The 57671-nt window shown below is 29.1% G+C and carries 57 protein-coding genes, 1 tRNA gene and 1 other annotated feature (1 of these 59 running past the window's edge); of the genes, 52 read left to right on the top strand and 6 right to left on the bottom strand.

Annotated elements, in window-relative coordinates; genetic code table 11:
* The 20 genes from ACRC03_RS16115 to ACRC03_RS16020 form a co-directional block, all read left to right on the top strand.
* On the top strand, window positions 1-415 hold the 3' portion of the coding sequence (locus ACRC03_RS16115) for an endonuclease/exonuclease/phosphatase family protein (RefSeq protein ID WP_438653616.1). It extends 320 nt beyond the left edge of the window; only the last 415 of its 735 coding nucleotides appear in the window; its start codon lies beyond the left edge, outside the window; its stop codon occupies window positions 413-415.
* A 119-nt stretch (window positions 416-534) separates the two neighbouring features.
* Window positions 535-1692: a C40 family peptidase gene (locus tag ACRC03_RS16110; protein WP_438653615.1), complete on the top strand. Its 1158-nt coding sequence runs from the start codon at window positions 535-537 to the stop codon at window positions 1690-1692.
* 124 nt (window positions 1693-1816) lie between these two features.
* The gene (locus ACRC03_RS16105; RefSeq protein WP_438653614.1) at window positions 1817-2749 is read left to right on the top strand and encodes a hypothetical protein; all 933 of its coding nucleotides are present in this window, start codon (window positions 1817-1819) and stop codon (window positions 2747-2749) included.
* A gap of 173 nt (window positions 2750-2922) precedes the next feature.
* Window positions 2923-4248, top strand: a complete 1326-nt coding sequence (gene rsxC, locus ACRC03_RS16100; RefSeq protein WP_438653613.1) for an electron transport complex subunit RsxC — start codon at window positions 2923-2925, stop codon at window positions 4246-4248.
* A 26-nt stretch (window positions 4249-4274) separates the two neighbouring features.
* Window positions 4275-5255 (top strand): RnfABCDGE type electron transport complex subunit D, encoded by a 981-nt coding sequence (locus ACRC03_RS16095; protein ID WP_438653690.1) that lies wholly within the window; start codon window positions 4275-4277, stop codon window positions 5253-5255.
* Entirely contained in the window at window positions 5255-5833 is a 579-nt protein-coding gene (locus ACRC03_RS16090; protein WP_438653612.1) for an RnfABCDGE type electron transport complex subunit G, read from the top strand. The genes ACRC03_RS16095 and ACRC03_RS16090 overlap by 1 nt, the downstream gene beginning before the upstream one ends.
* Window positions 5834-5845: 12 nt before the next feature.
* On the top strand, window positions 5846-6439 hold the full coding sequence (gene rsxE, locus ACRC03_RS16085; protein WP_438653611.1) for an electron transport complex subunit RsxE: 594 nt from the start codon (window positions 5846-5848) through the stop codon (window positions 6437-6439).
* 14 nt (window positions 6440-6453) lie between these two features.
* Window positions 6454-7029 carry an electron transport complex subunit RsxA gene (gene rsxA / locus ACRC03_RS16080; protein ID WP_438653610.1) on the top strand — a complete coding sequence of 192 codons (576 nt, stop codon included), beginning with the start codon at window positions 6454-6456 and terminating at the stop codon, window positions 7027-7029.
* Window positions 7030-7045: 16 nt separating this feature from the next.
* A complete protein-coding gene (locus ACRC03_RS16075) occupies window positions 7046-8017 on the top strand; it encodes an RnfABCDGE type electron transport complex subunit B (protein ID WP_438653609.1) in 972 nt (323 codons plus the stop codon).
* 168 nt (window positions 8018-8185) lie between these two features.
* Complete coding sequence (locus ACRC03_RS16070) at window positions 8186-8773, top strand: Maf family protein (RefSeq protein ID WP_438653608.1); 588 nt, start codon at window positions 8186-8188, stop codon at window positions 8771-8773.
* 39 nt (window positions 8774-8812) lie between these two features.
* Entirely contained in the window at window positions 8813-9472 is a 660-nt protein-coding gene (gene radC, locus ACRC03_RS16065) for a RadC family protein (RefSeq protein ID WP_438653689.1), read from the top strand.
* A 35-nt stretch (window positions 9473-9507) separates the two neighbouring features.
* Entirely contained in the window at window positions 9508-10575 is a 1068-nt protein-coding gene (locus ACRC03_RS16060; RefSeq protein WP_438653607.1) for a rod shape-determining protein, read from the top strand.
* Between the two features lie 10 nt (window positions 10576-10585).
* Window positions 10586-11482 carry a rod shape-determining protein MreC gene (gene mreC, locus ACRC03_RS16055; RefSeq protein ID WP_438653606.1) on the top strand — a complete coding sequence of 299 codons (897 nt, stop codon included), beginning with the start codon at window positions 10586-10588 and terminating at the stop codon, window positions 11480-11482.
* A 14-nt stretch (window positions 11483-11496) separates the two neighbouring features.
* Entirely contained in the window at window positions 11497-11985 is a 489-nt protein-coding gene (gene mreD / locus ACRC03_RS16050; protein ID WP_438653605.1) for a rod shape-determining protein MreD, read from the top strand.
* 10 nt (window positions 11986-11995) lie between these two features.
* On the top strand, window positions 11996-15037 hold the full coding sequence (locus tag ACRC03_RS16045; protein WP_438653604.1) for a penicillin-binding transpeptidase domain-containing protein: 3042 nt from the start codon (window positions 11996-11998) through the stop codon (window positions 15035-15037).
* A gap of 57 nt (window positions 15038-15094) precedes the next feature.
* Window positions 15095-15775 (top strand): septum site-determining protein MinC, encoded by a 681-nt coding sequence (locus ACRC03_RS16040; RefSeq protein WP_438653603.1) that lies wholly within the window; start codon window positions 15095-15097, stop codon window positions 15773-15775.
* A 30-nt stretch (window positions 15776-15805) separates the two neighbouring features.
* Complete coding sequence (gene minD, locus ACRC03_RS16035; protein ID WP_438653602.1) at window positions 15806-16603, top strand: septum site-determining protein MinD; 798 nt, start codon at window positions 15806-15808, stop codon at window positions 16601-16603.
* Between the two features lie 16 nt (window positions 16604-16619).
* Window positions 16620-16904, top strand: a complete 285-nt coding sequence (gene minE / locus ACRC03_RS16030; protein WP_438653601.1) for a cell division topological specificity factor MinE — start codon at window positions 16620-16622, stop codon at window positions 16902-16904.
* Window positions 16905-16982: 78 nt separating this feature from the next.
* Window positions 16983-18098, top strand: coding sequence for a rod shape-determining protein RodA (gene rodA / locus ACRC03_RS16025; RefSeq protein WP_438653600.1), 1116 nt, complete (start codon window positions 16983-16985; stop codon window positions 18096-18098).
* Between the two features lie 21 nt (window positions 18099-18119).
* The gene (locus ACRC03_RS16020; RefSeq protein WP_438653599.1) at window positions 18120-18533 is read left to right on the top strand and encodes a methylglyoxal synthase; all 414 of its coding nucleotides are present in this window, start codon (window positions 18120-18122) and stop codon (window positions 18531-18533) included.
* A gap of 49 nt (window positions 18534-18582) precedes the next feature.
* On the opposite strand, the gene ACRC03_RS16015 is transcribed toward ACRC03_RS16020, so the two are convergent.
* Window positions 18583-19776: an FprA family A-type flavoprotein gene (locus ACRC03_RS16015; RefSeq protein ID WP_438653598.1), complete on the bottom strand. Its 1194-nt coding sequence runs from the start codon at window positions 19774-19776 to the stop codon at window positions 18583-18585.
* 316 nt (window positions 19777-20092) lie between these two features.
* Here ACRC03_RS16015 and ACRC03_RS16010 point away from each other — a divergent pair, with 316 nt between their 5' ends.
* From ACRC03_RS16010 to ACRC03_RS15970, 9 genes are all read left to right on the top strand, one after another.
* Window positions 20093-21937 (top strand): TIGR03960 family B12-binding radical SAM protein, encoded by a 1845-nt coding sequence (locus tag ACRC03_RS16010; protein WP_438653597.1) that lies wholly within the window; start codon window positions 20093-20095, stop codon window positions 21935-21937.
* A gap of 2 nt (window positions 21938-21939) precedes the next feature.
* Entirely contained in the window at window positions 21940-22638 is a 699-nt protein-coding gene (locus ACRC03_RS16005) for a TIGR03936 family radical SAM-associated protein (protein WP_438653596.1), read from the top strand.
* Between the two features lie 138 nt (window positions 22639-22776).
* Window positions 22777-24180 carry an Rne/Rng family ribonuclease gene (locus ACRC03_RS16000; RefSeq protein WP_438653595.1) on the top strand — a complete coding sequence of 468 codons (1404 nt, stop codon included), beginning with the start codon at window positions 22777-22779 and terminating at the stop codon, window positions 24178-24180.
* Between the two features lie 117 nt (window positions 24181-24297).
* On the top strand, window positions 24298-24609 hold the full coding sequence (gene rplU, locus ACRC03_RS15995) for a 50S ribosomal protein L21 (RefSeq protein WP_438653594.1): 312 nt from the start codon (window positions 24298-24300) through the stop codon (window positions 24607-24609).
* 14 nt (window positions 24610-24623) lie between these two features.
* Window positions 24624-24938: a ribosomal-processing cysteine protease Prp gene (locus tag ACRC03_RS15990; RefSeq protein WP_438653593.1), complete on the top strand. Its 315-nt coding sequence runs from the start codon at window positions 24624-24626 to the stop codon at window positions 24936-24938.
* A gap of 13 nt (window positions 24939-24951) precedes the next feature.
* A complete protein-coding gene (gene rpmA, locus ACRC03_RS15985; RefSeq protein WP_438653592.1) occupies window positions 24952-25242 on the top strand; it encodes a 50S ribosomal protein L27 in 291 nt (96 codons plus the stop codon).
* A gap of 119 nt (window positions 25243-25361) precedes the next feature.
* Window positions 25362-26642, top strand: a complete 1281-nt coding sequence (gene obgE, locus ACRC03_RS15980) for a GTPase ObgE (protein ID WP_438653591.1) — start codon at window positions 25362-25364, stop codon at window positions 26640-26642.
* Between the two features lie 19 nt (window positions 26643-26661).
* Complete coding sequence (locus ACRC03_RS15975; protein WP_438653688.1) at window positions 26662-27030, top strand: YhbY family RNA-binding protein; 369 nt, start codon at window positions 26662-26664, stop codon at window positions 27028-27030.
* 81 nt (window positions 27031-27111) lie between these two features.
* Window positions 27112-28446: a CoA-disulfide reductase gene (locus ACRC03_RS15970; RefSeq protein ID WP_438653590.1), complete on the top strand. Its 1335-nt coding sequence runs from the start codon at window positions 27112-27114 to the stop codon at window positions 28444-28446.
* A 37-nt stretch (window positions 28447-28483) separates the two neighbouring features.
* On the opposite strand, the gene ACRC03_RS15965 is transcribed toward ACRC03_RS15970, so the two are convergent.
* Window positions 28484-29401 (bottom strand): ribonuclease Z, encoded by a 918-nt coding sequence (locus ACRC03_RS15965; protein ID WP_438653589.1) that lies wholly within the window; start codon window positions 29399-29401, stop codon window positions 28484-28486.
* Window positions 29402-29632: 231 nt separating this feature from the next.
* Here ACRC03_RS15965 and ACRC03_RS15960 point away from each other — a divergent pair, with 231 nt between their 5' ends.
* The gene (locus ACRC03_RS15960) at window positions 29633-29962 is read left to right on the top strand and encodes a DUF5658 family protein (protein ID WP_438653588.1); all 330 of its coding nucleotides are present in this window, start codon (window positions 29633-29635) and stop codon (window positions 29960-29962) included.
* 72 nt (window positions 29963-30034) lie between these two features.
* Window positions 30035-30385: a hypothetical protein gene (locus ACRC03_RS15955; protein WP_438653587.1), complete on the top strand. Its 351-nt coding sequence runs from the start codon at window positions 30035-30037 to the stop codon at window positions 30383-30385.
* A gap of 143 nt (window positions 30386-30528) precedes the next feature.
* Here ACRC03_RS15955 and recX read toward each other — a convergent pair whose 3' ends face one another.
* Window positions 30529-31167, bottom strand: a complete 639-nt coding sequence (gene recX, locus ACRC03_RS15950) for a recombination regulator RecX (protein WP_438653586.1) — start codon at window positions 31165-31167, stop codon at window positions 30529-30531.
* 119 nt (window positions 31168-31286) lie between these two features.
* Here recX and nadD point away from each other — a divergent pair, with 119 nt between their 5' ends.
* The 12 genes from nadD to ACRC03_RS15890 all read left to right on the top strand — a co-directional run bounded on the left by nadD (window position 31287) and on the right by ACRC03_RS15890 (window position 46399).
* Complete coding sequence (gene nadD / locus ACRC03_RS15945; protein WP_438653585.1) at window positions 31287-31976, top strand: nicotinate-nucleotide adenylyltransferase; 690 nt, start codon at window positions 31287-31289, stop codon at window positions 31974-31976.
* On the top strand, window positions 31977-32558 hold the full coding sequence (gene yqeK / locus ACRC03_RS15940; protein WP_438653584.1) for a bis(5'-nucleosyl)-tetraphosphatase (symmetrical) YqeK: 582 nt from the start codon (window positions 31977-31979) through the stop codon (window positions 32556-32558).
* Window positions 32559-32699: 141 nt separating this feature from the next.
* Window positions 32700-33050 (top strand): ribosome silencing factor, encoded by a 351-nt coding sequence (rsfS, locus tag ACRC03_RS15935; protein ID WP_438653687.1) that lies wholly within the window; start codon window positions 32700-32702, stop codon window positions 33048-33050.
* Between the two features lie 34 nt (window positions 33051-33084).
* Window positions 33085-33277: a binding site (T-box leader), on the top strand.
* Window positions 33278-33344: 67 nt separating this feature from the next.
* Window positions 33345-35765 carry a leucine--tRNA ligase gene (gene leuS, locus ACRC03_RS15930; protein WP_438653583.1) on the top strand — a complete coding sequence of 807 codons (2421 nt, stop codon included), beginning with the start codon at window positions 33345-33347 and terminating at the stop codon, window positions 35763-35765.
* Window positions 35766-36069: 304 nt separating this feature from the next.
* The gene (gene ilvA, locus ACRC03_RS15925) at window positions 36070-37281 is read left to right on the top strand and encodes a threonine ammonia-lyase (protein ID WP_438653582.1); all 1212 of its coding nucleotides are present in this window, start codon (window positions 36070-36072) and stop codon (window positions 37279-37281) included.
* 179 nt (window positions 37282-37460) lie between these two features.
* Complete coding sequence (locus ACRC03_RS15920) at window positions 37461-37841, top strand: RidA family protein (protein WP_438653581.1); 381 nt, start codon at window positions 37461-37463, stop codon at window positions 37839-37841.
* 343 nt (window positions 37842-38184) lie between these two features.
* Complete coding sequence (gene sdaAB / locus ACRC03_RS15915) at window positions 38185-38859, top strand: L-serine ammonia-lyase, iron-sulfur-dependent subunit beta (protein ID WP_438653580.1); 675 nt, start codon at window positions 38185-38187, stop codon at window positions 38857-38859.
* A gap of 19 nt (window positions 38860-38878) precedes the next feature.
* Window positions 38879-39757: an L-serine ammonia-lyase, iron-sulfur-dependent, subunit alpha gene (gene sdaAA / locus ACRC03_RS15910; protein ID WP_438653579.1), complete on the top strand. Its 879-nt coding sequence runs from the start codon at window positions 38879-38881 to the stop codon at window positions 39755-39757.
* A 230-nt stretch (window positions 39758-39987) separates the two neighbouring features.
* Window positions 39988-41112 carry a hypothetical protein gene (locus ACRC03_RS15905; RefSeq protein ID WP_438653578.1) on the top strand — a complete coding sequence of 375 codons (1125 nt, stop codon included), beginning with the start codon at window positions 39988-39990 and terminating at the stop codon, window positions 41110-41112.
* Between the two features lie 3 nt (window positions 41113-41115).
* Window positions 41116-42807 carry an Hsp70 family protein gene (locus tag ACRC03_RS15900; RefSeq protein WP_438653577.1) on the top strand — a complete coding sequence of 564 codons (1692 nt, stop codon included), beginning with the start codon at window positions 41116-41118 and terminating at the stop codon, window positions 42805-42807.
* Between the two features lie 11 nt (window positions 42808-42818).
* Window positions 42819-44426 (top strand): hypothetical protein, encoded by a 1608-nt coding sequence (locus tag ACRC03_RS15895; protein WP_438653576.1) that lies wholly within the window; start codon window positions 42819-42821, stop codon window positions 44424-44426.
* 2 nt (window positions 44427-44428) lie between these two features.
* Complete coding sequence (locus tag ACRC03_RS15890; RefSeq protein ID WP_438653575.1) at window positions 44429-46399, top strand: MBL fold metallo-hydrolase; 1971 nt, start codon at window positions 44429-44431, stop codon at window positions 46397-46399.
* 61 nt (window positions 46400-46460) lie between these two features.
* Here ACRC03_RS15890 and ACRC03_RS15885 read toward each other — a convergent pair whose 3' ends face one another.
* The gene (locus ACRC03_RS15885) at window positions 46461-47765 is read right to left on the bottom strand and encodes a D-alanyl-D-alanine carboxypeptidase family protein (RefSeq protein ID WP_438653574.1); all 1305 of its coding nucleotides are present in this window, start codon (window positions 47763-47765) and stop codon (window positions 46461-46463) included.
* 76 nt (window positions 47766-47841) lie between these two features.
* On the opposite strand from ACRC03_RS15885, the gene ACRC03_RS15880 reads away from it, so the two are divergent.
* The 4 genes from ACRC03_RS15880 to selB all read left to right on the top strand — a co-directional run bounded on the left by ACRC03_RS15880 (window position 47842) and on the right by selB (window position 52960).
* Complete coding sequence (locus ACRC03_RS15880; RefSeq protein ID WP_438653573.1) at window positions 47842-48459, top strand: DUF655 domain-containing protein; 618 nt, start codon at window positions 47842-47844, stop codon at window positions 48457-48459.
* Window positions 48460-48551: 92 nt separating this feature from the next.
* Window positions 48552-49592, top strand: a complete 1041-nt coding sequence (gene selD / locus ACRC03_RS15875) for a selenide, water dikinase SelD (RefSeq protein WP_438653572.1) — start codon at window positions 48552-48554, stop codon at window positions 49590-49592.
* A 59-nt stretch (window positions 49593-49651) separates the two neighbouring features.
* Window positions 49652-51061, top strand: a complete 1410-nt coding sequence (gene selA, locus ACRC03_RS15870; protein WP_438653571.1) for an L-seryl-tRNA(Sec) selenium transferase — start codon at window positions 49652-49654, stop codon at window positions 51059-51061.
* An 18-nt stretch (window positions 51062-51079) separates the two neighbouring features.
* Window positions 51080-52960 (top strand): selenocysteine-specific translation elongation factor, encoded by a 1881-nt coding sequence (selB, locus tag ACRC03_RS15865; protein ID WP_438653570.1) that lies wholly within the window; start codon window positions 51080-51082, stop codon window positions 52958-52960.
* A gap of 112 nt (window positions 52961-53072) precedes the next feature.
* On the opposite strand, the gene ACRC03_RS15860 is transcribed toward selB, so the two are convergent.
* Window positions 53073-54122, bottom strand: a complete 1050-nt coding sequence (locus ACRC03_RS15860) for an FAD:protein FMN transferase (RefSeq protein WP_438653569.1) — start codon at window positions 54120-54122, stop codon at window positions 53073-53075.
* Window positions 54123-54185: 63 nt separating this feature from the next.
* Between ACRC03_RS15860 and ACRC03_RS15855 the strand changes: the two genes are divergently transcribed.
* From ACRC03_RS15855 to ACRC03_RS15835, 5 genes are all read left to right on the top strand, one after another.
* A complete protein-coding gene (locus ACRC03_RS15855; protein WP_438653568.1) occupies window positions 54186-54557 on the top strand; it encodes a NusG domain II-containing protein in 372 nt (123 codons plus the stop codon).
* A 65-nt stretch (window positions 54558-54622) separates the two neighbouring features.
* Entirely contained in the window at window positions 54623-55297 is a 675-nt protein-coding gene (locus tag ACRC03_RS15850) for a uracil-DNA glycosylase (RefSeq protein WP_438653567.1), read from the top strand.
* Between the two features lie 184 nt (window positions 55298-55481).
* Window positions 55482-55799: a rhodanese-like domain-containing protein gene (locus tag ACRC03_RS15845; protein WP_438653566.1), complete on the top strand. Its 318-nt coding sequence runs from the start codon at window positions 55482-55484 to the stop codon at window positions 55797-55799.
* 206 nt (window positions 55800-56005) lie between these two features.
* On the top strand, window positions 56006-56860 hold the full coding sequence (locus tag ACRC03_RS15840) for a 3D domain-containing protein (protein ID WP_438653565.1): 855 nt from the start codon (window positions 56006-56008) through the stop codon (window positions 56858-56860).
* A 99-nt stretch (window positions 56861-56959) separates the two neighbouring features.
* Window positions 56960-57056 (top strand) — tRNA-Sec (locus ACRC03_RS15835).
* 17 nt (window positions 57057-57073) lie between these two features.
* Here the strand turns inward: ACRC03_RS15835 and ACRC03_RS15830 are convergent.
* Window positions 57074-57671, bottom strand: a 598-nt coding sequence (locus tag ACRC03_RS15830; RefSeq protein ID WP_438653564.1) for a hypothetical protein, incomplete at its 5' end; no start/stop codon positions are given.

Genomic DNA, 57671 nt, shown 5'->3' with positions numbered 1-57671 from the left:
TCCTATAAAAAGTGAGAATCATATATATTTAAGTAGTGATAGAGAGCAGAGAGGAATGTTACATACTTTAATTAAAATAGATGGTAGAAATTTAAATATAATAAATATACACTTAGGATTAGGAGAAAAAGAAAGAAAAATACAACTTGAAGAACTATTAGAATTTATAAAAAAACTAGGAAATGAACCATACATTGTTGTTGGAGATTTTAACGAAGATAGTATATCGCTAGATAAAAGTGAACTGAAAGATGTAGCTAAACAATTAGAAAAATCAAATATATTAACTTTTGCAGTAGGATTAGAAAGAATAGATTACATTTTCACATCTAAAAATATAGAAATTTTAGATTATGAAGTACTAATAAAAAATATGTCGGATCATTATCCTATAGTAGCTAGATTAAAAATATAAAATTATATACAATGTTGTCGTATATGTTTACAATAAGAGGCTAAATAATATATTATTAAACTATACTTACCTAAATGAAGAAGAATGACAAAAAATAGAAAAAATTGGGGGGTACCAATATGGTTAAAAGGTGTATTGCCACATTAGGAATAGGTGCAGTAGCAGTAGCATTTAGTTCTGTAGATTCATATGCGATGGAAAAAGGAATAATAACTGCAAGTACATTAAACATAAGAAGTGGAGCTAGTACTAATAATTCAATAATTGGTAAAATTAATAAGGGAAAATGTGTAGATGTACTAGAAAAAAGTAATGGATGGTATAAAATAAAACTACCAAATGGAAGTGTGGGATGGGTTAGTGCACAATATATATCAATACAAGCCGATTCTAATTCTCAAATCACAGAGATAAGTAATAAAAAAGGTAAAATAACAACAAGTGTGCTAAACATAAGGAGTGGAGCAGGAACAAATTATTCTGTTATATCTAAAGTTAATAATGGAACGGTAGTTGATTTATTAGAAAAGTCTAGTAACGGATGGTATAAAGTAAAATTACCAAGTGGACTTGTAGGATGGGCTAGTGGAAGCTACATATCAGATATTAATTCGCCAAATCAAGGTTCTTCAGAAACACAAAACCCAACAGTTACTATAAAAGATAAAAAAGCAAAAGTAACAACAACATCACTAAATATTAGAAGTGGAGCAGGAACTAATTACTCTGTTCTATCTAAAGCTAATAATGGAACGGTAGTTGATTTGTTAGAAAAGTCTAGTAACGGATGGTATAAAGTAAAACTACCAAGTGGAGTAATAGGATGGGCTAGTGGAAATTATTTAGTAGAGGTAACAAATACTTCATCAAATGATAGTAATATAACAAAACCACCAACTTCATCAACTGAGGTTGTAAGCTATGCATATTCACTTTTAGGAACTCCTTATAAGTGGGGTGAAAGTGGTCCAAATAGTTTTGACTGCTCTGGATTTACACAATATGTATATAAACAAGCTGAAGGTAAAGATATACCGAGAGTTTCTAGAAGTCAAGCACAACATGGGCAAGAGATATCAAGAGAAAACTTTTCTCCTGGAGATTTAATATATTTTGATACAGATAAAGATGGAGTAGTAAATCATGTAGGTATATATGTAGGATCTAATGAATTTATACACTGTAGTGGAACACCAAGTAATCCAGATAAAGTTAAAATAAGTAACTTAGCAACAGACTATTGGTCTGGTGTAGTCAAAGGTGCAAGACGATTTTAAATAGATAGAATATTAAACACGCTAAAATATTAATTATTTTTAGCGTGTTATTTATTTATTTATTCATAAAGCAACACTGAATCAAATATATATTATTAATAATACTTTTAGGGGGGACAAACTAATGAATAGAAGAAAAACTATATACAAAGGATTTAATAAAAGGAAAAAAAGAAAAGGATTAAAAGTGATTATTATTACAATTAGTATATGTTTAATTAGTGGATACACCTATACAAAAGTTAAAGATACAGATGTATTTAGCAATATAGTGGGTAAGTTATCATCTATAAAATTGGATTTTAATCTAGAAAAGATTATACCAAAGAAAAAAACAGCTACAGAGTTTACTTATGAAGATGTAGAAAAAGAAGTAAATAAAATTAAAGATAGTAAAAATAATAATAAAGTTACAAGTAAAGAAGAAGTGAAAATTGCCAAGATAGATGGCTGGAGTATGTATACTGTACAGGTAGCTTCAGTGGAAAAAAGTGATGAATTGAAAAAAATAGAAGATAAATTAAATGAAAATAAAATTCCTTTTTCTGTAATAGAAATAGATGGTCTTAAAAAAGTACAAACTTATGGTTTCTTTGATAAAAATCTAACTAGAGAATATATAGAAAATATGAGAAAATTATATCCCGATTCATTTTTATCTGAAGCAAATATACCTGTATTGTCATTAGAATATACTAATAAATATTCATATGTAGAAAATATATCAACTCAATTAAACAAGTTAATAAAAAATTATGAGCAGGAATCTGAATTTTGGAAAAATAACAAATTAAGCATAAATTTAAACTCATATAATAGCATTTTAACATCTAGAAAGCAAATTATTACTGATATTGAAAAGGAAGTTAATAAAATTGATTATAAAGAAATGAAGGTATTCAAGGATAATTTAATTAAGTATATTAATGAAGTAGATAATAAAATAGAGTTATCATCAAAGGCATCAAATGAACAAAGTTATCAAATTAGCCAAGGATTATTTTTATCATGTATGCAAGGATACTTAGAATTTATTAATTCAATTAAAGAAGCATAAAAAGAGTTGATTTTAACAACTCTTTTTTTATTAAAGTAAAATAAAGAAAATAAGTTTAAAAATAAAAAAAAAAGATAAGTTTTTAACAAATGTTAAATTTTGTAAGCAAATATAGTATACTTATATTAAAAGTTTTATAAAATTGTTTAGTTTGTGGATAAGGGGGTAAGACTATGAAACTCTTAACGTTCAAAGGAGGTATACATCCTCCATATAGAAAGGAGTACTCTGAAAAAAAAGCTATTGAAAAAGCTGAAAGTCCTAAGGTAGTATACATACCACTTCAACAACACATAGGTGCACCTGCAAAAGCTATTGTTAAAGTAGGCGATGAGATTAAGATAGGGCAAAAGATAGGAGAGCAACAAGGATTTGTTTCATGTAATGTACATTCATCTATATCAGGTAAAGTCGTAGCTATACAAGAACATGAATTAGCCGGTGGAAGAGGTATGTGCATAGTTATAGAAAATAATTTCAAAGAAGAAATACATGAAAGTGTAAAACCAAAGGGAATATTAGAAAATTTATCGAAAGAAGAAATAGTTTCAATCATTAAAGAAGCAGGAATCGTTGGTATGGGTGGAGCAACATTCCCAACACATGTAAAAATATCGCCACCACCAGACAAAAAAATAGACGTAGTAATATTAAATGGTGCTGAATGTGAGCCATATCTTACAGCAGACCATAGACTAATGTTAGAAAATCCACAAGAAGTAGTATTTGGGCTGAAAGTATTAATGAAAGCTTTAGAAGTAGATAAAGGATATATAGGAATAGAAGTAAATAAACCAGATGCATTAGAGTCAGTTAAAAAAGAAGTTGAAAAGTATAGTGACATAGAAGTTGTAGGGCTAGAAGTTAAATACCCTCAAGGAGCAGAAAAACAACTTATTTATGCATGTACAGGAAGAGAAATTCCATCTGGAGGATTACCTATGGATGTAGGTGCAGTAGTAAACAATGTTGGAACAGCTGCACAAATAGCAAAAACTATAAACACAGGAATGCCATTAGTAGAAAGAATAACTACAATTACGGGTAGCTGCATACAAGAACCCAAAAACTTAATAACTAAGGTTGGAACATTAGTATCAGAAATAATTGAACAATGTGGTGGATTTAAAGAGAACAAGAAAGTTGGAAAAGTAATAATGGGTGGTCCTATGATGGGTATTGCACAGTATACAATAGACATCCCTACAAACAAAGGAACATCAGGTATATTATGTTTAGATGAAGATGAGTCTCGTAAGCCGAAACCACAAAACTGTTTAAGATGTGGCAAATGTTTAAGTGTTTGTCCTGCATTTTTACAACCACTATATATAAGTGCATATTCATTAAAGAATGATTTTGAAAGTGCTGAAAAATACAGAGCTATGGACTGTATAGAATGTGGATCTTGCTCATTTGCATGTCCAGCAAGAAGACCATTGCTTCAATCTTGTAGAAATGCAAAAAGAGAAATTATAGCAAAGAAAAGAAAGCAATAATTTAAGGTAAGTTAGGGGGAAAAATGATGGATAATAAATTAATAGTATCTTCTTCTCCACATGTGAGTAGTCGTGAAGATACATCCTATATAATGAAGCAAGTTATAATAGCTCTTCTTCCGGCTACACTAGCAGCACTTTATTTCTTTAGATTAAGTGCAGCAAATGTAATATTTTTCTGTGTGGTTGGAGCAGTAGGCTCAGAATTTTTATTTCAAAAAATATGCAAGAAAGAAAGTACAATAGGAGATTTTTCGGCAATAGTAACTGGATTATTACTAGCATTTAACGTTCCAGCAACACTTCCTTGGTGGATGTGTTTACTTGGTTCAGCTTTCGCAATAATAGTTGTCAAGATGGTATTTGGTGGTATAGGGAATAATTTTGTAAACCCTGCACTTGCAGCTAGAGCATTTTTATTAGCATCGTTCCCAGTTGCTATGACTGCATGGACTAAAACTGGAGTAAATTGGGTTAGTTCAGGAAATATAGATGCTTATACTACGGCAACTCCTTTAAGTTTCTTAAAGCAAGGTACAGAAGGTGTAAATACACTTACGGCTAGTGGCGTAAGCCTTACTGATTTAATAATTGGTAATGTTGGAGGATGTATTGGAGAAACATCAGCAATATTACTGCTATTAGGTGGAGTTTATTTAATTTATAAAGGAGTAATAACTTACGTTATACCAACGTATTACATAGGAACAGTATTTATTTTAACTTTTATACTGGGTGGATTTAATCTTAATTTTGCTATATATGAAGTAATGGCTGGTGGACTTATGATAGGGGCATTTTTTATGCTAACAGATTATACAACTTCTCCAATGACTCAAAAAGGCCAAATAATATATGCGGTATTAGCTGGTGTTATAGCTACAGTTATTAGAATGTATGGAGGGTATCCAGAAGGAGTTTCATATTCTATATTACTAGTAAACGTTGTCACTCCTCTTATTGATAAATATGTAAAAGATAAAGTATTTGGGGAGGTGGCTAAGTAATGAAGAATATGGCTAAGTTAGGAGCTATTTTATTTGCTATATGTGCAGTAGCAGCTTTAGCCCTAGGACTTACAAATCAGGTTACAGCTCCAATTATAGAACAAAGAAATATAGAAGCAAATAATGAATCAAGACAAATTGTTTTATCAGATGCAACTGAATTTAAGCAAATGGACAATAGTGTAATTACAAGTGTCAGTGGATTAGAAGATGGATTAGTTGCAGAAGTATATGAAGCAAGCAAAGGAAGTGATTTAATTGGATATACAATAAAGACACTTCCAAAAGGATATAGTGGGAAAATAGAACTTATAGTAGGTATTTCTAAAGATGGAAAACTTACAGGAATTAATATAGGTAGCATGACAGAGACTCCAGGATTAGGAACTAAGGCAGCAGTATCTCCATTTAAAGATCAATATGAAGGTAAACTGGCAAAAGAGCTTATGGTGGTTAAAGGTAATTCATCAGGAGATAATCAAATAGAAGCAATTTCGGGAGCTACTATAACATCAAAGGCAGTTACTAAAGGGGTAAATGCAGCTATACAAGTATTCAATGAGAGTCTTAATAAATAGGAGGGAGAGTTTATGAAATTAGCTAAAATATTTAAAAACGGGCTAATAGATGAAAATCCAATTCTAATACAAATTATAGGGATGTGTCCAACACTAGCTGTTACTACTTCGGCTATGAATGGTTTAGGAATGGGTCTTTCGACTACGGCAGTTTTAGTTTGCTCAAATGTAGTTATATCTTTAATGAGAAAAATTGTACCTGATAAAATAAGAATACCGGCATTTGTAGTAGTTATTGCTACGTTTGTTACAATAGTAGGTATGCTTTTAAAAGCATATGTACCAGCATTAGATAAAGCGCTAGGGTTATTTATTCCATTAATAGTTGTTAACTGTTTAATATTAGCAAGAGCTGAAAGTTTTGCATCTAAGAATGGTCCACTAGAATCATCTGTAGATGGTTTAGGAATGGGACTTGGGTTTAGTTTAGCGCTTACTGTATTAGGTGCAATAAGAGAGTTATTAGGTAATGGTAGCTTATTTGGTTTAAGTTTATTTGGAGCATCATTCCAACCGATATTACTATTTATACTTCCACCAGGTGCATTTTTAACATTAGGATTCCTTTTAGCTGGATTTAATAAGTTAAGAAGTAAGAAAGCATAGTGGGGGTGGAATAAATGAATTTAATATTATTATTTTTAAGCGTTGTATTAGTTAACAACGTTATAACATCTCAATTTTTAGGAATATGCCCATTTTTAGGAGTTTCTAAGAAGGTTGACACAGCAGTTGGGATGGGAGTTGCAGTTACATTTGTTTTAACGTTAGCATCAATAATAACATATTTTATACAGAAGTTATTAGAGATAACAGGGAATCAATTCTTACAAACTATAGCATTTATACTTGTAATTGCATCTATAGTACAATTTGTTGAGATGGTAATACAAAAAATGAGTCCGTCTTTATACCAAGCACTAGGGGTATTTTTGCCTCTTATAACTACAAACTGTGCTGTACTTGGTATAGCTTTGGTTAACGTAAATAAAGGATATAATTTAGTAGAAGCAATAGTAAATGGATTTGGAGCAGGTATAGGGTTTACTTTAGCTATAGTATTATTTGCAGGAATAAGAGAAAGATTAGAATTAGCTGATATACCAGAAAGCTTTAAAGGTTTCCCTATAACATTAATCGCAGCGAGTTTAATGTCTATAGCATTCTTAGGCTTCTCAGGTCTTATAACGCTATAAAATAGGGGGGATAAAAGTGTCGATACTTAATTCAGTTTTAGCTTTAGGAGTTTTAGGACTACTATTTGGTGCAGTTCTTGCATATGCTTCCCAAAAATTTGCAGTAGAAGTTGATGAAAGAGTTGTGAAGATTCTTGAAGCACTTCCAGGAGCAAACTGTGGTGGATGTGGATTTCCTGGATGCGGAGGTCTTGCAACTGCAATAGTAGAAGGTAATGCACCTATAAATGCATGCCCTGTTGGTGGAGCCGATTGTACTAGTAAAATAGGTGAAATAATGGGGTTAACTGCAGAAAATGGAGAAAAGCAAGTTGCCAAGGTTTTATGTAAAGGAAATTGCCAAAGTGCTAAGGATAAATACGAATACGAAGGTATATCTGATTGTAGATCTGCCAATGTATTGAATTCAGGTGCTAAAGAATGTAAATTTGGATGTTTAGGATTAGGTACTTGTAGAGATTATTGTAAATTTGATGCTATAACTATATTAGATGGTATAGCTATAATAGACGAAGAAAAATGTGTTATGTGTGGAAAGTGTATGGAAGTTTGTCCTAAGCATATAATATCTCAAAAGCCTGCTAAACAAGAAGTAGTAGTAGAGTGTAGCAGTACTGAGTTTGGTAAAGCAGTTAAAGAAAAATGCAGTGTAGGATGTATTGGATGTGGGCTATGTGTAAAAGCATGTCCATTTGAGGCAATAGAATTTGAAAATAAAATTGCCAAAATTAATTATGACAAGTGTGTGGAGTGTATGGCTTGTGTTAAAAAGTGCCCAACAAAAGTTATTAGTGGAAATATAAGCAATAAGAAAAAAGTAAAAATAGAAGAAGACCTTTGTGTAGGATGTACAGTTTGCAAAAAACAATGTAAATTTGATGCAATACAAGGTGAATTGAAAGAAAAACATGTAGTAGATAGCGAAAAATGTGTAGGATGTCAATTATGTATGCAAAAATGTCCTAAAAAGGCTATTAAAACTGTATAATATGGATAAGATAAAGGTATGGGTTTCCATGCCTTTATTTTTTTTAGCAACGTATACATAAATATATCAATAGTGTAACTAAAACGTTCGACATTTGTGTTGAAATTTTTACAATATAATGATAGACTAAATAAGTACGAATTCAAAAGTACGCAATGAGGTGAATAAATGGATATAATATTAGCGTCAGCATCTCCTAGAAGAAAAGAAATTCTAGAAAATACCAATATTAAATTTAGTATAATCAAAAGTGAAATAGATGAGGTATTACTAGAAAATGAATTACCTTGTCAAGTCGCAATCAGGTTAGCACTTGAAAAAAGCATGGATATAGCTACTAAACACAGATCTAGTTTAGTTATAGGTGCAGATACTATTGTAGTATTAGATGATATGGTATTAGGAAAGCCTAAGGATGAAGAAGATGCTACTAATATGCTAAGAAGATTATCAAATAGAGAACATCAAGTTATTACAGGAATCAGCTTAATTAATTTGGATAATAACAAAAAGATAATTGACTATGTAGTTAGCAATGTTAAATTCAAAGATTTATCGGATGAGGACATAAAAGATTATATAAATACTAAAGAATCACTAGATAAAGCTGGAGCTTATGGAATTCAAGGGTATGGAGCTTTGTTGGTAGAAAAAATAGAAGGAGATTACTTTAACATAGTAGGTCTTCCTATTTCAAAAATAAGTGATTTATTAAAAGTACATTTTAATATAAATCTTTTTATGGAGGCGATTTAACTGAAGAATACTTTTAATGCTCAATTGACGCTTAAGGATATGGCATTAGAAGAAAGACCAAGAGAAAAAATGCTAGCACAAGGAGAAAGAAGTTTATCTAATAATGAATTATTAGCAATACTTCTTAGAACAGGTACTAAAAAAAAGAATGCAATTGAGTTAGCTAACTATATTATAAACAAAGACACGCAAGGAATAAGATATCTACAAGATATGACTATAGAAGAATTATGTGAAATTGACGGTATAGGTTTGTCTAAAGCAGCGCAGATAAAAGCAGCTATAGAGTTAGGAAGACGGATTTCGAGCTCTAAACCTGAAAAATATAAAGTACAAAACCCATGGGATATATATAAATATTACATGGATAGTTTAAGGTATTTAAAAAAAGAAGTTTTTAAGGTAGTTCTTTTAAATACAAAGAATGAAATAATTTCTGATATAGATGTATCAGTAGGAACATTAAATTCATCCTTAGTACATCCTAGAGAGGTATTTAGAGAAGCTATAAAAAGAAGTGCAAACAAGATAATTTTATTACACAATCATCCATCAGGAAATGTGGAGCCTTCAAAGGAAGATAAAAATATTACCTCTAGACTTATTAAATGTGGAGAATTAGTAGGAATAGAAGTTATTGACCACATAATAATAGGAGATGGATTATACTTTAGTTTTAAAGAAAATATGATAATTTGATAATTTGATGTATATAGTAGGAAGGAGTAATAATTATGGCTAAAGAAAAAAAAGATAAAAAAGGACTTATGTCTATGTTTGGTTTTAAAAAGATGACAAAAGATATGGGGATAGATTTAGGAACAGCAAATACATTAGTTTATATAAAAGGACAAGGTATCGTGGTAAGAGAACCATCGGTAGTTGCTATAAGAAATGATAGTAAGGAAGTTTTAGCAGTAGGTGAAGAGGCTAAGAAGATGATAGGTAGAACGCCTGGAAACATAGTAGCTATAAGACCTATGAAAGATGGAGTAATTGCAGACTTTGATATTACTCAAGCAATGTTAAGCTACTTCATACAACAAGCAGCTGCTAAAAAAGGAGTTGTAAGTCCTAGAATAGCTATTTGTGTGCCGTATGGGGTTACAGAAGTAGAAAAAAGAGCTATAGAAGAAGCAGCAAGACAAGCAGGGGCTAGAGATGCTTATCTTATAGAAGAACCTATGGCAGCAGCTATAGGAGCAGGACTTAGAGTAGAAGAACCAGAAGGTAACATGGTAGTGGATATAGGTGGTGGTACTACTGAAATAGCTATAATATCTTTAGGTGGTATAGTAACAGCTAAATCTATAAGAATAGGTGGAGATGAGTTTGATGAATCTATAGTAAGTTATGTTAAGAAAGAATATAATTTAATGATAGGTGAAAGAACTGCTGAAGATGTAAAAATAACAATCGGTTCAACTTTTAAAGATGACCAAGAAAATAATATGCAAATAAGAGGAAGAGACTTAATAACAGGTCTTCCTAAAACAATAGAAATAAATTCTACAGAAGTAAGAGGTGCATTAAAAGAGCCAATAAACTCAATAGTAGATGCAATAAAATCGACTTTAGAAAAAACTCCACCAGAATTAGCATCAGATATAATGGAAAATGGAATAATGTTAACAGGAGGAGGAGCACTACTTAGAGGATTAGATAAATTAGTTAAACAAGAAACTGGAATGCCAGTTCAAATAGCTGAAAATCCGCTAGATTGTGTTGCTTTAGGAACAGGTAAATCAGTAGAAGATCAAGAAATATTTGAAAAAGTATTAATGATGAATGCTAGAAAGTAATTAAAAGTTGGTGATTCCTTTGAGATTTGATAAAAATAAAAAAGAAAACAAAAGGATTAACATTAAAGTGGTAGCAACAGGTGTAGTTGCTATCACTTTAATTGGAATTGTAGGGTTATCTATAGGTAGATTTTCTGGAGCTAATCCTGTAGTACCAGGGGCTGTATTAGATGGAATAACAGCTATAGGTGGAAATTTGAATAAAGGGTTTACATTTTTACAGGACAATTTTAAAGATATATTGAGTTTTAAAGAAAATTCTGAAAAAGTGGAAAAACTAAAATTAGAAAATGAAAAATTAAAGAAAGAAATAATAGTGTTAAACAATAAAGTAGATGAATCAGAATCACTAGAAAGTCTTAAAAAATCTATAAATTTTGTAGATGAAGACTACAAAGATAAGGCTATTTCAGCTAGTGTTGTTGGGAAAAATGATGGTAATTGGTATAACACAATTACTATAGGAGCAGGAAGTAAGGATGGTGTAAAAAAAGACAGTATTGTAATGAATGGTAATGGACTAGTTGGAATGGTGTATGAAGTTTCAAAAAATTATAGTAAAGCTATTTCATTATTAGACACTAAATCATCTGTAAGCTTTAAGTTGCTAAAAAACTCCAACTTTAAAGGTGTTATAACTCAAAATTCATCTTTAGAAGATAAAGAAAACTATAAGGATAAAGGATACCTATATGGATATATGTTTGATACTTCATATGATGTATTACCTGGAGATGTAGTAACTACATCTGGATTAGGTATATACCCAGAAGGAATTCCAATAGGTGAAGTAGATAAAGTAATAGATGATAAAAATAAATCTATGAAATATGTAATTGTAAAACCTTATGTGGAATTTAAAAACATAGATGATGTTACAATTATTGAACCGAGAAATATAGGATAAAGGAGACGTATATAATGAAAAAAGTTTTGCTTTGTCTTTTAGGTATTTTATTAGTTGTAATAGAAAATAGCATAACAAATTATATCGATTTATTTGGCGTAAGTTTTAATATAGTCATAGTATATATGACTATAATTGCACTGTATACTGATGAGTTAGAAGTAGGTATTATAGGAGCAATAATAGGTATTGTAAAAGATATTACTATAGGTGGAATATTTGGAGTAAATGCATTAATCTTATTTGCAGTATCCTATGGAATTAGTCACTTAAAAGATAAAATATATAAAGAGAGTAGAATAACTATATTTGCATTAGTATTTATAACGAGTTTATTTGATTCCATGGTTAATATAGCTACAGTTAGCTTAGTTTATAATAGCTATGGAATAATGAACTTAATTCTTAAAGGTGTATTGATAATACCTTTAGTTAATGGGATATTAAGTATATTATTATATAGTATATCTAAAAAATCCATCTTAAAACTTAAAGAAGATTAGTGGTGATTTAATGGACGAAAATAAAAAAAATGATAGGCTATCCATAATGAGAAATATAGTACTAATAGCCTTTGTAGTAATTTTATTAAAAATAGTATATATGACTACACTAAAGTATGAACATTATACTGAGCTAGCAGAAAATAAAACCTACAAGGAGTTGCCTATAAAAGCTCCTAGAGGTGAAGTGAAGGATAGATACGGTAGATTATTAGCAGGAAATAAAACATTATTTACTGTACAAGTTTCAGGAGATGGAATTAGCAAAAAAGATTCAGAGGGTGTATCTGTGGCAAATGATATAAGCTTAAACCTTATAAATCTTTTAGAAAAAAATAAAGAAGAGTACATAGATGAATTTCCTATATATATTGAAAATGGTAAGTATTATTATACTTTTGATAAAAATATTAGAGAATACAAAACTCCTTCACAAAATAATATTTCTCTAGAATTAAATGCCAAAGAAAATGATATTCCTCTAGAATTAAATGCCAAAGAAAGTTTTTATTATATAGTAGATAGATTAATATCAGAAGGCATATTATCAGAAGAAGATAGAAAATTAGAACCGAGCAAACTTCAGAAAAAATTAAATGAGAATTCTGAGTATCCACCAATTTTAGTTAGCAAATGGATGTTTACAGATGAAAAAAATAAAGAGGATTGGTTACAAAGTTATAAAATAACGGAACCAAAAGTAAGCGCAAAAGAAGCATTTAGACAGCTAAGAGAGTATTATGAAATAGATCCAAGTTTAAGTGACAAAGAAGCAAGAAAGATATTAGTAGTAAGAGATTTGATTAAATCTCAAGGTTATTCTAGATATAAACCTATGACTATAGCTAAAGATATAAGTCAAGAAACAATGGCTCAACTTGAAGAAAATGCAATGAAGTTTCCAGGAGTATCTGTAGCAACAGAACCTGTAAGATATTATCCAGAGGGTGCATTGGCTTCTCATACTTTAGGTCAAATGGGTAAAATTCCTTCAAGTGAAGAAAGTAAGTATTTTGAAAAAAATGAAGGAAAAAAATACTCTAAAGGAGATACTATAGGTGTTTCTGGTATTGAAAAGAACTATGAAGAGCAATTAAAAGGTGTAGATGGATATGAAAAGGTACAAGTTGATGCATTAGGTAGGATAACAAAAAAATTAGATGTTAAAGAACCTAAGTCTGGAGATACAGTATACCTAAGCATTGACAAAGATTTACAGATGAAAACGGAAAAATTACTAAAAGATATACTGGAAACTATGAGTAGAGGTGGCACTTATAAAAGTAAGTATGGAGATAAAAGTTTCTCAAATGATGCCCCAAATGCAAAATCAGGAGCTGTAATAGCAATAGACCCTAAAACTGGGGATGTACTATCTATGGCAAGTTATCCAGATTATGACCCTAATTTATTTGTAAATGGTATATCATATGACGAGTATGAGAATTTAAAGCCTAAGAATACAAATGATGTTTTGGCTCCAAATGCTCAAATTAATTTAGCTACACAATCTGTAGTTCAGCCAGGTTCTATATTTAAAATGATAACTGGTATGGCTGCAATAGACAATGGATTAAGTCCTAATTATGCTATTAATGACTCCGGAGTTATTTATCTAGGCCAAAAACCTTTTGCCGATTTAATATGGCATAAATCAAGAAGTACTCACGGGTATACAGATTTATATAGAGCAATACAAGAGTCTTGTAATATATACTTTGCTACGATAGCTAGTGGTAAAAACTGGTCTGGAGGAAAAGATCCAGATGTAAAAATAGGTCCAAATGATGTACTAGACTATGCTAGAAAATTTGGATTAGATGATTATACAGGTCTTGATAAAGAAATTGGAGAGAAAAAAGGAACTGTACCGAGTGTTGAATCTAAGCTTGAAACTACAAAGAGTTTACTTAGAAATCATCTAAACAAAGAAATGACAAATGACTTTACTGATATAACGAAAGATAAAAATCCAGATGAATATAAAAAGAGAATAGAAGAAATTGTAAGTTGGACAGATGAGGAAAAAACACCGGGCAGAGTAGAAGCTATAAATAGACTTAGCAAAATGAAAATAAAAGAAGATAGAGTTGAACCTTTAGCTGATGATATAGTGTTTACTTACCTAAACTTTTCAAAATGGAAAGCAGCAGATACATTCAACCTTGCAATAGGTCAAGGGGAAAATGCATATACTCCAGCTCAGATGGCAAGATATGTATCAACTATAGCTAATGGAGGAGACTTAGTAGATGTATCTGCTGTAGATAGAGTTATATCTAGTGATTATAAGTCGGTAGATATAGATGAAAATGAAAATAAAAAAGCAGATTTTAATGATAGTGAAAAATTAAATGATTTGAAAAAAGGTATGGTACAAATGGCTAATGAGAGTGCATCAAAAACGCTATTTTCAAAAATACCAGTCACAGTAGCGGCCAAAACAGGTACTGCAGAAAAAAGTGGTAAGATACCCACAGCTAATGAAGTGGAGTACTTAGAAAGTCATATGGGATCATATAAAGTTTCTTTAGAAGAAGCAAGTAAACTTGCAAATCAGTTAAAAACAGAAAGAGAAAAAGAATTATCAACAGAAAGAGAAAAAGAATTAAAAGAAGAATTAAAAAATAATAAAGATTTAACTGAAAAAGAAAGAGCAGCCTTAGAAGAAGAATTAGAAGATGGAGTTAAAGTTAAACTGTCAAATGATGATGATAAAGTGAATGCATCTTTTCTAAGAAAAGCTATAAAAGAGTTAAATCCTAAAATTAGCGATGAACAAATAGATGCATATAAACCTGGATATAGCCCTTTTGCATGGAGTGTTGCATTTGCACCTGCTGAAGATCCTCAAATAGCTGTAGTTACCATGATTCCACAAGGAAGTACAGGAGGTAATTCTTTATACATTACTAAAGAGGTAATAGGAACATACTTTGATTTGGGAAATGAAAGAGCAGAAGATGAAAATAATAATAGTAAAGAAACTGACAAAAATATTAATATAGTAGAAGATGGAAGCATAAATTTTGCAGCTACTATGAAAAAATAGAGGAATTAAGTTTTTTTTACAGAATATATAAAATGATATATCACTGTGGAGGTTGTTATGTCTTTGAATGATTTTGATCCTAACGAACTAGTAGAGTTTAAAGGTAGTAAAAGAGGGATAATAGTAAACATAAAAAAAGCTGCTACTTTCGAAGGAATAAAGCAAGCTATAATAGAAAGATTAGAATCATCTATTGGTTTTTTCAATGGAGCCAAAATTTACGCTATTAATTGTGAATGCTTAAGCGATATACAAATTATAGAGATTAAAGATGATATTTCATCTAGATTTGATGTTGAGTTTATCGAAGAAGAATATAAACAAGGTTTTGAAAAACTAAAAACTAAATACGTAAACAACTTAAGATCTGGAGAGAATATCGAATTTGATGGAGATATAATTGTTATGACTGATATGAAGTCGGGATCTCAAGTTAACTCGACTTCTAATGTGGTAATAATGGGAAATGTAAGCTCTGGTGCAAAAGTTGTAGCTAATGGAAATGTTGTTGTAATGGGAAGTGTAAATGGATTTATCCATGCAGGTGCTAATGGAAATGAACAAGCCTATGCAGTAGCAAATAATCTTACTCCTAAGATTTTACAAATAGCAGATAATATTGCGGAAGCTCCAGATGATGATAATTATGAAGAAGAAAAGGAAGCGTGTCCTGAAATAGCCTTCATAAGTGAAGGAATAATAGTAATTGAAAGTTACTTACCTAGAATTATAAAATAAAAGTATGGAAATTATAGGGGGGATAGTATTATGAGCGAAGTTATAGTTATAACATCAGGTAAAGGTGGAGTTGGAAAAACTACTACTGCTGCAAATTTAGGAACTGCGCTAAGCTTGGAAAATAAGAAAACAGTCATAGTAGATGCAGATATTGGGCTTAGAAATTTAGATGTAGTTATGGGTCTTGAAAATAGAATAGTATACGATATTGTAGATGTTGTTGAAGGTACGTGTAGACTTAAACAAGCTCTAATAAAGGATAAGAGATTTGACAATTTATATCTATTACCAGCAGCTCAAACGAGAGATAAAAATGCTGTAACAGTAGAACAAATGAAGGAATTATGTGATAAACTTAGAGAATCTTTTGACTATGTAATAATAGATTGTCCTGCTGGCATCGAACAAGGATTTAAAAATGCTATAGCTGGAGCTAATAGAGCTATTGTAGTTACAAATCCAGAAGTATCTGCAGTTAGAGATGCAGACAGAATAATTGGACTATTAGAGGCAAATGAAATAAAGGACATTCAATTGGTTATAAATAGAATAAGACAAGATATGGTTAAGCGTGGAGACATGATGAATAAGCAAGATATAATAGAAATACTTGCAATAAAGCTATTGGGATTAGTTCCAGATGATGAAAGCATAATAGTATCCACAAATAAAGGAGAACCAGCTATACTTGACCCTAAGTCTGTAGCAGGACAAGCATACAAGAATATAGCTAGAAGAATATTAGGAGAAGATGTACCTATTGTAGAGCTAGAAACTGATAGTAATATATTTAGCAAAATTAAAAAAATGTTTGGCATGGCCAAGTAATTAAGGAGGCATATCTATGTTAGATATATTTAAAGTTTTTTCTAACGAATCTAAAGCTAGCAAATCTGTAGCAAAAGAAAGATTAAAATTAGTTTTAGTACATGATAGAATAGATTGTTCTCCACAACTTTTGGATATGATAAAAGCGGATATTTTAAGGGTAATAGCTAATTATGCAGAAATAGAAGAAGATGGGCTTGAAATAAAAATGTCTAAATCTAGGGGCGACAATGACGATATACCTATATCAGCACTAGTTGCTAATATACCACTAAAAAACATAAAAGACAGAAGTATGTAATTAATATATAAGGGGGGATGGTTTATTGTCCTCCTTTATTTTACGTTATATATTTTTAGATAGAAAGACGGTGATAATATGATAGATCATAAATCTACTTTAAAATTAATAAAACAATTAGATTGGAAGCTTATAGGTATAGTTTTAGCTATATTTACTTTTGGTCTAGTGATACTGAGTAGTGCAACTCATGCAAATGAAACTGGAAACTTCAAGCAAATATATGTTCAAGGGGCAGCTTTTGGACTTGGAACGGCTGTTATAATCACAATATTACTATTTGATTATAATGTAATAGGAAAATATTACAAAGCTTTGTATATAATAAGTCTTGTATTACTAGTTATAGTTTTAACACCACTAGGTGCAGCAAGAGGAGGAGCAAGATCTTGGATAGATTTGGGTCCGATAGATTTTCAGACCTCAGAGCTTGCAAAATTAACTTTTATATTAAGTTATGCTAAAATAGTAGAAAGTAAGAAAGACAAATTAGATACATTAAAAGATATAATTCCGGTGTTAATATATGCAGTTCCTTTTATAGGGCTATTATTTGCACAACCAGATTTAGGTACTGCTATAGTGTTTAGTTGTATAATAGCTGGAATGTTATTTACTGCGGGTCTTAATATTAAGCTTATAAAGAAGGTTATAATAGGAGCAATAGTTGCGCTACCTGTAATGTATATGTTAATGGCACCACACCAAAAGGACAGAATAGAAGCGTTTTTAAATCCAGAAGACCCAACATTAAAAGGAAACTATCAAGTAATGCAATCTATGATAGCTATAGGATCTGGAGGAACAACTGGAAAAGGTCTTTATCAAGGCAGTCAAAATCAAGAAGGATTTTTGCCTGTTCAAGAAAGTGACTTTATATTTGCTGTTATAGGAGAGGAGTTAGGTGCAGTAGGAATGGCTGCTATAATAGGACTATATGCACTATTCCTGAGTAGAATGATAGTAATAGCAAGGGAAGCTAAAGATTTTTATGGAACGCTTATCGTTATTGGTGTTATGAGTATGTTTGCTTATCAAATTATTCAAAATATAGGTATGACGGTAGCTTTAATTCCAGTAACAGGGGTAACATTACCTTTCGTAAGTTATGGAGGTAGTTCTTTATTAACTTCATTAGCTAACTTAGGGCTTGTTTTAAATGTATGTATGAGAAGGAAAAAAATAAACTTTTAACATGATACAATGGAGGGGAATATGAATATAGCATTAGTTGCACATGATGAAATGAAAAACACAATGGTAGGTTTTTGCATAGGATATGAGGAAATACTAAAAAAATACGGTATTTATGCAACAGGAACAACAGGAAAGAGAATTATGGATGAAACTAATTTGAATGTAAATAGACTTGCATCAGGTCCTCTAGGAGGAGATCAACAAATAGGTTCGTTAATAGTTGCACAAGAAATTGATTTAGTAATTTTCTTGAGAGATCCTCTTACCGCACAAGCCCATGAACCAGATATACAAGCTTTAATTAGACTATGTGATGTTTATCATGTTCCTGTAGCTACAAACTTAGCTTCAGCGGAAATATTTATTAATGCATTAAATAGAGGAGAACTTTCTTGGCGAGAAGTTAGAAAAACTAAAAGTCAAAGAGTATAAACAAAAGGTGTCAGATTATTTTAATCTGACACCTTTTAATATACTAAAATTATTTAATTAATTTACCAAATTCTTTCCCAAAATTAACACATTCTTCTAAAATTTCATCATTAGGAGAAAATCTCTTCTTTATAGTTGGCACAGGCATTTTAAATGACATTGATGAAAGAATATTTTCTGCCATAGAAATACCTTCACCACTCCAACCGTAAGAACCAAATACTCCTGCTATTTTACCTTGATTAGCCATAGGATCTATTATAGAGAATAAATCCCACATAGGTTTAACCATACTTCTGTTTATTGTTGGAGAACCTAATAATATTACCTTTGACATAGTAACTGCATCATGAATTGATTTTAGACTCATGCTTTCTAAGTCATACAATTTAACAGTAGCACCCTCGAAAATAAGGCCTTCTTCTATTTTTTTAGCCATTGTAAGTGTATTTGTATAAGCTGAAAGATAGAAAACTGCTACTTGATTTAAATTAGTATTATTAACAACTTCAGTAGACCAATCTAAGTATCTCTTAACTTGCGCCATAGGATCTTTTGTTATCATAGGTCCGTGAGAAGTTAGTATTGTATCAAACTCTAATTCTAAGTTAATTACTTTATTTATAGCGTTTAATACATGTTTAGCAAATGGCTTGACTATGCAATCGTAATAATGTCTAGATGATTTCAAATAATCTTCATCTTCAATAGATTCAATATTAATATTTGCAAAGTGACACCCGAATGCATCACAAGTAAATAAAGTTTTATCTTCCTCTATATAAGTGAACATAGTATCTGCCCAATGTAAGAATGGTGCAGTTATAAATTTAATGTTTCTTTTACCTATGTTTAATACTTCTCCGTCCTTTATAACATGGCATTTAAATGGTTTATTAATTTGTTCGTTTAAGTATGCTTTTGCAGCGCTTGTACAGAAAACTTCAATGTTCGGGTTTAATTCTAATAAATACTTTAAGCTGCCTGCGTGGTCTGGCTCTGTATGATGAATTACAACATAGTCTATGTCATTTATATCTGTAATTTTAGATAAATTGTCTAAGAATTTATCTTTGAAGTTAGCCTTAACAGTATCAAATAAAACTGTTTTTTCATCTTTTATTAAGTAACTGTTATAAGTTGTTCCGAATTCAGTTTCCATTATTATGTCAAAAATTTTTAAATCTTTATCTACAACACCTGTAAAATAAATACCTTCTTTTACTTCGATTATATTGCTCATTTCGAATCCTCCAAAATTAAATTATATAAATTTTATACCCATTAAAATATATTTTAAAACAAAAACCTATTTAGCTTTCTAACTTATATTATATATATAATATTAACATTTATGAAGTTTTTTAGGTAGCATTAGATATTATAATTGAAAAGAAATATAATAAAGACAGGATAAAAATGCAAAGTTGCTATATAATAAAGAAATAAATTGGAAAAACTATAAAATAGCAAGTAAAAGTTTTGATACATAATATTATATGATGTATAATAATATCTATGTCGAAAAAATAATAAACTTATCGGAGGTTTTAAGATAAATGAATAAGGTAGACTTAAAAAGAATTTTGAAAAAGGTTGAAAAACCAGCAAGATATCTTGGAAATGAAATAAATTCAATACATAAAGATACTACAAATAAAGAATTAATAAGATATGCACAGTGTTTCCCTGATCTATATGAAGTAGGAATGAGCCACTTAGGAAGTCACATACTTTATGATGTAATAAACAGAGATGAAAATGTGTTCTGTGAAAGAGTATACTCTCCAGCTATAGATATGGAGAATATAATGAGAGAAAAAAATATTCCTATGTTTACATTAGAGTCAAGAGAACCAATAACTAACTTTGATTTTGCAACATTTACGCTTCAATATGAACTTTCATATACAAATATATTAAATATATTAGATTTGGCGAATATACCTTTACTTAGAGAAGAAAGAAAATTAGAAGATCCTTTTGTAATGGTAGGAGGACCTTGTGCCTACAATGTAGAACCTTTAACTGACTTTGTAGACATAGTAATACTAGGAGAAGGTGAAGAAGTAAACCTAGAAGTATTAAATGCATATAAAGAGTGGAAGAAAAATAAAACTACTAGAGATGATTTCTTACAAAAAATATCTTCTATAAATGGTGTCTACATACCTAGTTTCTATGATGTTACATACAATGAAGACAATACAGTTAAAGAAGTTGTACCTAATAGAGAAGGAATACCACAAAAACCACATAAGAGAATAATAAAAGATATGGAGACAGTTCCATACCCTGAAAAATTAGTGGTGCCATTTATAGATACTGTACATAATAGAATAGTATTAGAATTATTCAGAGGATGTACAAGAGGATGTAGATTCTGCCAAGCGGGCATGATATATAGACCTATAAGAGAAAAGAGTGTAGAAAGATTAAAAGAAATAGTAGAAAAATTAATTAAGAGTACAGGATATGATGAAATATCATTAACTTCATTAAGTACAAGTGATTATAGCCAACTAGATGAATTAACAGACTTCTTAGTAAATGAGTACACTCCTAGAAATATAGGTATATCATTGCCATCACTTAGGCTGGACAACTTCTCTATGGAAATAGCAGAAAAAATACAACAGGTTAGAAAATCAGGTCTTACTTTTGCACCAGAAGCAGGAACTCAAAGAATGAGAGATGTTATAAATAAAGGTGTAAGTGAAGAAGATTTAGAAAATGCAACTAGAAAAGCATTTGAAATGGGATGGAATCGTGTTAAGTTATACTTCATGATAGGTCTTCCAACAGAAACTTATGATGATCTAGATGGTATAGCTGATCTTGCATACAATGTTATAGACACCTATAGAAATGTACACAATGGAAAGATAAAAAGAGATTTTGGTGTTACAGTAAGTACATCAACATTTGTACCTAAACCATTTACACCATTCCAATGGCATGGACAAGATACTACAGAAGAAGTTGTAGAAAAGCAAAGACATTTAGTTAGAAAGTTAAAAAATAAAAATATAAAATATAACTATCATGATTCTAAAACTAGCTTAATGGAAGCGGTAATAGCTAGAGGAGATAGAAAAATAGGTAAAGTCATATATGATGCATTTAAAGCAGGTGCTAAATTTGACGGATGGTCAGAGCACTTTAGCCTAGATACATGGCAAGAAGCTATGGAGAAAAATGGATTATCTATAGATTTCTATGCAAATAGAGAAAGAGAATATGAAGAAGTCTTCCCATGGGATCATATAGATGTAGGTGTAACTAAGAAATTCTTAGTTAAAGAAAATGAAAAATCAAAGCAAGATACAATTTCTCCAGACTGTAGACATAAGTGCAATGGATGTGGAATAAATACACATGATATAGGAAGGGAGATGTGCTAATTATGAGTAAGATAATAAGAACTAAATACAATAAAGAAGGGGATATGATATACATATCGCACCTTGATTTACAACAGTTATTACAAAGAGCGTTTAGAAGAGCTGATATAGAATTAGTGCACTCTCAAGGGTATAATCCTCACCCTAAGATAAGTTATGGTAATGCTTTAGCTTTAGGAACTGAGAGCCAAGGAGAATACGTAGACGTTGAAATCGAAGAAGAGTTAAGTGTTGAAGAATACTTAACTAGAATGAATGAACAATTACCAAAAGGTATAAAATTCTTAAAAGCTATAGATATAGATAGGCAAACTCCATCACTAGCATCAAATATAGAGTATGGAGAGTATATATTTAATATTGAACTCAAAAAAAGTTTAAGCAAAGAATTTGTAAAAAGTAACTTGTTAGACTTTATGAGCAAAGAAGAAATAATGATAACTAAGAAAAATAAAAAAGGAAAAATAGTAGAATCTAATATAAGACCAATGATAAAGAATTTTGACATATTAGATTTACAAGATGACTGTATAACTTTAGAAGCTACAATAGCAATTGGTTCTAAAGCAAACTTAAATACTAACGTGTTTATTCCTAGAATATTAGAGATGCTTGAATTAGAAATAGATCCTCTAGATGTAGATATATTAAGAAGAGACTTATATGTAGTTCAAGATGGAGAATTAGTATCTCCAATGTAATAAAAAAGGTGGATAAAACCACCTTTTTTACGATTAAGGGAATTATATTATCTCAAAAAATGTGGATAAGTCGCTATATTTAAGCAACGTCAACATACTTACAAAATCTAGATAAGTGAATTTTTAAGGAGAATAATTATGAAAAGTATTGTAATAGAATCTCTTGTTGCATCGCAAAAAACAGCTGTTTTGGAAGATGGAAAATTAGTCGATATATTTATAGAAGATAATAAAAAAGATAAAACTATTTCTAACATATATAGAGGTATAGTAAAAAAAGTATTACCAGGTATAGAAGCTTGCTTTGTAGATATAGGTTATGAAAAGTTAGCTTATTTACAATTGAAAAAAGATGATAATATAAAAGCAGGGCAAGAAGTTTTAGTACAAATAAATAAAGAAGAAATAGGTACTAAAGGCGCTAAATTAAATCTTGAAGTAAGTTTAGCAGGTAGATATTTAGTATATATACCATCCAACACTAGGGTAACTATGTCTAATAAAATATTAGAAGAAAAAGAAAGGTTTAGGCTTAAAAAAATTGTAAACACTATAAATACAGAAAAGATGGGTCTAATTATAAGAACAGAAGCACAAGGATGTAGCAAAGAGGAATTAGAAAAAGATATAGAAGATTTAAAAAATCGTTTTGAAGAAATTTCAAAAGAATACAAGTTAGGCATTGGTCCTAAACTTTTATATAAAAGTTTAGATTTTGCCACTAAATATGTTAAAGATAATATCAATAATGACATAGAAAAAGTAATAATAAATGACAAAGAAAAATATGAAGATCTAAAGTTAATATTAAAATCTATAAAAAAAGATTATATACAAAAATTAACACTAGAAGAAAATAAGGATCTATTTGACTTGTATAAAGTAAATAGCCAAATAGAAAAAGTATTAAATAAAAAAGTATGGCTAAAAAGTGGTGGATATTTAATTATAGAAAAAACAGAAGCACTTACAGTTATAGATGTTAATACAGGAAAGTTTACAGGAAGCTTAAAACTAGACGAAACAGTATACAAAACAAATTTAGAAGCTGCAAAAGAAATTGCTAGACAACTAAGAATTAGAGACTTAGCTGGAATAATTATAGTAGATTTTATAGATATGAGTAAAAATAAGCATAAACAAACTCTTATAAAAACTTTAGAATTAGAACTTTCAAAGGATAAAAGAAAATCTGAAGTTTTAGGTATAACTAAATTAGGATTAGTAGAAATAGCTAGAAGAAGAGAAAAAGATTCCATATATAAATACTATTTAAAAGAATGCTTAGAATGTGAAGGTAAGGGCTATATAAAATCAGCAAATTATTTAATAGATAATATAGAAAAAGAAATCATAAGAATAAAAGAGCATACATCTTATAATAATATAAAGATAGAATTACATAATGAATTATATGATGTAATTCAAAAAAACTTTACTGAAACAATAAAAAGAATAAGCAAAAAATATGATGTAATTATAGAACTAGAGGCAGTTAATAACATAAATTACGAAAAAATAAATATAATTTATAATAGTTAGTTGACAAATAATCAATAAAGTAGTAATATTAGTAACTGTAATGCCGCACAGAACAGGTTGTAAACTTCTTATAATGAAGTACCTAAATGGCGAGTCTAAGACCGAGGAGGTGTATTTATGTACGCTATAGTTAAAACAGGTGGAAAGCAATATAAAGTTGCAGAAGGTGATGTATTATTCGTTGAAAAGTTAGAAGCTAACGCAGGTGATGTTATCACTTTAAACGAAGTATTAGCTTGTACTAAAGGCGGAGAGTTAGTAGTTGGAACTCCAGTAGTTGAAGGTGCTTCTGTTCAAGCGAAAGTTGTTGAACAAGGTAAAGCTAAGAAGATAATAGTTTTCAAGTATAAGGCTAAGAAAGATTATAGAAGAAAGCAAGGACATCGTCAACCATACACTAAGATAGTTATCGAAAAGATAAACGCTTAATTGTTGGTTAAGTAATGATAAAAGTTAAATATTATTACGAGGAGTTTTCACTAAAAGGATTTTGCTTAAAGGGTCATGCCGATTTTGCTGAAATAGGATATGATATAGTATGCTCTGCAGTTACATCTAATGCCATTGCAGTCATAAATTCTTTAGACAAATTAGTGAAAGTTGAATTTGAAAGTGTAATAGGACAAGAAGGTCATATAGAGTGTATCGTTAAAGATAAATACTTGAAAGATTCTCAACTACTATTAAATCATTTTCAATTATCTATTGAAGAAATAAAACGGGAATATCCCAAAAATATAAAAATCTTAAAAAAGTAGGGGGTGACTCTATATGTTAAACATGAACTTACAGTTACTTGCATCTAAAAAAGGGGTAGGATCTTCTAAGAATGGTAGAGATTCTGCAGCTAAAAGATTAGGTGTTAAGAGATTTGACGGACAAGTTATAACTGCTGGTACTATAATAGTAAGACAAAGAGGTACTAAGATACATCCAGGAACTAACGTTGGTAAAGGTGGAGATGATACTTTATTTGCATTAGTTGACGGTGCTGTTAAATTCGAAAGAAAAGACAAGAAGAGAAAGAAAGTAAGTGTATACCCAGTATCAATAGCTGAGTAATATATACAAAAAGGAGTGTTAATGCACTCCTTTTTCTTGTAAATGGATATTTATAAGAATTATATATGTCTATTTTGGATAACATAAATAAAAAAAGTTTAAGCAAGCAGGTGATTAATTTGTTTATAGATAAAGCAAGAATTTTTGTTAAAGCCGGGAACGGTGGAAACGGTGCGGTAGGTTTTAGAAAAGAAAAGTATGTTCCAGCTGGTGGTCCAGACGGTGGAGACGGTGGAAGTGGAGCAAGTGTAATCTTTGAGGTTGATTTAGGTCTAAGGACGTTAATGGATTTTAAATACCAAAGAAAGTACAATGCTCAGCCCGGTGGAGATGGAAGTCAAGGAAGAAGATCAGGTAAAAATGGAGATGATTTAACTCTTAAAGTACCTGCAGGAACAATAATAAGAGATGAAGCAACAGGCTTAATCTTAGCAGATTTAAAAGAAGAAGGAGATAGAGCTGTAATTGCAAGAGGTGGTAGAGGTGGAAAAGGAAATCAACACTTCGCTAATGCAGTAAGGCAAGCTCCAGCTTTCGCTAAATCAGGAACAGATGGACAAGAAAGATGGATAGTTTTAGAACTTAAGATGATAGCAGATGTAGGACTTTTAGGATTCCCTAACGTAGGTAAGTCAACATTTTTATCAGTTGTAACTAAGGCTAAGCCCAAAATAGCTAACTACCACTTCACAACATTGACTCCTAATTTAGGTGTTGTTCAAACAAAATTTGGAGAAAGTTTTGTACTTGCTGATATACCAGGTATTATAGAAGGTGCAGCAGAAGGTGTTGGTTTAGGTCATGATTTTTTAAGACACGTTGAAAGAACTAAGGTATTGATACATATAGTTGATATATCAGGACTAGAAGGTAGAGATCCATTAGAAGATTTTGATAAGATAAATCATGAATTAAAATATTACAACGAAAGATTATCTTCAAGACCACAAGTAGTTGTTGCTAATAAGATGGATATATTAGAAGATGAAAGTGTATTTGAAGAATTTAAAACGGAATTAGAAGGTAGAGGATACAAAGTATTCAAAATGTCTGCTGCTACTCGCCAAGGTATAGATGATGTAATAGCTTATGTAGCTCAACGACTAAACGAAGTAGAAGATGTAGAGTTAGTTACAGAAGAAGAAATGTATAAGCCAGAATTAGATATACAAGAACAAGAAAGCTTAAATATAGAAGTAGATGAAGATGGAGTATATGTTGTTACGGGTAAAACACTTAGAAGAATTATGTACTCTGTTAACTTTGATGATATGGAATCTCTTCAATATTTCCAAAAAGCTATGGAAGGTCAAGGTGTATTTGACAGACTTAGAGAAATGGGAATTGAAGATGGAGATACAGTTAGAATTTACGAGTTAGAATTTGAATTCTACAATTAGAATAAATAGAGGTGGATATATGTTAAAAGGTAAGCAAAGAGCATACTTAAGATCAATAGCTAATACACTAAATCCTATAACTCAAATAGGTAAAGATGGTGTAACAGAAAGTTTTTTAGAACAATTAGACGGAATGCTAAGAACTAGAGAAATAGTTAAAGTTACAATACTTGATAATGCAGGTTTAGATACTAAAGAAACTGCTAATGCAATATGTGAAGCTTTAAGAGCAGAATTTGTTCAAGCTATAGGATCTAAAATTACTATATATAAGAAAAATATGGACGATCCTAAAATAGTATTCCCAGGACATCAACAAGCGAAAGCTAAAGTTAAGGATGATAAGGTTACTAAAAAAGGAAACGGTACTAAAAAATCATATAGATAATAATGTATACAAAAATAGCATCTAAGTTAAATTAGATGCTGTTTTAATGTAATAATGCTTATTCAAGGAGGAGAAATAATCATGAGAGTAGTCATAATAGGTGGTGTTGCAGCGGGGATGAGTGCTGCGGCTAAATTAAAAAGAATGCAGCCAGAGTATGAGGTTGTAGTTTATGAAAAAACTGATGTTGTGTCATTTGGAGCTTGCGGTCTTCCGTATTTTGTAGGAGGATTTTTTGATGAACCAAATAGCATGATAGCTAGAAGTCCAGAAAAATTTAGGGAAACGGGAATAGATTTAAATATATTTAGTGAAGTAGTAAAAATTGATACAGATAATAAAAAACTTACAGTTAAGAACTTACAAACTAATGAAGTTTTTGAAGATTCTTATGACAAGTTAATGGTAGCAACAGGAGCAAGTAGTATAATACCTCCTATAAAAAATGTAAATCTAGCAAACGTTTCAACATTAAAGAGTATGGAAGATGGAATAAAAGTAAAAGAATTAATAAATAGAGATGAAAATAAAAAAGTAGTTGTTATAGGGGCTGGGTTTATAGGATTAGAAGTTGTAGAAGCAGCTAAACAATTAAACAAAGAAGTAACTATATTCCAATTAGAAGGTAGAATATTAAATCAAGTGTTTGATAAAGAAATAACAAGTGTATTAGAAGAAGAAATAAGAAAACATGAAGTTGACTTAAGATTAGAAGAAGTGGTTCTAGAATTAGTTGGAGAAACAAAAGTTAAAAAAGTTGTAACTAATAAAGGTGAAGTAGAAGCTGATATGGTTATAATAGCAACAGGGGTTAGACCTAATACAACATTCTTAAAAGATACAGCAATAGAAATGTTACCAAATGGGGCTATAATAGTAGATAAATTTGGTAAAACTTCAATGGAAGATATTTATGCAGCAGGGGACTGTGCTACTATAAAAAATATAGTTAGTGGTCAAGATACATACGTACCATTAGCTACTGGAGCTAATAAATTAGGAAGAATAGTAGGAGAAAACTTAGCAGGAGGTAGTAATTCTTTCCAAGGATCTTTAGGTTCAAGTTGTATAAAGGTTATGGATATGGAAGCTGCTGCAACAGGCCTTACAGAAAAACAAGCTGAAAAATTAGGTTTAGATTTTAAAGTTAAGTTTATATCTGATTTTAATCAGACAAATTACTATCCAGGTAGAGATAAAATATATGTAAAACTTGTGTATGATGCAAAAACTAAGGTAATCTTAGGAGGTCAAGTAGCAGGTTACAAGGACTCGGTTCAAAGAACAAATGTAATAGCAGCTGCTATATTTGGAAAAATGACAACTTCACAACTTGGAATGTTAGATTTATGTTATGCGCCACCATTTGCTAGAACTTGGGACGTATTAAATGTAGCAGGAAATGTATGTAAATAAAAAAATGAGTTATCCTAATTAGGATAACTCATTTTTTCTAATCTTTGAAACTTAAATTAAAATCTAATCTATCTTCTCCTACAATTGTATTTGGAAAAACACTAGTAGCATTTTCTAAATAATTATAAGGGTTGTCCAAAGAAGGACTAAAATGAGTTAGCAAAAGTTTTTTGACATTACCTAAGCGAGCTAAATTTGCAGCTTCTCTAAAGGTCATATGCTTGTTTTTTACTGCTTTAGATATATCTAAATCATCTCCATACATTGCTTCACAAACAAAGAAGTCACTATCTTTTATAAACTCAGGGATAGAAAATAAAGGTCTGGTATCTGTTACAAAACTAATTTTAATTCCCTTTCTATCATCACCAAGAACCATATTTGGAGAGTATTCAATTCCATCAAGTGTAATACTTTTTTCTCTTTGTAGTTTTTGCCATAATATTTTTGGAACTTTGTTTTTTATAGCTTTTTCAACGTTAAACTTAGGACTTCTTTTAAAGTATAAATTGTACCCTAAACACTCTGTAGAGTGTTCTAAATCTAAAGTAGTTATTTCTAGTTCTTTTAAAAATTCGTTGTTCAAAGAAAATGTACCTTTAGGGTTTTCGATAACATTAATATTATATGGTAAATATTCAACCAATACTTTGACTGCATTCATAACTTCGATTATTCCACGTGGTCCTACTATAGTCAAATCTTCAGTACGGGAACTATTACCAATAGTAGATAATAAACCAATAAGTCCTATAATATGATCTCCGTGGAGATGAGTTATGCAAATTAGATCTATAGTTTTAAAGCCACAATTCTTCATTCTCATAGAAACTTGAGTACCTTCTCCACAATCGATAAGTATTTTTCTTCCTCTGTAGTTTATGAACAGAGAGGATAAAAATCTATTAGGCATAGGCATATTACCACCACAGCCAAGTAGTACTAAATCTATCATATCTTATCTCCTTATACATTTTAGTAATAAATATAGTATTTGTATTTAAAAAAATATTTATTATGATTCTAACATTAAGTATAAATTAATATCTAAATAGTTAATACTCAAAAAGTAGATTTTTTTTATTATACAAAAACAGAGAAAGTATAGCATTAAAAATAACTCTTATGCATTATGTGAATCTTTCGGTGTTTAGATTACAATAAAAAAAAAGAAAAAGGAGTATTTATGAGGAGTGAAGTAATCAAAGGAGAAAAAAATTACATATTAATGCCTTTAATATTTTTAAATTTATTTGATGGAATAGCAACCTATATTGGATTAAATTTAGGAGTATACATAGAATTAAACAAAATGCTAAATTGGATTTATAAAAGTAATTCATTTGTATTTATATTTGTAAAAATTATTTTACCTACTTTAATATTTCTATTGTTATCAATTAAACTTAAAGAAAACATATCAATAATAACAAAAATATTTGTTTATACAGCAAGTACTATATATTTTGCACTGTGCATATACCATATAACATTATTTTTAAGTATAATAACATAATTGAAATTTTCTATAAAAAAGTATAAAATAATAAAGCAACCTAATAAAAATAAAGTAAGAAGGTAATATATAATGGATAGTAAAGTTAAAGAAGTAACATTTAAGATAATGCTGTGGAAAGATATACTTTCTATACCTATTTACACTATTATTTTTAATAACTATAAACTATTATTTTGGTTATTAATTGTGGTAGATAGATTAGTTGTTTTATTAATATCTTTAAAAATTGGATATGTAGAAGAGTTTATAGACATAGCTCTTGAAGGTGAAAGTTTAAAGGATAAACAATTAATTATTTTTTCTATGATTTCGGGTTTAGTTTTATATGGATTAACATTTATTAATAATAGAAAATTATTTTACATACTTATAATAGCTGAAATCGCTGATTTTATAGTATTAAAACTAATAAAAGACTAAAAATGAGTTTATACAAATTCATTTCTAGTCTTTTTCATTAGAATTTATCTAAGGCTATCTTGTTTATATAGCTGAGTTACGTTGTATATGCCAAGTATAAAACTTAGTATACCCATTGCTAGTTTCATAAAAATCCTCCACTTTTAAAAATCATACTCATTATTATTTAAAATTTTGCTTAATACTCTCTTTATAGTATCGTAGTCAAAACCTTTGTAAGCAAGATGCTGAGAAATTTTTTGATGTATTTTTCTGTTATCTTCATTTTTAATTCTATTATATCTTTTTTGAGCTAAATATAATGCATTTTCAAATTCAACATTACTATCTATTTCAGAAATAGCTTCATGTATAGAAGATTTATCAATGCCTTTATTATAAAGATTTTGTTTTATTCTATTTTTACCACATTTATTTAAATGAATGTTAGTATTCACTATTTTTTGAGCTAATAAATCATCATCTATAAATTTATTATTTTTTAAAAATTCAATAACTCTATCGAGAGCATCATCATCGAAGTCTGAAGAAAGTTTTTCCCTTATCTTTTTCTCAGATTGATCTGATTTTGCTAATATATTTAAAGCTTTATTTTTTGCTTTAAGATACATCTCATCTTTAAGAATAGATTTAAGATAATCTTCATCTATTGTCATACCTTTTTTTAAATTAAAAGAATAGACTAACTCGGCAAATATTGCCATGAAAAATTCATCATTTACATAAATATTAACTCTGTCAGTGCTTTTCTTTTGAGATTCTATTTTTGTAATTATAGCCATTATATATCTCCTTAATATATGTAATATTATAATTATACACTAAAAAAATAATTTATAACCTTTAATAAATAAAAAATAATGATACAATAATAATATAATTGCAATAAAGGAGACGAAAGATGGATATTAATAATCTAATTAATACGGCTGAAATTAGAAATAGTGATAAACTAGAGACATTTAGAAGAAGTAATAAAAGGATTAAAATAGGAATAATGGGAGGCACATTTGATCCAATACACTACGCACATTTAGCAACAGCTGAATTTATTAGAGACAAGTATAAATTAGACAAAATAATATTTATACCTTCAGGTAATCCTCCGCATAAACAAAGCAATATAGCGGATAAATATGATAGATATAAAATGGTAGTACTTGCTACGAGAAATAATGATGACTTTATAGTATCAGATTTAGAAATAGAAAGAAGTAGTAAAACTTATACTGTAGACACATTAAAATATATAAAAGAAAAATATGTAAACGCAGATATATACTTTATAACAGGGGCGGATGCTATTTGCGATATCGAAACTTGGAAGGATGTAGAAGAAAACTTTAAAATGGCAACCTTTATAGCTGCTACAAGACCGGGGATAAGTTTGTTAAGAGCGCAAGAAAAAATAGAACATTTAACTAAAAAATATGATGCCAGAATTATAAGTGTGTATGTACCATCTTTAGACATATCATCAACTTATATAAGAGATCAAGTAAAAGAAGAAAAATCAGTGAGGTACTTAGTTCCGGAATCTGTACAAAAATATATTTACAATAATAGATTATACAAAAATGAGGAGGAGTAGATGGATTTAGAAAATATTAATAAAAAGATTATGGATATGCTACCTAAGAGAAGGTTTAATCACTCCTTAAATGTTGCAAATTGTGCTGCTAAACTAAGTGAGATATACAATTATGATAAAGAAAAAGCATACTTAGCAGGTATTGTACATGATTGTGCAAAATATTTAAACTATGATGAAGTCAATTATTATGTAAATAAGTATGAAATCTATTTAGATGAACTAGAGACTAATAATATAGCTTTATCACACAGTGCAATAGGATCTTATATTGCACAATATGAATTAGGTATAGAAGATGAGGACATAATTAATTCTATAAAGTATCATACTACAGGTAAAGAAGATATGAATTTATTAGAAAAAATAATTTACTTAGCGGACTTGATAGAAGAAGGAAGAAATTTTTCGGGGATAGATTCACTTAGAGAGTTGGTTTATAATGGTGAAATCGATCAGGCTTTATTAATTTCTTTTAATAATACTATAAAGTTTGTGATAGAGAATAATCAACTTATACATTCTAGAACGATAAAAGCTAGAAATTATATTTTAAAAGAAATCACATCAAATAATAAATAGAATTTAAATTAAGTATATTTAAATCAATATGGTATATTAAAAATTAAAATACCGTAGTTGAAGTAGTATTATTTATGGTATAATAGTTAAATGTGCTTAAAACTAAGAAAGGTAGGAAATAATATGACAATAGAAAATAATATGACAGTAGAAAATATTACAAAAGTTATATACGATGCAATAGATGATAAATTAGGACAAGATATATCTATAATAAATGTAGGAGCAGTTTCAAGTTTATGTGAATATTTTGTTATAGCAACAGCTTCTTCACAAAGACAAGTAAAAGCGATCGCTGATAACGTAGAAGATGAATTAACTAAACATGGAATAGAAGCTAGAGGAAAAGAAGGACATGATTCTCAAGTATGGATTCTTCTTGATTATGGTGATGTTATGGTCCATGTATTTAATGAAGAAAACAGAGCGTTCTATAACTTAGAAAAGCTATGGAAAGATGCTCCATACGTAGATGTTGACACACTAGCATAAAAATGTTAATATAAATTATTATAATTGAAAATTCGTAATATTGAATAGACTAGAGTAGTAAAAGAATATGTTTTTTTCAGAGAGCTAGTGGTGGTGTGAACTAGCAAAATATATCTTTGAACTTGCTAGATAAATCTATTTAGCCGTAGTTGGCATAAAGACTATTTAAGAGAGTCTAGTAATAGGCTAATTAGGGTGGTACCGCGAAGTTAATCCTCGTCCCTAAACGTAATGTTTAGTGATAGAGGATTTTTTTATAAAAAAATTTAATAAATTACATAGGAGGAAATTTTAATGAACGTTTATAAGCCAAATGAAATTGAGCCTAAATGGCAAAAAACTTGGGAAAAAAATGAACAATATAAAACAGATACTAGTGACGCAACAAAGCCTAAATATTATGCACTAGAAATGTTCCCTTATCCATCAGGGAAATTACATATGGGTCACGTTAGAAACTATTCAATAGGTGACGTAGTTGCTAGATTTAAAAAGATGCAAGGATATAATGTTCTACATCCAATGGGGTGGGACTCATTTGGACTTCCTGCAGAAAATGCTGCAATAAAGCATGGAATACATCCTGATAAGTGGACTATGGAAAATATAGCAGACATGAGAGAACAGTTAAAGACATTAGGTCTTAGTTTTGACTGGGATAGAGAAATAGCAACTTCAACTCCTGAGTACTATAAATTTACTCAAGAAATATTCTTGAAAATGTTAGAACATGGATTTGCATATAAGAAAAAATCTTTCGTAAACTGGTGTCCATCTTGTGAAACAGTTCTTGCAAATGAGCAAGTAGTACAAGGTGCGTGTGAAAGATGTGATTCAGTAGTAGTTAAAAAAGACTTAGAACAATGGTATTTCAAAACAACTCATTTTGCTGAAGAATTACTTCAAGATATAGATACTTTAGATGGTTGGCCAGAAAAAGTTAAAACTATGCAAAAGAACTGGATAGGAAAGAGTACTGGGGCTGAAATAACTTTTGATATAGATGGAAGTGACAAGTCTATAACAGTATTTACAACTAGACCTGATACTACATATGGAGTATCTTATATGGTTTTAGCTCCAGAACATAGATTAGTTAAAGAATTAGTTGATGGAACAGAATACGAAGAAGCAGTAGATACATTTGTTGCAAAAATGCATACAATGACTGAAATAGAAAGAACTTCAAGTGAAGTTGAAAAAGAAGGTATGTTTATAGGAAAGCATGTTATAAATCCATTAAACGGCAAGAAAGTTGAATTATGGATAGCTAACTATGTACTTGCTGATTATGGAACAGGTGCAGTTATGGCAGTTCCTGCACATGACGAAAGAGATGCTGAATTTGCAACTAAGTACAACTTAGAAGTAGTACCAGTAATAAATGAAGATAACATAATGATAAACTCTGAAGAGTTTGATGGAATGGATGCTGATAAGGCATTTGAAGGAATAATAGAAAAAATAGAAGAAATGGGAAGAGGAAAGAAAACAGTAAACTATAGATTAAGAGACTGGTTACTTTCTAGACAAAGATATTGGGGATGTCCAATACCTGTAGTATACTGTGAAGAATGTGGTATAGTTCCAGAAAAGAAAGAAAACTTACCAATATTATTACCAACAGATGTAGAATTTACAGGTAAAGGTGAATCACCACTTACAACTTCAAAAACATTTATGAATGCTACTTGTCCATGTTGTGGAAAATCTGCTAGAAGAGAAGCAGACACAATGGATACTTTCGTAGATTCTTCTTGGTATTTCTTAAGATATATAGATCCTAAAAATACAGAAGAACCATTTGGTAAAGATGCAGTTAACAACTGGATGCCAGTTGATCAATATATAGGTGGAGTAGAACATGCTATATTACATCTTCTTTACTCTAGATTCTTTGTAAAAGCATTCAATTCAATGGGAATGTTAGACTTTAAAGAACCTTTCAAGAACTTGTTAACTCAAGGTATGGTTCTTAAAGATGGAACTAAGATGAGTAAGTCTAAAGGAAATGTTGTTGCACCAGTAGAAATAATAGAAGAGTTTGGTGTAGATACTGCAAGATTATTCGTATTATTTGCTGCACCACCAGAGAGAGACTTAGAGTGGTCAGATCAAGGTGTTGAAGGATGCTTTAGATTCTTAAACAGAGTATATAGATTAGTTGATGAGTTATCAGATTTAGCTAAAGTTGAGGCTACTTTAGGAGATTTAACTAAAGAAGATAAAGCAATGAGATATACAATAAGTGCTACTTTAAAGAAAGTAACAGAAGACTTAAATGAAAAATTTGGATTCAATACTGCTATATCTGCTTTAATGGAATTAATAAATGAGATGTATAAGTATAAAGAATTAGATAACAGAAATAATGCTGTTATAAAAGAAGGTATAGAAACAATAATAGCTATACTTGCACCATTTGCACCACATATGGGTGAAGAACTATGGACTATGGTAGATAAAGAAGGAAGTGTATTTGATATAAGCTGGCCTAAATACGATGAAACTGCATTAGTTAAGGATGAAGTTGAAATAGTAGTTCAAGTTAATGGTAAAGTTAGAGGAAAATTAAGTGTTGCTACTAATATAACTAAAGATGAAATGGAAAAAGTAGCAATGGAAGATGAGAAAATAAAAGCACTAGTTGAAGGAAAAACTATAGTAAAAGTAGTAGCAGTTCCTAAAAAATTAGTTAATATAGTAGTTAAGTAGATTAAAAAGAGAGAACTTTAAGTTTTCTCTTTTTTACGCTTAAGGAATTATATTAACTCAAAATGTGAATAAGTTGCTATATTTAAGCAACATCAGACAATATTAAAAAATAAGTATAATCATTGAAAAATGCTTATTAAATTAATAAGTTTAGTAAATTAGCTTAAAATTTAAATCTATTTAGAAAAATTAAAAGATTATGAAATAAAAATTTCGTGTTGATTTTTGTAAAAAAAGAGTATAGAATAAAAATTGTTAGAAAAAAAAATATTAAATTTATATAAATAAAGGGAGACAAAATATAATGACAAAAGTTACTTTACAAGATATACAAGAAGCTAGAGAAACTATAAAAGATATAGTAAAAAAGACAGATATACTAGAAAGTGTTAAATTAAGTGATATGACGGGGGCAAATGTTTTCTACAAATGTGAAAACTTACAAAAAACAGGTTCTTTCAAAGTTAGAGGTGCTTGTAATAAAATAGCAAACTTAACTGAACAAGAAAAAGCAAATGGTGTTATAGCATCAAGTGCAGGAAACCATGCACAAGGTGTTGCATTAGGAGCTAGAATGAGTGGAATAAAAGCTACAATAGTAATGCCAGCTACTGCACCACTTGCAAAAGTTACAGCAACTAAAGGGTACGGAGCTGAAGTAGTACTAAATGGATTAGTATATGATGATGCTTATACAAAGGCGGTAGAATTACAAAAAGAAAGTGGAGCTACTTTTTTACACCCATTCAATGACAAGTATGTTATGGCAGGACAAGGAACAATAGGTCTTGAAATATTTGAACAATTAGATAATAAAGTTGATACTATAATATGCCCGATAGGTGGCGGTGGAATTATCTCTGGGATATCAGTAGCTGCTAAAGCTTTAAATCCAAATGTTAAAATAATAGGGGTGCAAACAGCTAATATACCATCAATGAAAGAATCTATACAAAATGGAAAAGTTACAACTGCATTTAAAGCAGCTACAATAGCTGATGGTATAGCAGTTAAAACTCCTGGAGATATGACCTTTGAAATAATAAAAGAGTTAGTTGATGAAGTTGTTGTTGTTGAGGAAAGTGAAATAGCTCAAGGTATGTTATTCTTAGTAGAAAACCAAAAGTTAGTATCTGAAGGTTCTGGTGCTGTATCGACAGCTGCTTTATTAAGTGGAAAGTATGTACCAACTAAAGATGAAAATGTTGTATGTGTTATATCAGGAGGAAATGTAGATGTAAATACTTTATACAGAGTTATAGGAACTGCATTATGTGAAGAAGGAAGAAGATTCACATTTAAGACAAAAATACAAGATAAGCCAGGTGGATTAGCTGAATTAACAAAAATAGTAAGTGGATTAAATGCTAATATATTAAATGCTAATCTAGGTAGACTTGGAAATACTTTAGGAAGTTTATTCCTTGAAATAGAATTAGAAACATTTAACAATGAACATAAGATGGAAATAAAAGAAGCTGTTGAAAAAGCTGGTTTTAAAATAATGGAAATGTAATTTAATTATAAAAAGTAGAAAAATAAAATACAGACTTAAAATAAAGTATAAAAGATACTATACCTCAAGTCTGTATTTTAAAAAAATATGTACAGAATTACAAATATAATAGTATAATAGAATATGAAAAAGAGTATCATAATACTTAGAGATTTATATTTAAGAGGAGGAATTACAAAATGAAACATCAAGTAATACACACAAATAATGCACCTAAAGCTATAGGACCATATTCACAAGCAGTTAAAGCAGGAAACCTGTTATTTGTATCAGGACAAGTTCCATTCGTACCAGAAACTATGGAAATAGTTGAAGGTGATGTAAAGGCACAAACTGCTCAATCATTAAAAAATGTTCAAGCTATACTTGCTGAGGCAGGATTAGATTTTTCACACGTAGTAAAATCTACTGTATTCATAAAAGATATGAATGAATTTGGAGCTATAAATGAAGTATACGCTGAATATTTTGGAGAAAACAAACCAGCTAGAGCTTGTGTAGAAGTTGCTAGATTACCAAAAGACGTTAGAGTTGAAATAGAAGTAATAGCTGTAATATAATTTTTATAAAATTATTGCAAATTTGACCAGTAATATACTGGTCATTTTAAATTAAACCTAAATATGGAGAATTATTAATTTGGACTTAGGTATAGCTAAGGCTTGGAAGATTTAGGCATTGAGTTAATCAAACAAAGCAGTTTTTTTTATAGATAATTAGTTAGATTTTTTAATGTAAGAATTAAAAAAAGTAAGATTTTGCATATAAAATTAAGGTTATATAGATTAGAATACTATAAATAATTAAAAAAGAGCAAACTAATTTAATATAATGTATGTAAAAACTACATACAATATATTAAATTAATTTAAACAGACACTTAAAGAAGAAAGAGGTAATACAATGGCTAAAGATTATAGCGTATTTGATATCGTAGGTCCAAACATGATAGGACCATCAAGTTCTCATACTGCAGGAGCTGCAAGATTAGGAAAGACTGCATCTAAAATAGCAGGTAAACCTGTTAAAGAAGTTAAATTCTTACTTCATGGATCATTTGCAGAAACATACAAAGGACATGGTACTGATAAGGCAATAGTTGGTGGAATATTAGGTTTTCAACCAGATGATGCTAGAATAAAAAATTCTTTCGACATAGCAAAAGAACAAGGTATTAAATTTGAGTTTATTAAAACTGACTTAGGTGAAAATGTACATCCTAATACAGTAAAAATAGAAATGTTATTAGAAGATGGTTCAATCTCTACAGTTATGGGTGCTTCAATAGGTGGAGGAAATATAAAGCTTACAGAAATGGACGGGTTAGCTTTAGACTTTAATGGATCACGAGCTGCAGTAGTATTAGAAATAAAGGATATTCCAGGTGCGGTATCATTTGTAACTGGATTACTAGCTCATAATAATAAAAATATAGTTACTTTAGCAACGAATAAGCCTGCTAAATCAGAGTACACATTTGTTACAATAGAAACAGATGATCAATTAGAACATGATTTAATAGAACAATTAAAGAAATTTGAAGTAGTAGCTAAAGTTGTAGTTTTAGACAAATTCTAATAGGTAAGGAGAGACAAAAATGAAATATAACTTCACAAGCGGAGCGGAATTATTAGAAAAATGTAATGAATTTAACATGACAATGAGTCAGATATGTATAGAAAGAGAAGCTGAACTTCTTGGAGTAACTAAAGAAGAAGTAAGAGAAAGAATGGCTGTAAGCCTTCAAATAATGAAAGCTGCTACTGAAAAAGCAGTAGAAGAAGATATAAAATCTATGGGTGGACTTATAGGTGGAGAAGCTAAAAAATTAACTAAATATAGAACTTCATCTAGAAGTGTATGCGGAGAATTAATGAATAAGGCTATGGTTGCTGCTATGGGTACTATGGAAGTAAATGCTTCTATGGGATTAATAGTTGCTGCGCCTACAGCGGGTTCTTGTGGAATACTTCCAGGAGCAGTTGTTACTATAGGTAAAGAATATGGATTCTCTGATGAAGAAATGATAGATGCTTTATTTGCTGCATCTGCAATAGGTGTAATAATAACTAGAAATGCAACAGTTTCTGGTGCAGAAGGTGGATGCCAAGCTGAAACTGGAGCGGCAGCTGCTATGGCTTCTGCTGGTGTAGTTGAAATGATGGGTGGATCTGTTGAGCAAGCTGTACATGCAGCATCTCATTGTTTACAAAACGTTATGGGACTTGTATGTGACCCAATAGCTGGACTTGTTGAGGCTCCTTGCCAAGGAAGAAATGCTATAGGTGTTGCTAATGCTTTAATATCTGCTGAATTATGTTTAGCTGGAATATTAAATATAATACCATTTGATGAAACAGTTGCAGCTATGTATAAAGTTGGAAAAACTCTTCCAATGGAGTTAAGAGAAACTGCTTTAGGTGGAGTTGCAGCTACTTGTACAGGATGTTCATTAACAACTAAAATATTTGGATAATATTAAATTATTATAGATACGTTTTAAAGAAGAGTGTAAACATGTTTTTATGTTTACACTCTTCTTTGCGCAAAGGCGCATAATTCTTAGTGACATGAAGTGTTTCGCCGAAACATCGATCAGGCGAAGTGAAATTTTTTATATAAAAAGATAAAAAAATAAAGGGATTCGAACAAAAATATCGAATTAAATCAATTGGATGATTTATGCGAAAAAATGGAGGGGCAAAGGTGAGCAATTTAAAGATAGGTATTAGGGATGTTATTAAAGAGCTAGATATAAATAAAAATAAAGTAGAGTTTACTAATGACTTGAATTTATTTTTAAATGTTATAGCTTTTAATGAGTCAACTAAAGATTATTATGATATTGTAAAAGAAAAATTCGACGATTATATGGGAAAATGGGAACTAGATATAGACATAAGTTTTTCAATTATATCTAAATATATAAAATCTCGTAAGCTTCCTTATAAAATAGCAAAAGATGAGGGGTTTGAACAAATAAAAAGTGAAAAGTTTATAATATCTATGCTTGTAGAATTATATGCAATGAAAATTATAGTTGAAAATAATGAAAACTCTAAGGAGGAAATAAGCAAATTTATATATGGCGAATTTATTAAAAATGGGTTAAATATAAATGAAAAAGATATAATTTTAAATGATTTAGATTATTTATTTAAAGATGTTAAATTATTTTTAATATGCAGAGAAAGTTTAATAAATAGAAAAGAAGAAATAAATCAATCTCTCAATAAAACTATAGGGGCAATAGAAAAAAGAAAAAATATAATATTAAATTTAAATTATAAAATTAATTTCCAGGAAAATATTGACCAATATATGAAACAAGAAAGCCTACAACTTAAAAAAAGAATAGAAAAGTTAGAGAAAGATGTAGAATTAAACAATATCTTAATAGCAGAATATATGGATAGAGAAATAGAACTTCAAAATGAAATAAGTAAATTACAAAAATATAATATAGAGTTAATAGGGTATGGGCAGGAACAGTATGCTAAAGCACTTGTAGATCTGGTTAGAAATATGAATGATTCAACTAATGGAAATTTATTAGATAGATTATACTGTTATTCAAAAGGTTATGAAGAAAAAAGTCTAATATTTGTAGCAAAAAATTTATTTAATGTTTTAAGGCAAGTAGGAATTTATCCAAGAGAAACTATAAGAATAGGTGAGAATGTATCTATAGAAGAGTATTCTTTCTATAATTATAGATTAAACAAAGATATATCAGATATTAAATTATGTGAAGGGGAAGTAGTATATCCTGCGTGGTTTTACAACAATAAAGAAATACTAAAACCTTATGTAACTATAAAGGGGGAGTAAAGAGTGAACATAGAAGCAACAAATGAAACATATTTTGGCATTGACTTAGGAACTACTAATACGGTGGTATCTAAGGGAAATGTATTATTTAATGGATTGATACAGTCTCAAATAATACAAGTTATGCAAGTAGATGAAAATAAATGCCCTACTACTGAATTTATATTACCTTCAGTACTTTATGTAGATGAAAATGGGAAGGAGTACGTAGGTAAAATAGCTAAGGATATAAAATCGAAGGCATCTAAAAAAGTTCTATATAATACTAAGAGATATATTGGGAGTAGCAAAAAATGGTCTTTAGGAGAAAAAGAATATACAGCTAAAGATGTAGCTAAGCAGATTCTTAAGACTTGCAGAGATTCTATGAAAAGGTATAATCAAGGTCAAAATGTTGAAAGTGTAACTATAACTGTTCCTGCATCATTTAATACAGACCAAATAAAAGATACCAAGGATGCAGCTATGGAAATCGGTTTCACTAATGTAAATCTTATACCAGAGCCTACTTCAGCTCTTATCGATTTTATAAACGAGCAATCTAATTTGATAGAAACACAAAGACAAGTAAACCTTACTGAAAGTACTCGTATATTAGTATTTGATTTAGGTGGAGGTACTTGTGATATAGCTATTGTTGATGTCATTCAAAATGGAAGAAAAGTTGAATTTACAGAAGTAGCAATAGGTAGATATGATGAGCTTGGAGGAATAGATTTTGATAATAAAGTAGCGTTAGTGAAGTTACAAGAATTTTTACAAAAATACAATTTAGAATATAACTCTATAGATAAAGAAGATAGAGAAAATATGGTAAGGCATTTAAGGGTATTTGCTGAAAAAGCTAAAGAACGAATTTCCTCGGATATGGAAATGAATTGTTACTTTGGTGAAAGTTTTGACCATTATATAATGAATTTTTATGGAGAAGATCCTATACAATTCTCTATAAACAAAGATGAGTATGATGAATCTATTAAAGACTTTTTTATTAAGTCTAAACCTAGTAACAAAAGATCGGAGGAGGAAACTCAAAAAAATATCGTAGATCCAATATTAAATACCCTAAGAGATTATAACATAAGTAAAGAGAGTATAGATTATTTATTCTTAACAGGTGGAATGACTAAATATCAATTAGTGAGAGATAAAATAAAAGAAATATTAGATTTAGAAGATAAACAAATAATAAACTCTACAGATCCTTTAAGTTCTGTAGCTAAAGGTGCAGCTATATATGATTATTATGAAACTGTAATTAACAGAACTAATATTATATATACAAAAGCTATTGTAGAGGAGGTAACTACAAATATTGCAAAAGAGAAAAAATTTGAGTTAACTCGAGTTTTAGCTGAAGCGATAATGATTGATGTTAAGCAAGGGTTACCTGTAGTAATAATAAACTCAAATCAAGAAGTACCATATGAAGGGAAATTAGAAGGAGCACTTAGAACAACTAGTCCATCTGGGTTAGAAATAAATCTTTATGCGGGTATAGACCAATTCGATTCTAAAATGAGAATACAAAGAAAGTATAAAGCTTATTTCAAAACTCCAAAAAAACCAGGAACACCTATTGATATAAACTTTTCTATAGATAAAGATAAGTATCTAAGATTGTTTGTAGATGTAGATGGAGAAAAAATAGAATTAAAGCAAGAAGTGGACTTAAAAGAAAAAGAGATTATATAGGGGGGATTTTTGTGATATTAAAAAGTTTAGAAGACCTAGAAAAGTATAAAAATAGCATGAGTATCTCAAAACCTTTAGTTAGTCTAAAAGACATAAATGAAGTAAGTGAAGGTGGAGGAGAAAGTACTAATACTTGTAGTAATAAATTATTCTATTGGAATTTTGAGCCATATTACATTGAAGATTTAGTAAGGTGTTATGAAAAGCTAACTATAGGTAATATAAATGCAGCAAGATTACATGAATTAGAAATAGACTTAAAAACTATTTCAGAGGAAATGATTAGTGAAAATACGTGCCCAATAGAAGCTATACTTTATAGTTCTAAGATTGTAAATAACCTATTAATAAATAATAATTCATTAATAGAAACTTTAGGGAATGTTATAGCGCATATTTATTGTAGAAATGAATTTGAATATAAGGATACAGTGAAGTTTATATTAGAAGAATGGTCATGGCCAACTCAAGTTATGATTTTAATAAATGCTTGTGGAAAAATAGGAGATGTAGAATTATTTAAAATAGTTTATGATAGGCACACAAAGGGAGATACAAGATTACAAGCACTAAAGGCATTTATGAGTATTAATAATGAAACTTGTATAGATTATACTTTGAAAATAATTAGCTTAACTGCAGAATCAGATAACACAGAAGTTCAAATGGCTAAGTATTTTATACATAACTATACAAAAAGCTTTGGAAATGAAGCTATAAAAAATGCCAAGGACTATTTAAATGCACCTACTATAAACAAACAAGCTAGAAAAATTATAAGTAGAGTAATACCTAGTGCATCTGAGACAGAGGTTATAACTTTAGATATTATGATAAAAAAAGCTAAAAATTGGGAAGTAGAATATGATTTTGAAGAAATATTTAAAAAATGGATGAATAATAATACTACAAGAAAAAATGCTTTCTTAGCAATTAGATATTCTAATTCACCAAGAGTAGAAGAACTTATTATTAGTATAGTAGATAAATATAACTGTAATTCTATAGAAATAGGAACAGCACTAATAACTTTAGCGCAATGGGGCTCAAGAAGAGGTTGTAGTAAAGACTTTGAAAATCTTATAAAAGAACATAAAAGTGATATTACTAAAAAGGTATATTGTAATGCAGCTATGTGTAGCTTAGGTAGGGAAGAAGATGCTATAGAACTAGTAAAAGAGTTTTTAGAAGAAAACTATTATGATAGTAGGCAAATTTTCTCTATGATAAGAGATTGTGCATACAAAAGCAATCAGTTATTAAGGTATGCAGTGCAAATTGTATATGATGAATACCTTAACAGTAGTGATGACAGAAAAGTTATTAAGGCTATAAATGGAGCATATGAATTGTGTGATAAACCTAAGTTTAACTTCAAAGATATAGCTTTACCATCAATAAAGAGAGCGATAGGATTAAATGAAAATATATCTAAGGAATATTCAGAAGAGGTTTATGCTGCAGTTATAAATTTAGTAGAAAGATTATTAAATGATAAAAATAAAGATGAGTTTATAGATATATTATTTTTCATAATTGAAAATGAAGCTTGTAATCAAAGACTAAAATTCAAAGCTATATCAATGCTGAAAAGACTAAGAGTAGACCCACCTAAATAAATATGTATAAATATAAAGGGGTTTCGATTAGTAAAGAAGAGGTTGAAAAGATAGAAAAAGAAATAGTTTCTACGTTAGAAAGCTTTGAATACAATGATATAGAAAATATAAAAGAAATAGATTACTTTATAGAAAATATTTTGTTTATACAAAAAAGTAAAAAAGATTTTCTGGAATTATTAACATATACAAAGTATAAATTAAAAGAGTATTTATTATCATTCCAATATGGGGTAGAAAGTTTTTCTTTTAATAATAACAGCGTAGGAATAATATATTCTATATTATCTTTGCTTAATTTAAAGTTGTATGAACAAGCAGAATTCATGTTCATGAAAAATGAGGAAAAAATAATTGAAATAATAAACTCAAATAAATCTAATATAGATGATTTTATTGACATATTAATATACTTTAAAATACCAATAACATATGTAGATGATATTAGCGAAAAATTAGATTCACTAAAAGAACAGAGAAAAAAGTATATATATATACTAATTAATCTTATAAATGATAGAAAAACCAATGTAATAGAAAATATTAAACCAGGAAAAAACTGCTTAGATGAGTTAGAACTTGAAGAATATAAAAAATATATGTCTGATATTATTAATATACTTAGAGAATTAAATTTACATCAATTAGAAGAATTGTATAAACTAAAATTAAGTAGTTATGGAGATGAAATTGACTTAATGGGAATGTTGCCTTGTGACAATATTGAAGAATATATAGCTAAAGCATTATTAGAAGGTATAGATATAAATTTAAAAGAAAAAAATTATATCCCACAAACTATTAGCAAGTATAACTTTGAAGATGACTTTATAAAAATAATAAGTTATAAGCCAAAAGCATTGGTAAGTATGCATCTTATAAAAATAAAAGATGAATATATAATAATAGATTGTGGTGCATCTATGTTAAAACAAGAAATAAAAAAGATTGAGATAGAAACATTCTTAGAAGAAAACAATGTAGACTTAAAAAAAATAAAAGCTGTAATTTTAAGTCATGCACATTTAGATCATTATGGCAGTTTAGATTTGGTTCAAAAATATGTAGATAATATTTACATGACAAAGGATACATACCATATTGTAAATATAGTAGCAAAAGACCTTACAATAGATTATAGCAAAATAAACATAAAAAAAGATAATGAAGAATTTATGATCGGTGATTTTAAAGTTAAGTTTTTTCCTAGTAATCATATAAAGGGTTCGATAGGTGTTTGTATAGAATATGAAAATAAGAGAGTAGTTTACACTGGAGATTTTTCTTTTAATAGCCAGGCAACAACACAGTATATAGATGAAAAAACATTTTTACAATTTAAAGATGCAGATTATCTAATAATAGAATCAACTTATGGAAACAAAGATATAGACTTACCATATCTATACAAGAAAAAACTTTTAAATTATTTTGTTAGTTTATCGGTAAAAAATGAAGTCAAGGTTATTATACCGTCATTTGCTATAGGAGTAGCTCAAGAATGTTATGATTTGATTAATAATAGTACTACTAAAGCCAGTGTTTTAGTAGATGGATTGGCAATCAAAGTGAATGAATATTACAATAAAGTAGAAAAAAAGTTTAGTATAAATGAGCAGTTAATTTACAATGTAGACAAAGATATTCATGATAGGTACTATGAAAGTGACGTTATAATCGCTACAGGTGGAATAATAAATGAAGGTAGTATAGCAGAGAAATACTATAAATTAGCACTGAATGATAAAAATATGGTAACTATATTAAAGTGTGGATATATTGATAAAGATACTATAGATAAAAAAATAAAACCATATGATGCTATGGATATAAACTTAATTGACATTAGTTTAGTATCTCATGCTCAATATGGAGATTTAATTAAAACTGTAAATGCTATAAGACCCAAAAACTTAATTATGGTTCATGGTAGTGGAATTAAACTGTATGATAAAGTAATTGAGGAAAAATAAAAAGGCTATTGCTTATGATTTGAAATGAACCATAAGCAATAGTCTTTTTTTATAGTTGTAATTATCTACGTCTTCTTCTGTTTTTTTTAGAATAAATTGATTTATTTGATTTTCTAGATTTTTTTCTAATAATAATAATTATAAATGTTATAAGCACGACACATAAAATAAATGAAGCTATTTTAAGTGTATTTATCAGTACTCTATTTTCTGTAATAAAACTAAATATACTATTAACATTATCTTTTGCAACTAAATCCATAGTATGTTCAAGTTTTTTTCCGTTATAGATTTCAAAGGTACCGACTTTATCAGCTTTTTTTATAGGTAATTTAATATCAGCTAAATTTACATTTACTGTATATTCACTTTCTTTTGTTCCTTTAGGTAAAACTAATTTATAACTATATTCAGGTGAGTAAATCAATTCTTTTTCTTTACTGAATGGAACTCTTTTACTATTAACGTAATTTTCTTTATCTACTAAAGTAGTAGAGTAATAATTATCGAAACCGTAATCTAATAGAGTTCTAGAGTCTAAGTATAAATCATTTCCGTTAGTTTTAAACACAGCAGATATAAGCCTCATATTGTCTTTTACAGCACTAGAAACAAGGCATCTTCCTGCATCATCAGTGTATCCAGTTTTTACGCCATCAACTATATCATATTCAATAGGTATTTCTTTTCCTTTATAGTCGATTTTTTCATTTGAATTTAGAAATTTATTAGTACTTCTAAAATCTCTTACTGAAGGAAAAACTTCAGAAGCTTCAAATTTTATAGAAGGCGTTTTAACTATACTTCTAAAAATCTCATTATTCATAGCTTTTCTAGCCATAAGAGCCATGTCGTGAGCTGTGGTATAATGATCTAAATCAGGTAAACCATGAGCATTATTGAAATGAGTGTTTTTGGCACCGATTAATTTAGCCTCTTCATTCATAAGTTGAACAAATTTTTCTTCAGAACCACTTACATACATAGCAAGAGCTACTGAAGCATCGTTAGAAGAATGAATTAACACCCCATCTAATAATTGTTTGACAGTGAAAGATTCACCATTTTTTAAGTACATACTAGAGCCCTCAACAACAGGTAAATCTTTTATCACTACTACTTTATTTAAATCTGAAACATGCTTTAAAACTACATAAGCAGTCCAAATTTTTGTAGTTGAAGCTGGATAAAGTTTATTATTAGCATTCTTTTCGTATAAAATTTTTCCTGTTTCATAATCCATTAATACTGCATATTGAGCAGTTAAGTTAGGATTGCTACTTGTAGCAAAGGAATTGGTTGTAGCACCTAAACAATAGGTGAAGGCTATAAGTAATGATGCTAAAAGAGATAAAATTCTATTCATCTGATAACCTCCCAATTAAACTTATATTTTAGTATAACATATTTTTGGTAATAATTAAAATAAAGGAGTGATTAAATTGAATAAAATATGGAAAATTGCTATATTTTTAACTTTGTTAATTTTTGGTGTAGGGGGTATAATATACAATCAAAGTTCAAATATAAAAGAGGATGTTTTCGTTGTAAGTAAAGCGGAACAGATCAATAAAGATAATGATGTAAAGGAAGTAAATTATGATCTCAAAGATAATAATTTAAAAAAGAACATAACTATTTTCATTAGTGGAGAAGTGAAGAATCCAGGTGTAGTTACTATAGAAAGTGATAAAAGATTATCTGATGCAGTTAATAAATTAGGTGGGGTTACTAATGAGGCAGATTTAAATAGAATAAATTTGGCTATAAAAATAAAAGATGAGCAACACTACATAGTACCTAAAGTAGGAGAAAATATAGTTGCGAATAGTGAAACCAATCAAATTGTAAATCAAGTAGAAAACGCAAAAATAAATATAAATTTAGCCACAGTAGAAGAATTAGATAAGCTTCCAGGTGTAGGAGAAGCTACAGCAAATAAAATAATAAGTTATAGAGAAGAAAAAGGCAAATTTAAATCTATAGAAGAGATAAAAAATGTAAATGGTATAGGAGACAAAAAATACAAAGATTTAAAGGACAAAATAGACTTAGATTAAAAAATGTATATATAAAAGAGTATAATGTTAAATAAATACATAAAAATATGATATTATATTTATGTAAAAGATATTAATAAGGAGGCTTAGTTATGGAAACTTTAATAAGACTTACAGACCTGACTACATCTGGAGGCTGAGCAGCCAAAATAGGGCCAGAGGTTCTGGCGTCAGTACTATGTCAACTGCCTAAAAATGAAGATACAGGTAAGTTGTTAGTTGGTTTAGATACATCAGATGATGCAGCAGTTTATAAATTAAATGAAGAAATGGCATTAATTCAAACTTTAGATTTTTTTACACCTATGCTAGATGATCCATATATATTTGGCCAAATAGCTGCAGCTAATTCATTATCAGATGTATATGCTATGGGAGGAAAACCTCTAGTAGCTATGAACATAGTGTGTTTCCCAGCTTGTCAAGATATGAATGTATTAGCAGAAATATTAAAAGGTGGATTTGATAAAGTAAAAGAAAGTGGAGCTCTTTTAGTTGGAGGACATACTGTAGATGATAAAGAGCCTAAGTATGGACTTTCGGTTTCTGGTATGGTTCATCCTGACAAAGTACTTTCTAATGCAACTGCAAAATGTGGAGATAAATTAATTATTACAAAACCAATTGGTACAGGGGTGCTAAATACTGCAATGAAAGAAGGATTAGTATCTCAAAGTACTGTGAATAAAATCATAGAAGTGATGACTCACTTAAATAAATATGCAGCGATGAGTTTTGACAAAATAGATGTAAATTCAGTAACGGATGTAACTGGATTTGGTTTACTTGGACATGCATTAGAGATGGCAAAGGCATCTAATGTAAGTATAGAACTATATGCAAAAGAAGTACCAATATTAGATGAAGCTATAGAAATGGCAAATATGGGTATAATTCCAGCTGGAATGTATAGAAATAAACAGTATATATCAAAAGATGTAGAAGTGAAAAATATTGAAGTAGCTCTAGAAGATATACTTTATGACCCTCAAACATCAGGAGGACTTTTGATATCTGTAAGATCAGACTTAGCTGAAAAACTTATAGAAGATATGAAATTAAATGGAGCAATAGAAGCAAAAATTATAGGAACAGTTAAACCAAAAGAGAATAAATATATTACAGTTATATAAAAATCATATTTATATATAACAAGGGGATGCAAAATATAAATTAAATTAGAGAAAGAGTGATGATTTTGAATAAAAAAGAGTTATTTGCTAGCTTACCTTCTGTTGATGAAGTTTTAGGGGATAATAGAATTGTAGAAACATTGAAAGTATATCCAAGAAGCTTAGTATTGGATTCAATAAGAAAGACCATTAATTTATATAGAGAACAAATAAAAAAATTAAATGAAGAAGAAACAAAAAAGTTTGAAGTTGTTTTTGATAAAATAATAAATAATACACTAGAACTAATAGAAGTTAACTACTCATTATCATTAAAAAAAGTAATAAATGGAACAGGAATAGTAGTGCATACTAATTTAGGAAGGTCTTTGCTTAGCGAAACTATAAAAGATGAAGTATGGAACAGTGCATCTAGATACTCTAACCTAGAATATGATTTAGAAAAAGGAGATAGAGGCTCTAGATATACTCATCTAACTAATATAATAAAAAGACTTACTAATGCAGAAGATGTACTAGTTGTAAATAATAATGCAGCAGCAGTACTTTTAGTATTGAATACATTAGCTAAAGAAGGAGAGGCTATAGTTTCAAGAGGAGAGTTAGTAGAAGTTGGCGGAGCATTTAGAATACCAAGTATTATGGAGCTAAGTGGAGCAAAATTAGTAGAAGTTGGAGCAACTAACAAGACGCATTTAAAAGACTATGAAGAAGCTATAAATGAAGAAACTAAAGTATTAATGAAAGTACACACAAGTAATTACAGGATCTTAGGTTTTACTCAAAGTGTAGAGATAGATGAATTAGCTAAACTGGGAAAAAAATATAAAGTTCCTGTTATAGAAGATTTAGGAAGTGGTGTATTTGTAGATTTATCTAAATATGGTTTATCATATGAACCTACAGTTTTAGATTCATTAAATAAAGGTGCAGATATAGTTACTTTTAGTGGTGATAAAATGCTAGGTGGACCTCAAGCAGGTATCATAGTTGGTAAAAAAGAGTATATAGAGAAAATGAAAAAAAATCAACTTACGAGAGCATTGAGAGTAGATAAACTTACAATATGTGCCTTAGAAGCTACACTAAGAATGTATTTAGATGAGGAAAAAGCTATAAAAAATATACCTACATTAAGAATGTTAACATATTCGGAAGAAGAAATAATAGAGAAATCTAATATGTTATTCAATGAAATCAAAAATAAAGAACTAAATATAAATATACACATAGAAGATGGACTTTCTCAAGTTGGTGGAGGTTCAATGCCTTTAGAAATTATCAAATCTAAGGTTATAGCTATAAAACCTAATAATATTAATGTATCAACTTTAGAAAGAAAACTTAGAGAAGGAAAACACCATATAATAGGAAGAATCTATGATGATAAATATATATTAGATGTTAGAACAATATTTGAAGATGAATTTGAAATTATAGTTGAAGAATTAGAAAAAGCTTTAAAGTAAAACGGATAGGGGGGTAATATGAATAATATAGTTGTAGGAACTGCAGGCCATATAGATCATGGTAAAACAACTTTAGTAAAAGCGCTTACAGGTAGAGATACAGATACTTTAGCTGAAGAAAAAAAGAGAGGAATCTCTATAAATCTAGGTTTCACATATTTTGATTTGCCAAGCAAAAAGAGAGTAGGAATTGTTGATGTACCTGGGCATGAGAAGTTTATAAAAAATATGTTAGCAGGTGCATGTGGTATAGATATAGTACTTTTTGTAGTAGCAGCGGATGAAGGTGTTATGCCTCAAACTGTTGAGCATTTAGATATACTTACTTTTTTAAATATAAAAAAAGGAATAATAGTACTTACCAAATGTGATACAGTAGATGAAGAATTTATAGAACTTGCAAAAGAAGATATAAGAGAAAAAGTAGAAGGAACCTTCCTAGAAAATGCTGATATGGTAGAAATAGATTCTATTTCTAAAAGAGGTATAGATACATTAATAGAAAAAATAGATTCTATGAGTGATGGCCTTGAAGATAAAAATTGTAATTCTCCTGCGAGGCTTAATATAGATAGAGTCTTTTCTATAAAAGGGTTTGGAACGGTTTTAACAGGAACACTTATTGAAGGAAAAATAAGTGTTGATGATGAACTTGTAATTTACCCTAAAAATATAAAAGTAAAAACTAGAAGCATACAAGTACATGGACAAGATGTAGAGGCTGCATATACAGGTCAAAGAACTGCTATAAATATATCAAATGTAAAAGTAGAAGAAATAACAAGAGGAGATGTTTTAGCATCGCCAAATTCCTTGGAAGAAGGCATGATGCTAGATGTTAAAATATCTTTAGCTAATCATAATAATATTACTCTAAAGCACTGGGATAGACTAAGAATATATCATGGAGCTAGAGAAATACTATGTAGAGTAGTTCCTTTAAATGAAGAAGTAATAGAAGGTGGAGAAAGTGCATATGCTCAGCTAAGATTAGAAGAAAGTATAGTTGCAAAAAAAGGCGATAATTTTGTACTTAGAAATTACTCACCTCTTGAAACTATAGGAGGCGGAGTAATAATAGATATAGCACATAAAAAGCATAAGAGATTTGATGAAAATGTGTTAAACTCTATTCAAGTAAAAGAAAAAGGTGACCTTAAGGACATATTAGAGGAATACTTAAAAAGAAGCTTAAATAGTTACCCAACTATAAAAGAAATCATGAGTTATAGTGGAGAAAGTGAAGAAAATATAAAGATTGCTATTGATAAGTTAATACAAGAAAATAGATTAGTAGTTATAAATAATATGTATATGCATATAAATCAGTATGAAAAACTAAAAGAAAATATATTAAAACTGCTAGAAGGATACCATAAGAAAAATAGACTTAAAAAAGGAATAATAAAAGAAGAATTAAGATCTAAAATAGAAAATAAATTCAAGTCTAGAGAAATGGATATGCTATTAGAAATTTTATATAGTAAAAAACTAATAAAAGTAGTAGAAAACGTAGTTTCATTATATGGCTATGAGATTACATTAAATAGTAAACAATTAGAAATAAAAAATAAAATACAAGCGAAGCTAAAAGCTTGTGGTTTAAATTCTATATTAACTATAAATGATATCTGTGAAAATAATTACTATGAAGAAGTCATAGAATTTATGATAGATGAAACCATAGAAAAATTAGATGATAAACATATTATGGATAAAGAAATTTACGAAAATACTAAAGATGATTTGATAGATTATCTAGAGAAAAATAAAGAGATTACATTAGGTGATTATAGAGATTTAGTTAATTCTAGTAGAAAGAACTGTATGATAATCCTAGAAAACTTCGATAGAAACAAAATAACAAAAAGAGATGATAATAAGAGAACTTTATTCTAATATATCTATAAAAAAATAGTATAGCTCTGTACTCCATCCAAATTGTTGGACTTAAAATCTAATGTGGGGAGGGGATATGGCTATACTATTTTTATTGCAAGTATATATGTATTTATTTATTTATAATTGTAAAACTAGTATCATTTAGCACGAAATTATCTTTTATTCCTTTAGTTAAATAAATTTTTTTATCTCTTGTTATAAAAATAGCATCAACATTATCTAAATTATTTACAAGTTCTAGGCCTTTATCTAATCCTAGACCAAATGCAGAGGTAGATAAAGCATCACAGTTCATTGATATTGTAGAAATAATAGTAACACTACTTAAATTATTATCAAAAGGATAGCCTGTAGAAGGATTAATCATATGATGATAAATTTTATTGTTTTTTTCAATATATCTTTCATAGATACCAGATGTAACAACAGAAACATTAGAAGCTTCTATAGAACCTATAGCGTTACCTCTAGGCTGTGTTGGATCTTGAATGCCTATATTAAAAGGAGTTTTATCTTCTTTATTACCTAAAACATAAATATTCCCTCCTAAATTTATTATAGCATTGTCAACTTCTTGACTTCTCAGATATGAAGCTATTTTATCTGCTGCAAAACCTTTTGCTATTCCACCTAAATCTATTTCCATGTTAGGGTTAGCTAATTTTATAGAAAGATTTTTTTCGTCTAAAAGTATATTTTTATAGTTTACAAGAGGTAGTATATTTTTTATTTCCAAAGAAGAAGGTACTCTTGCTTTATCTGTACCTATTGCCCATAAATCTACAACAGGGCCTATAGTTATGTCAAAAGTTCCTTTAGAAATAGCTCCATATTTTATAGCAGTCTTAATAAGCTCAAAAGTATCAGGAGAAACCTTAACAAAATCCTTACCTGCACTTTGGTTTATTTGATTGATTTCACTGGTTGAAATATGTGTACTCATTCTATTTGTAATATCGTTTAAGATATTTCCGCATTGATTAAGCACTTTGTTGCTTTTTTCTTCGTCTTTGCTAAATATAGTAATTTCATTTACTGTACCTAAAGCAAAGTAATCTTTATTAAAGGATTTAAGCTTATTATTTATGTTATAGGTATAAATACCTACTACTCCTAAAATTATTGCAACGAATATAAATATTACTTTTTTGTCTTTCATAATGTATCCCCCCAATAAATTATGTTATATTTAATTATAACATAATTTGTTGGGGGTAGTTGTATGAGGAAGAAAGATGTAATTTTAATTATTGTAGTGTTAATAATATCTTTTATTTTTATAGGAATAAACAACATTAGAAACTCAAAAACTATAGATACTGTAGAAATTTATGTAAATAATAAGCTATACAGGAGTATCCCTATAAACAAAAAAGAAGAAATAAAAATACAAAAGGGGAAAGATTATAATATAGTTAAAGTACATGATAAGGGTGTAGAAATGCTTGATTCTTCTTGCCCTGATAAAGTATGCGTTCATACTGGGTTTATAGATAAACCATCAAAAAGTATAGTATGTATACCAAATAAGGTTAATATAAAAATGAAGACAAAGGATACAAATAATCAGAAGGAAGATGTAGTAGTAAATTAAGCAAACTAAGGGTAGTTTTGAACTACTATTTTTACAAAATAAATAAACTAAGCAGGTGATGTTATATGGTAGAATTAGCAAATGATTGGGATGAATTACTAAAAGATGAATTTGAAAAAGAATATTATTTAAACCTAAAAGAATTTTTAAAAGAAGAGTACAGTACTAGAATTATATATCCAAATCTAAATAATATATTTGAAGCTTTAAAGCGTACTTCATATAAAGATACTAAAATATTAATACTTGGGCAGGATCCTTATCATGGTGAAAATCAAGCTCATGGGATGGCTTTTTCAGTTCAACCTAATGTAAAAACTCCTCCATCTCTACTAAATATATATAAAGAATTGAGGAATGATTTAGGTTGCTTTATACCTAATAATGGATATTTAATGCCTTGGGCAGAACAAGGAGTGTTGCTACTAAATACAGCACTTACCGTAAGAGCTGACGAAGCTAACTCACATAGAAATAAAGGTTGGGAGATTTTTACTGACAAAGTAATAGAAGTGCTGAATGAGCGTGAAAATCCAGTTATATTTGTTCTATGGGGAGCTAATGCAAGAAAGAAAAAAGATTTAATAGATTTAAAGAGACATTATGTATTAGAAGCACCGCATCCAAGTCCGTTATCTGCAAGTAGAGGGTTCTTTGGATGTAAACATTTTTCTGAAATAAATGATATTCTTAAAGAATTAGGTAAAGTACCTATAGATTGGCAAATAAATAATATATAAATATAGAGAGAATATATCTAAATAATTGAATCTTATTTAGGAATATTCTTTTTTTGTATAGAAAAAAGTCTATTTAATGAATTATAATAAGTGAAATTGTTATAAAAGAGAGTTAGTTAGTATATAGTGTAACATTTTGTAAAAAAAATAATAAAATAATACTATACAACAAGGAGGATGACCTATGGGAGTAGTAGTTTTAAAAGGAAATAAAGTTAAACAGATGATAGATAACAAAGAATTTGATTTAATTATAGATTTAAGAAATAGAGAAAATTATTTAGCAGGACATCTGCCTAATGCAATTAATATACCTTTAAATGAAATTCCGGATAATATGGACTACTTAAACCAATATAAAGTTAAATCAATCATAATGTATTGTGGAATAGGGATACAAAGTAGAAGTGCAGCAAAAGTCCTTGCTTTAAATGGATTTGAAAAAATATATAGTTTATCTAATGGAATCAAAGAATACAAGTATGAATTAGTAAGTGAATAATAGTAAAAAAATGAAATAAAAAGAATATGCTTAAGTAGTTGAAAAAACTAATTAAGCATATTCTTTTTATTTTGTCAAGTTGACAAAAGGTATCAAAATAGTTACAATTTAGTTACATCATAGTTACAAAATGATTATAATCTTAAATCGAAATAATGAATTGAACTTAAAATATAAATTTAATAAAGATAGAAAAGGAGAATATTATGAACTTTAAGAATAATAAAAAAATAAAAGTCTCGGTCTTGGCCACAATAGTATCAGTTGGAGCTTTAGTGACAGGATATTTGGCCCTAAATAAAGATGTAACATTAATAGTAAGAGGTAAAGAGAGTTCTATATCTACATTTAAGTCAAATGTAAAAGAGGTTTTAGAAGAGCAAAATGTTAAATATGACGGTAATGATATAATAAGTTTAGCATTAGGTACTAAAATAAAAGACGGAACTAAAATAGAAATTACAGATGTAAAAGAAGAAATTGTTAGAGAAAGTAATGAAGTTCCTTTTGAAGTAAATATAGTAGAAGATGCTAACTTATTAAAAGGAAACTCTAAAGTAGAAACAGAAGGCAAAGAAGGAACTAATGAATTAGTATATAAAATAACATATCATAACGGAAAAAAGGTAGAAAAAACTTTTGTAGAAGAAGTTGTGACAGCAAAGGCTGTCAATAGAGTTGTTAAAAAAGGTACAAAAGTAGAAGTTCAAGTAGCTTCATCAAGAGGAGAAATTTCAAGAGTACAAGCTTCTTCTACTCCTAACAATAGCAGCAGTAATTCAAATAATAGCAATAGAAAACAAATGACAGTTGTAGCTACTGCATATTCAGGACATTCAATAACGTCAACTGGAACAACTCCAAAATGGGGAACTATAGCAGTAGACCCTAAGGTAATACCTTATGGAACGAAAGTTTATATACCTCAATTTGATATGACATTTATAGCAGAAGATACGGGCGGTGCTATAAAAGGAAATAAAATAGATATATTTATGCTAGATGAATCTAAAGTTAAAAATTGGGGTAGAAAAACAATAGATATATATATAGTAGGATAAAAAGAATAGCTAATAGCTATTCTTTTTATTTATTCAGAACTAAAAATTGCAAAAAAAAAATAATTATGGTATAATAAGAACATAAAAAATAATTTTTATGGGAGTGGATGGGTGCTGGTGTGCCCTCTAGTCTTCAAAACTAGTATGAGGAGTTAGGAGCTTCTTGGGTGGGTTCAATTCCCACGCATTCCCGCCAATTATAAAAAAGAACTTTTAGGAGTTCTTTTTTTGTTTTACTATTTCTATTTTTAAAATAGAAAATTTTTGAGTGTTATGATTCCATTGATAAGTTTCTTTTTGTGTAATTTTGTTATATTCAATAAAATTATTATCTAAGTCAGATATAGAAGAATTTTGATATTTAGTAATTGTTGTAATACATAATATTCTAGGTATATCACCATTTAAACAATCAATAGAGCATTTTTCAATTTCTTTGAAGGTGGAATTATCATTAGTAATAATTTTTTCTAAATAAATACTTTTCTTAAAAACAGAAACATATCTATTATTTTCCTTTGCAAAAACTTGAAAATATTTATTTTCACTAAACTCGCTTGAAATATTAGTAATTGACTGTTCAATTATTAAAAAATCTTTATATCTATAAATGTTGTCAATGGATGATAAATTATCTATAGTATATTGATATTTATAGTTATTAGTGTCAATTTTTTTATAAATAGCTATAAAAGATACATTTTCAGGTAATGATAAAATAAAATATACGTTATCTTTTTCGTCATTAGGAAGAGATTCAACAACCTTTAAATTTATATAATCTACATATTTAATTAGATTATTTTTATTA

The organism is Romboutsia sp. (assembly GCF_051659545.1).
Classification (GTDB): domain Bacteria; phylum Bacillota; class Clostridia; order Peptostreptococcales; family Peptostreptococcaceae; genus JBOFOR01.
This window is presented reverse-complemented; position numbering and strand designations above follow the sequence as displayed.

Bases quoted from the DNA above. Each gene is read 5' to 3' on its own strand.
- ACRC03_RS16010 (WP_438653597.1), top strand. From the start codon at position 20,093: ATGAATAAGGTAGACTTAAAAAGAATTTTGAAAAAGGTTGAAAAACCA.
- ACRC03_RS15885 (WP_438653574.1), bottom strand. From the start codon at position 47,765: ATGAATAGAATTTTATCTCTTTTAGCATCATTACTTATAGCCTTCACC.
- ACRC03_RS15965 (WP_438653589.1), bottom strand. From the start codon at position 29,401: ATGATAGATTTAGTACTACTTGGCTGTGGTGGTAATATGCCTATGCCT.
- ACRC03_RS15955 (WP_438653587.1), top strand. From the start codon at position 30,035: ATGGATAGTAAAGTTAAAGAAGTAACATTTAAGATAATGCTGTGGAAA.
- ACRC03_RS16090 (WP_438653612.1), top strand. From the start codon at position 5,255: ATGAAGAATATGGCTAAGTTAGGAGCTATTTTATTTGCTATATGTGCA.
- minE (WP_438653601.1), top strand. From the start codon at position 16,620: ATGTTAGATATATTTAAAGTTTTTTCTAACGAATCTAAAGCTAGCAAA.
- yqeK (WP_438653584.1), top strand. From the start codon at position 31,977: ATGGATTTAGAAAATATTAATAAAAAGATTATGGATATGCTACCTAAG.
- selA (WP_438653571.1), top strand. From the start codon at position 49,652: ATGATTTTGAATAAAAAAGAGTTATTTGCTAGCTTACCTTCTGTTGAT.
- rpmA (WP_438653592.1), top strand. From the start codon at position 24,952: ATGTTAAACATGAACTTACAGTTACTTGCATCTAAAAAAGGGGTAGGA.
- ACRC03_RS15975 (WP_438653688.1), top strand. From the start codon at position 26,662: ATGTTAAAAGGTAAGCAAAGAGCATACTTAAGATCAATAGCTAATACA.
- selB (WP_438653570.1), top strand. From the start codon at position 51,080: ATGAATAATATAGTTGTAGGAACTGCAGGCCATATAGATCATGGTAAA.
- rsfS (WP_438653687.1), top strand. From the start codon at position 32,700: ATGACAGTAGAAAATATTACAAAAGTTATATACGATGCAATAGATGAT.
- ACRC03_RS16095 (WP_438653690.1), top strand. From the start codon at position 4,275: ATGGATAATAAATTAATAGTATCTTCTTCTCCACATGTGAGTAGTCGT.
- ACRC03_RS15960 (WP_438653588.1), top strand. From the start codon at position 29,633: ATGAGGAGTGAAGTAATCAAAGGAGAAAAAAATTACATATTAATGCCT.
- ACRC03_RS16015 (WP_438653598.1), bottom strand. From the start codon at position 19,776: ATGAGCAATATAATCGAAGTAAAAGAAGGTATTTATTTTACAGGTGTT.
- ACRC03_RS16045 (WP_438653604.1), top strand. From the start codon at position 11,996: ATGGACGAAAATAAAAAAAATGATAGGCTATCCATAATGAGAAATATA.
- ACRC03_RS15970 (WP_438653590.1), top strand. From the start codon at position 27,112: ATGAGAGTAGTCATAATAGGTGGTGTTGCAGCGGGGATGAGTGCTGCG.
- ACRC03_RS15855 (WP_438653568.1), top strand. From the start codon at position 54,186: ATGAGGAAGAAAGATGTAATTTTAATTATTGTAGTGTTAATAATATCT.
- ACRC03_RS16020 (WP_438653599.1), top strand. From the start codon at position 18,120: ATGAATATAGCATTAGTTGCACATGATGAAATGAAAAACACAATGGTA.
- rsxC (WP_438653613.1), top strand. From the start codon at position 2,923: ATGAAACTCTTAACGTTCAAAGGAGGTATACATCCTCCATATAGAAAG.
- recX (WP_438653586.1), bottom strand. From the start codon at position 31,167: ATGGCTATAATTACAAAAATAGAATCTCAAAAGAAAAGCACTGACAGA.
- rsxA (WP_438653610.1), top strand. From the start codon at position 6,454: ATGAATTTAATATTATTATTTTTAAGCGTTGTATTAGTTAACAACGTT.
- ACRC03_RS15860 (WP_438653569.1), bottom strand. From the start codon at position 54,122: ATGAAAGACAAAAAAGTAATATTTATATTCGTTGCAATAATTTTAGGA.
- ACRC03_RS16060 (WP_438653607.1), top strand. From the start codon at position 9,508: ATGGCTAAAGAAAAAAAAGATAAAAAAGGACTTATGTCTATGTTTGGT.
- ACRC03_RS16070 (WP_438653608.1), top strand. From the start codon at position 8,186: ATGGATATAATATTAGCGTCAGCATCTCCTAGAAGAAAAGAAATTCTA.
- ACRC03_RS16040 (WP_438653603.1), top strand. From the start codon at position 15,095: ATGTCTTTGAATGATTTTGATCCTAACGAACTAGTAGAGTTTAAAGGT.
- ACRC03_RS16005 (WP_438653596.1), top strand. From the start codon at position 21,940: ATGAGTAAGATAATAAGAACTAAATACAATAAAGAAGGGGATATGATA.
- radC (WP_438653689.1), top strand. From the start codon at position 8,813: ATGGCATTAGAAGAAAGACCAAGAGAAAAAATGCTAGCACAAGGAGAA.
- sdaAB (WP_438653580.1), top strand. From the start codon at position 38,185: ATGGCTAAAGATTATAGCGTATTTGATATCGTAGGTCCAAACATGATA.
- ilvA (WP_438653582.1), top strand. From the start codon at position 36,070: ATGACAAAAGTTACTTTACAAGATATACAAGAAGCTAGAGAAACTATA.
- minD (WP_438653602.1), top strand. From the start codon at position 15,806: ATGAGCGAAGTTATAGTTATAACATCAGGTAAAGGTGGAGTTGGAAAA.
- rodA (WP_438653600.1), top strand. From the start codon at position 16,983: ATGATAGATCATAAATCTACTTTAAAATTAATAAAACAATTAGATTGG.
- ACRC03_RS15840 (WP_438653565.1), top strand. From the start codon at position 56,006: ATGAACTTTAAGAATAATAAAAAAATAAAAGTCTCGGTCTTGGCCACA.
- rplU (WP_438653594.1), top strand. From the start codon at position 24,298: ATGTACGCTATAGTTAAAACAGGTGGAAAGCAATATAAAGTTGCAGAA.
- mreD (WP_438653605.1), top strand. From the start codon at position 11,497: ATGAAAAAAGTTTTGCTTTGTCTTTTAGGTATTTTATTAGTTGTAATA.
- ACRC03_RS16110 (WP_438653615.1), top strand. From the start codon at position 535: ATGGTTAAAAGGTGTATTGCCACATTAGGAATAGGTGCAGTAGCAGTA.
- nadD (WP_438653585.1), top strand. From the start codon at position 31,287: ATGGATATTAATAATCTAATTAATACGGCTGAAATTAGAAATAGTGAT.
- rsxE (WP_438653611.1), top strand. From the start codon at position 5,846: ATGAAATTAGCTAAAATATTTAAAAACGGGCTAATAGATGAAAATCCA.
- ACRC03_RS15845 (WP_438653566.1), top strand. From the start codon at position 55,482: ATGGGAGTAGTAGTTTTAAAAGGAAATAAAGTTAAACAGATGATAGAT.
- ACRC03_RS16000 (WP_438653595.1), top strand. From the start codon at position 22,777: ATGAAAAGTATTGTAATAGAATCTCTTGTTGCATCGCAAAAAACAGCT.
- ACRC03_RS15850 (WP_438653567.1), top strand. From the start codon at position 54,623: ATGGTAGAATTAGCAAATGATTGGGATGAATTACTAAAAGATGAATTT.
- ACRC03_RS15920 (WP_438653581.1), top strand. From the start codon at position 37,461: ATGAAACATCAAGTAATACACACAAATAATGCACCTAAAGCTATAGGA.
- sdaAA (WP_438653579.1), top strand. From the start codon at position 38,879: ATGAAATATAACTTCACAAGCGGAGCGGAATTATTAGAAAAATGTAAT.
- ACRC03_RS15990 (WP_438653593.1), top strand. From the start codon at position 24,624: ATGATAAAAGTTAAATATTATTACGAGGAGTTTTCACTAAAAGGATTT.
- ACRC03_RS15890 (WP_438653575.1), top strand. From the start codon at position 44,429: ATGTATAAATATAAAGGGGTTTCGATTAGTAAAGAAGAGGTTGAAAAG.
- leuS (WP_438653583.1), top strand. From the start codon at position 33,345: ATGAACGTTTATAAGCCAAATGAAATTGAGCCTAAATGGCAAAAAACT.
- ACRC03_RS16105 (WP_438653614.1), top strand. From the start codon at position 1,817: ATGAATAGAAGAAAAACTATATACAAAGGATTTAATAAAAGGAAAAAA.